Below are 57,671 nucleotides of genomic sequence, written 5' to 3'. Positions count from 1 at the left end.
AATTCGAAATCTACAAGATCATCCGCCAGCTGGCGGCCGAAGGAACGGCGATCCTGCTGATCTCCTCCGAGCTGCCGGAGGTGCTTGGAATGAGCGACCGCGTGGTCGTCATGCATGAAGGCGTGCTCGGCGCGACCCTCGCCGGCACCGACCTTACCCCCGAAACGATCATGGCGCACGCGACAGGTTTCCAATCATGACCCAGCAAACTGCAGCCCAGGCCGCCCTCGTCAGGGCATTGAAGCAATATGGCGGCATCTTCCTCTCGCTGGTGATGCTCTGCGTCATCTTCTCGTTCCTCAATCCCCGGTTCATGTCGGTCGTCAACTTCATGAACATCCTGCAGCAGGTGGCCGTGATCGCTATTGCCGCCTTCGGCATGACCTGGGTGATCCTGCTCGGTGAGATCGACCTGTCGGTCGGCTCGATCATCGCAGTCGCCGGCATGGTCGGGGCGCAATGTTTCGCCTTCGGGCTCGGCTTCGGCCCGGCACTCGCGGTAACTATCGTGGCGGGCGCGCTGATGGGGATGCTCAACGGCGTGTTGACGGCAAAACTGCTACTGCCGTCGTTCATCGTCACCGTCGCCACGATGGGCATCTATCGCGGCCTCGTCAGCCTGCCGACCAACGGCGCGCCGGCGATGATCGACAACGCGACATGGACCGCCATCGGCACCGAGAGCTTCCTCCGCCTGCCCATCATCATCTGGGTCGTTGCCGTGCTCTTCGTCATCAACCAGATCGTGCTCAGCAAGACGAGCTTCGGTCGTCGCGCCTATCTTACCGGCGGCAACCGCGAAGCGGCTGTTTATTCCGGCATCAAGGTCGATCGCCTCAAGATCATCATCTTCATGATCTCGGGCGTGATGGCGGCGATCAGCGGCGTGCTGCTCTCCTCGCGCCTCTTTTCCGCCCAGACCAATGCCGGCATGAGCTACGAGCTCGATGCCATCGCCGCGGCCGTTCTCGGCGGCACCTCGCTTGCTGGCGGTGTCGGCACCATGGTCGGCACGCTCATCGGCGCGCTCATCATCGGCGTGATGAACAACGGCATGAACATGCTTTCCATCCCCTATTTCTACCAGCTCATCGTCAAGGGCCTCGTGATCCTTGTCGCCGTTTGGCTCGACGTTCGCGCCAAACAGGCAAAGCGCTGACCCGGCACGAGTGAAACCCATGCACAAGATACTGACGATCGGCGAGATCCTCGTCGAGATCATCGCCACCGAAAAGGGCGACGGCTTCCGGCAGGCGACACCACTGGTCGGGCCTTTCCCTTCCGGCGCGCCCGCCATCTTCATCGACCAGGTCGGCAAGCTCGGCCAGGCGAGCGCGATCATTTCCCGCGTTGGCGGCGACGACTTCGGTCACGTCAACCTCGCCCGCCTTGAGGCGGACGGCGTCGATACCTCCGGCATCGCGGTCGATCCGCTCGCCACAACCGGCAGCGCCTTCGTTCGCTACCGTCATGACGGCAGCCGTGCCTTCGTCTTCAACATCCGCGACAGCGCCTGCGGCACCATTTCCCTCGATGACAACGCAATCGCGCTGGTTCAAAGCTGCAGCCACCTGCATGTGATGGGGTCGTCGCTCTACGCTCCGAGCGTGGTCGAGAGCATTCTCGCCGCAATCGACATCATCAAGGCAGCCGGTGGCACGGTCTCCTTCGATCCGAACCTTCGCGCAGAAATCCTCGAAAGCCCGGGGATGCGGGAAGCGCTGAGGACAGTCCTTGCCAAGACCGACGTGTTCCTGCCGAGCGGCGCCGAACTCTTCCTGTTCACTGAAGCGAAAACCGAGGCGGACGCCATCGCCGAACTTCTCGCCTCCGGCATCAGGGTCATCGTGGTCAAGCGCGGCGCCGAAGGCGCCAGCTACTTCGATGCGGAAACGACGCTCTCCCTGCCCGGCTTTGCCGTCGAAGAGATCGATCCGACCGGCGCGGGCGACTGCTTCGGCGCCACCTTCGTCACCTGTTGGCTGAATGACGCCAGCCCCCGCGAAGCGCTTGAACTCGCCAACGCGTCGGGCGCTCGCGCCGTGATGATCTCCGGCCCGATGGAGGGCGCATCGACGAGAGCAGAACTCGAAGCCTTCATCAGCGCGCGAAAGGATTGAAGACCATGAAACCCAATTATCTGATCGACATTGCCCAGTGGCGCGACCGTCCGGGCCTGCGCGGTATTCCTTCGATCTGCTCGGCGCATCCGCTGGTCATCGAGGCCGCAATGCTGCGTGCCCTTAGGGAAGACACCCATCTCTTGATCGAGGCGACCTGCAACCAGGTCAATCAAGACGGCGGATATACCGGCATGACGCCCGCCGATTTCACCCGTTTCGTCGGGGAGATCGCCGCAAAGACCGGCTTCCCGATCGAAAACATCATCCTCGGCGGCGACCATCTCGGCCCCAACCCGTGGAAACATCTGCCGGCCGATGAGGCGATGGACAAGGCGGAAGCGATGATCCGCGCCTATGCCGCGGCCGGCTTCACCAAGCTGCATCTCGATACCAGCATGGGCTGCGCCGGCGAACCCGTCGCCCTTCCCGATGCGACGACGGCGTTGCGTGCCGCGCGGCTTGCCGCCGCCGCCGAAGATGCCATCCGCGGACGTAACGGCATCGCCCCGGTCTACATCATCGGCACCGAGGTGCCTGTTCCCGGCGGCGCGCTCGAGGAACTGGATACGCTCGAAGTTACCGCACCCGAAGCAGCCGTCGAGACCGTCGATATTCATCGGCAGGCGTTCAGCGATGCAGGTGCCGGCGAGGCCTTCTCCCGGGTTGTCGGCGCCGTCGTCCAGCCGGGCGTCGAATTCGGCAACGAGAACGTGATCGCCTATGACCGGCCGAGGGCCGCTCAGTTGAGCGCAAGCCTGGCCGAGCTAAACGGCCTCGTCTTCGAGGCGCATTCCACCGACTACCAGACGCAAGAAGCACTTCGTGATCTGGTGACGGATGGTTTTGCCATCCTCAAGGTCGGCCCCGGCCTCACGTTTGCATTGCGTGAAGCGCTTTACGGGCTCGACCAGATCGCCGCGTTCCTGTTTCCCGATGCGCGATCCAAAACGCTGGCCGAGGTCACCGAAGAGGTCATGCGCGAGGAGCCGGGCAACTGGGGCAAGTATTATCACGGCTCGCCCGACGCGCTGCGTCTTCAGCGCCATTTCTCCTACAGCGACCGCATCCGCTATTACTGGCCGCACCCGAAGGTCGCGACTGCAGTGGAAGAGCTTCTTCGCCTGCTCGATGGCGTCACCATCCCCGAGACGCTGATCAGCCAGTATCTTTCGGGCAGTTACGAGCGCGTGCGAGACGGTCAGGTGCCGCCGCAAGCAAAGGCCCTGGCGATTGCCGCCGTCGATGCGGTTCTGGAGGATTACTTCACCGCCTGCAAAGGATAGAGCCGACCGTTCATTCCGTGAATATTTCGTAGTCGACACTGCCTATCCCTCGGAAATAAATCTATAAACGAAACCCAAAAGAAGAATGGGGGCGCTTCGACCGTGGACAGACAAATCAAGACGATGGAGGATTTTTCGGAGTTCGTCGGTTTGTCGCGCCCCACTGTCTCCAAATACTTCAACGATCCGACTTCGGTTCGCAAGAAGACCCGCGACGCCATCGAGGCCGCGATCAAGCAATCCGGCTTCCGGCCCAACATCTTCGCCGTCAATCTCAACCGGCGGCGAACCAATATTCTTGGCGTCATCGTTCCCAATTCGACCGACCCGTTCTACATGGCGCTGACGCGGCGGATCGAACATATCGCCAACCAGGCGGGCTTTCTCGCCTTCGTTCTCTCCTCCGACGGCAAGCCGGAGATGGAAGAGCGCGCCATCGAAACCTTCAAGTCGATGAATGTCGCCGGCGCGATCATCGCCCCGCTCGGCGTCCAGTCCCATCACCAAAAACTCACCTCGCTCGGCGAGAGCATCCCGCTTGTTTATGTCGACTCGCCGCTCGACGGCAGTTCCTCCTTCGTCGGCACGGACAACCGCCAGAGCTTCAAGCTGATGGTCGATTATCTCTGCCGGTCCGGCGCACCGCCCTGCTACTTCGGCATGCCGCCGGTCAACAACAACGCGCTCGCCCGCCAACACGCCTATGAGGAGGCGATGCAGCAGCTGAAGATGGATCCCGTCATCGTGCCGACGGCGCCGAACGCCTCGTGGGATTTCGAAAAGTTCGGCTACGACGAAACGCTGCGCATTCTGGGAGAAGGCGGTTTTCCGACGAAGACGGTGCTGTGCGCCAACGACCGCGTTGCCTTCGGCGTGATTGCGGCGGCCTTCCAGTCCGGCGTCAAGGTCGGCCGCGAACCGGACAGTGACCTGCGGGTGGCAGGCCACGACGACCATCCGCTGTCGCGCTACACCTGTCCACCGCTGACGACTGTGGCGCAGAACTACAACGAGATCGGCCGGCTGGCGATCGAGCTGCTACTGTTCAAGCTCGGCGAAACTGAGAACGACGACCAGGCCTTCCCCGCGGACGAGCGCATTCTGCTCAGCGCCGAGATCATGCTGCGCGGCTCGGCCTAGCGGTGCCCTTTCAATACGTGTTCGTCTGGATAGAACAACGCCGGAAGCCATCTTTGAACTCTCCGAGAACAATCGAGACAAACGTCAATACTTGACGCTCGGCTCCGGTCTAACACTCAGTCCCCATGACTAACGAAGTCGATCGCAATCGACATCGCCACGCCGGAAGGCGTCGACCTCGTGCGTCGCCTGGCGCGGATTTCCGATATCGTCGTCGAAAATTACAAGCCGGGCGATCTGGCGCGCCCCGGCCTTGCCTATGAGGATCTGGCAGCCATCAAGCCCGATCTGATCTGGTGCTCGATCTCGGGATTTGGCCAGACCGGCCCCTACAGCCACCGCACCGGGTACGATTTCCTGATCCAGGCCATGGGCGGCATCATGAGCATTACAGGCGAGCCGGACACGGCCGGTGGTTCTCCGGTCAAGACCGGCGTCGGGATAGCAGACGTGATGTGCGGCATGTACGCGACCGTAGGCATTCTGGCGGCGTTGCGCCATCGCGACCGCACAGGGCAAGGCCAGCAGATCGATCTCGCCCTCTACGACAGCCAGATCGCCTGGCTGATCAATGCGGCAACCAATCATCTGGTATCCGGGCGTGTGCCGGGCCGCATCGGCAACGCCCATTGAACGCCGAGGGTGTTCCCGCCGGTCGGGTTGCTAGTGTCGATCAGGCCCTGCGTGATCCGCATACGCTCGCGCGCGGAATGGTGGTCAGCATGGAGGACCAAGCAGGTGAGACCCCGATCCGCGTTCTGGGCAATCCGCTGAAGATGTCGGCAACACCGGTGCAGTACCGCAAGCGCCCGCCGCATCTCGATGAAGATCGCGAGGCTATCCTGCGCCTCATAGATGAGACACAGGATAGCTGAGCGTCCACCGGCTTACTGCAGTTTCACCGCCGGCCAGTTCTGATCGGCCTTGGTCACATAACCCTTGATATCCTTGCGCCAGGTTTCCAGCACCGATTGATCGTAGTTCAGGTAGAGCTTGTCATCGACGATCGTGAACGCCGCCGGATCGATCGGGGCCTTGTAGCCGCGGGACATGCCGTAGGCGCAAAAGCCGCCATACTGCGGCGCATATTTTCCCGGGTTTGCTTCGAAGGCTTTGCGGTTTTCCTCCGAGGCGAACAGGAAACGGGCATCACGGTAGGTCACGGCAAGGTCCGCTTTGCCCTCAACCGGCTTGCTCTGGACGAAATATGCGACCGGATCATAGCCCGAAATCGCCACACCGCTCTTCTCGTTGATCTCTCCGGCCACGGCGACAGTTGCCAGCTGAGCAACGATAAGGGCTCCAAGGAGGGGTCTGGGAATTGTCATGGTGCTTCTCCACGTTGACAGATTGCTGCGTCTTCCTGGTTGCAGACATACGGCGCATCCAATGAATCGGCTGCGCGAAACCGGTGTTTCTCCTGCGATCTCTATTTCTCTTGATCGTTAGACTACGATCAGGGGGAAGCGTTACAGCGTCCGACAAAATGACGGCCCGTCCCGCGCTCGGCGCGCACGATATCTCCGGTGCCGGCGCCGGTTGAATTGCCGTGCAAGCCTGCGTTTGCCGGCCGGCGGCCCACGAGCCCATCAGGAAAAGGAGACGCCGTTCATCCACAGCAGGTTCGCTCCGCACGAAGCCACGCACGCGACACGGCGGCTGCACCCGGCACCGCAGGTTTCGCCAGTGATGGGGTGGAAAACGCAGCTATTCGCCGAGACGCGGCGACGCCCTGACCGTGTCGATGATATCGCCGAGCAGCAGATGCAGCGCATCGCGGTAACCGGTGCGTGCCGACGGGCCGCTCTCCTCAGACGTCATCACCACGGTCAGATCCAACGCCGGAACGATATAGAGCATCTGGCCGCCATAGCCCCAGGCGAAATGCACGGTCTCGCCAGCGATCTGACGCTGAAACCAGCCGTAGCCGTAGATGTCGCCGGAGAACCGAGAATTGGTGCGCGGTTGCCAGGAAAGTGCGACCCATTGCGCCGGCACCACCTGTCTTCCATCTGCCGTTTTGCCGCCGTTGCGGTAAATCTCGCCGAAAGCAAGCAGAGATCGCGCACTCATGGCCATCTGGTTGCCGCCGAGATAGATGCCCTGGGGATCGCGGTCCCAGGCATCGATGCGAAAACCCTTGATCGGACCAAGCCATTCGCGGGCGAGAGCAAGCGTCGACTTGCCGCTGACCTTGGTCAGGATTGCCGAGAGCAAATGGGTGGACGCGGTCGAATAAAGCATCTGCCCGCCCGGTTCGTCGTCGAACGGCTGCGCGAGTGCGGAGCGGACCCAGTTCCGGCTGGACACCCAGCGGCCGTAATTCGGACCGGACATCCTTCCGAGACCGGCCTGCATCGAAAGCAGATTGCCGATGGTGATGTCCTCAAGCCGCGGATCGGGCGAAGCCGGCAGGTCCGGCTTGAGGATCGGAGCGATCTTCTGGTCCGGGCCCTCAAGCAAGCCCTTGTCGATCGCAATGCCGACCAGAGCCGATACGATCGATTTGGAAGCCGATTTGATGTTGTTGGTGTCCGTAGGGCGGGTGCCCCGGTAGCCGCGCTCGGCAAGGACAGAGCCGGCTTGTGAGACGATCACGGTTTTCAATGGCTTGAGGTCGTCGCGCGCCGCAAGGCCGTCCAACAGCGCCGCAAGCGGTGGCCGATCCTGTGCGACCGCCAAGGAGCACATCAGCAGTAGAGAAAAAATGCGGCAGCAAACCTGATCATGCATTCGATCTAGGATGAATGCGCGGCCGCGTCATGGGGCCGCGCGCAATGTCACGCGGATTTGAAGCCGGGTGACCGGCCGGTCCTGTCGTGACTCAGTCGCGCAGCACTTCAAGCAGCGGTGGAGCGGATGCGCCTGTGGCGAGGACCGACACGAAACGGCGCAGGCTCTGCCGGACGAAATCCGCAACCGGGATCTGCGGATCGAAACTCCACCAAAGCAGGGCCCCCTGCCAGTGGGACGCCATCAGGAGGCCAATGCCGGGTACCGGCCCCGATGGACCGGAGAGGCGTTCATCCAGCGCCTGTGAGAGCGCATCGCGCCATCGCGCGCCGCGGGCGCGAAGCGCCGGATCGCGCAAATCCTCGCGCAGGATCCGAAGCCCGTCGGCATAGGTTTCGATGCCGCCATAGTCGCCGGACAGTCCGACGAGCAGATCGACGGCGCCTTCCGGTGTCTTCGGCAAGGTCGCGGAAAGCTCTGAAGTCAATCGGTCGAGCCCGTCCCAGGCTTGCAAAAGCGTGCGCCGAACGAGGTGCTGCTTGTTCTCAAACCGCTGGACCAGGGTGGAGGCGGAGAGCCCGGTGCTCGTGGCAAGAGCGGCGAAGGTCAGGCCCTCCGGGCCGCTCGCATGCATGATCGCCAACGCGGCTGCCAACACATCTTCATCAGGCATTGTTTTGGGGCGTGGCATCTTGACTCTCATTAATAACCGAATAATCGTTTATATATCCTATTCTCATAGCCACGACCAGATGGCCTCGATCACCGATGGAGGAAAATATGACGCTCAAGGGAAAAATTGCATTGGTCGCAGGCGCCACTCGCGGCGGCGGACGCGGCATTGCCGCCGAACTCGGTGCGGCGGGCGCAACCGTCTATGTCACCGGCCGCACCACGAGAAGCCAGCAGTCGGAATACAAGCGCCCCGAAACCATCGAGGAGACGGCGGAACTCGTCAGCGAACTCGGCGGCGAAGGCGTCGCGGTGCAGGTCGACCACCTGCAATCCACGCAGGTGAAGGCTCTCATCGAACGCATCCGGCGCGAGCACGGTCGGCTCGACATTCTCGTCAACGACGTCTGGGGTGGAGAAAACCTGTTCGAATGGAACAAGGCGGTATGGGAACATGATCTCGACAACGGCTTGAAGCTGTTGCGCCTGGCGATCGACACGCATCTGATCACCGCCCACCATGCCCTGCCGCTGATGATCGAAAATCGCGGCGGGCTGCTTGTCGAGGTGACGGACGGAACGGCCGAGTACAATGCCGAGCATTATCGGCTCTCGCCCTTCTACGACCTCGCCAAGGTCGCGGCCAACCGCATGGCCTGGGCACATGCCAAGGATCTGGAACCGTACGGCGCCACGGCCATCTCGATTACCCCGGGCTGGATGCGCTCTGAAATGATGCTGGAGCATTTCCAAGTGACGGAAGAAACCTGGCGAGAGGCAACGAAGATCCAGCCGCATTTCGTCATTTCCGAAAGTCCACGCTTCGTCGGCCGCGCCATCGCGGCGCTGGCCGCGGATCCGCAGAAGGCCCGGTGGAACGGGCAATCGCTGTCGAGCGGCAGCCTTGCCCAGGAATACGGCTTCACCGACCTCGACGGCTCGCGCCCCGATTGCTGGCGTTACATGCGCGAGGTGATGGAGCAGAACAAGCCCGCCGACGCGACGGGCTATCGCTGAAACATCTCACGCGAAGGCGTCCAGCGATCAGATCGTCAGTGTCTGGATCGCACCGTCACCGAACTCGCAATCGAGTTCCCAACCGGCGGCAGCGGCACGCACACGCAGAAATGTCGCCCCGTCTCCAGCCGCCGGGCGCGTTGCATTGACGACGCAGCGGTAGGTCTTCGCACCATTTCGGATCTCGATCGCCTCGCTGTCGACGATCTCCTCGTCGATGCCGTTGGCGAAGGGATAGGGCGCAAACATCGCCGCCGTGTGGATCGAGTGTAGACGAGTGATGAGAGAGCCATCCTCATCGCATAGATCGACGGTGGCGATGCAGCCTCGATGTTCATCGCCCGAGAGAAACACCACATGCTCGACCCGGTTCTCGGCGATATAGGCAAGCACCTCGCGAAGCGTGTTGGGATAACCGTCCCAGCCGTCGGAATGCAGCGCACTCAGGTTCGTCCACGACAGGCTGCGGTCGCGTTGGATGGCGCGCCGATGCCGCGGCAGGAACATCACCGGCGACACCACGAACTTCGGTGCGGGCGCCAGCAACAGCCATTGCTTCAAACTGTCCATCGTCGCCGGCACAATCATCGCCGCCGTCCTAAGACCGTCGCCGACCTTGCGGTGTGTGCGCTGCGTCCGTGTGTCGAGCATGAAGAAATGAAAGCCGTCGAAATCGAACATCTCGAGCTTGGCATGCATGCCGCGCTGATACTTCCTGTAGGCTTCGATGCCCCGCGTCACCTTTTCGGCGTTGTCATCGTCGTCGGGATCGGAAATCGGCTCCCAATTGTCGTCGATCTCATGATCATCAAGTAGCATGAAGGACGGGATCTTCCGCAGCACGTTGCGCACGCTTTGCTGGTTGAGCCAGGCTTCATAGGGCAGACGATATCGATCGTCCCGCCGGGTCGGGTCATAAAGGCCCGCTGTCGGGTCGACATAGACCTGGTCGCCGACGAAAAGCGCGAAGCGCGGCTTGATGCCGACATTGGCCTCGAGCCGCTCGCCGATGCGGCGATAGGAATGGTAGGCGACGGCCTCGTCGAGAAATCCGGCCGGATACTGGCACGACGACAGCGTAAAACTGGTGCCGTTCGGCGTCGGTTCCAGGGGCGGCTGCACCGGCGGATCGTAGGGAATGACGCCGTCCCTCAAGTCGAAATCCTGTTCGACAACGGGAAGAGGCGCTGCCTGCATGAAACCCTGCCGCTTTGTATTCGGAGTGGGAAAGGCGAGCGCACGCTCCACAGCGACGGCCATTTCTTCAAATCGACTGAAGGCAAAGGCGATCGCCTGCTTGCTCGCGGCATTGCCCGCACCTGTCGGATCCAGCCGGCGCATCTGCTTCTTCGCGATATCGGCAACGAAATAGCCGTAGGCTGGCCCCTGCCCGGCACGGCCGGGCTGTGCCAGATGCCTGTCGAAATCGAAGGTCGACAACGACAGCCCGCCGCCAGGACCAGCAATCGGATCACGCGGAGCGGCGGTCTCGCGCAGCACGATCACCGGCGGTGGTGCCGCAATGGGTTCAAGCGGCGGCGGTGGCTCCTCATGATCGAGGTCCGGTGCCGCCAACGCCGCATCCTCGTCGTAGACCAACAGGACCAGAAGCGCATTGCCGCGACCCGCACCAGCGTTGCCCGGCATGCGGGCCGGCAGCGGGGCTTCGAATGCGTCCCAGCCATCGTCTTCAAGCGCCTTGGAGGTATAGGCCACAAGGTGTTCGATGAGATATTGGATATCCCAGGGCTTCGCCGCATCATCCGGTCGACAGATACGTTCGTTGACCAGCCGGATGCGCAGCAACAATGCGGCTTCCGTCGCCCGGTGCGAGGGCGCCGAACCAAGGCGGATCACCAGCGCCGGCGTCTTCGGGCGCTCTTCAGTGAGGATCGGACCGATCCAGGGCGGATAGACCACTTTTTCGCTGTCGGCCTTGATTACACCCGTCGGTATGTCGGCGTCGAGAAACTGCTGGATCTGCTGCAAGGTCGCATGACGCGTCGTTCCCACCAGAGCATCCTGATGGCCCGCACCCGGGTTGACGAAGGGAGGCCTATAGACCCGACCAGCATCGCCAAAAATCTGGCGCATGCGATCAACGGTCGAGACGTGCGACAGGCCGTTTTCCGCCCCATGCACGCTGAAGGTCGGGAACGACCAGTGCTTTTCCAGATTCTGGCGCGAGACCAGGCGATTGCGCCCATGAAAGTCCGTCATCGTCGAATAGCGCACGAAATGCAGTGTCGACGACACCGTCGACAGGCTCAGCGGACCGAAATGCTCGTCGATATAGCGCAGCATCTCGGGCTCCATGTTGCGCACGTTGAAATCGCGACCGTAAAGCGCGTCCATGCGGTGCCGCGTCCGCGTCCAGGGCGTTCGTTTCGTCGGCCATAGCGGATTTTCGACGTCGAATTCCTCGACGGGATAGGGCAGTGTCGACAGCAGCCGATCGAGAAGATCGTCGGCCAGTGTCGGCTCCTTCGGGTTGAAGCTGTAGCAGTCCGGCAGGAAATCGATGAGATAGCGCACGACATAGGCGCGAAAGATGTTGGCCGGTGCGAAGACCACGAGCGGGCCGACCTGCGTGAACGCCGCGCGATTGACGAGCCCGGTCGCATGGCCGTTCAAAACCGCAATGCTGAAAACGACGGTTCCCATGCAATGGGCGATCACGTCGACCGTTCCGTCCGGCGACGTCGCCGCCACCGTCTTCAGGGCTGCCGGCACGTCGACATTGCCGATCTGGTCAAAACTCCAGGCCTGCGCCGCGGTCGGCTGACCAGCGCTGGTTCTCAGATCGGCGATCCAGATGTCACGGCCGGTGCACCAGAAATGGCTGGCGAAGTTGGGGTTGACCGCATGATGCGCAAACGTCGTGCCGCTGGCGCTATAGCCGTGGAACATCACCAGCGGCCGCTTCTTGGTGTTGGGATGACGATAGCGCGTCAGCCGCACTTCGCCGGGGATGTCGTTGCCTCCGCCATCCGGCCGTTCGGGCGCAAGCGCGATGCGGTGCAGTTCGGCGGTGATCGATGCGCCGCCAGGCAGCTTCAGGGTGGTCGGCGGCAGGCGGTTGACGATCGCCTCGCTTGACCGCTTGTCCTGGTCGGGAGAACGAAAGCTCCAGATGTGCAGACCAAGCAGAAGCCGCGTGACGAAGCCGAAGAATGTCAGCAATTCGCCGATGGTGTTGGCGCCATCGCGTTGATTGACGATCCGGAATAACGGCAGGCCGATCCGCGCGAGATAGCCGACATCGAGTTTCAGCACGCGCTCGCCGCTGTCAGCGCTGAGGCCTGGAAACCTGTCGAGCCTCACCTCCATGAGTTGGCGCCAGGGGTTGCAGCGCCTCTCATAGGTGAAGGTCTTGGTGCCGACGATACGGTTGTCAGCAAGCGTGATCTTGCCGCCGACGTCCCGTGGCCCAATGGTCAGATCATAGCTGAGCGCCCTGATCTCGCCGGAGCGGCTGGCGATCGCAAAAGCCGATTTAAGCCGCGACCAGATACCGGGGCCGTCATCCCCATCGACAAGAGCCTGGTAGCCGTCGCGAAGGCCCCGGTTCAGCGTCCACGCCTTGCCGGCACGCCACACCCGCCCAAGCAACGTGCTTTCCTGCCGCTCGAATATCCTGAGGCTGCCGGAAATCGGCGCGCTGAACTCGACGGCGGCGTCGAGTCGCTGCTCCTTCACATGCAAAGGCAACCAGGTTGTCTCGAGCGTTTCCCAGACCTCCCGAGGGAAGATCCGGATCTGGCTTCTGATGGCGCGATCCGGCACTTCGGTCGCGACACGAAGGATCGGATGTCCGCCATTGTTCGGCGTCAATTGTCCAAGGCTCGTCGGTGTAAACCGCATGGTCAGCTCGACGATCCGGGTTTCCTCGACCCCATCCGTGGGCTTCAGGCGAATGGGGCCGACAAGCCGTTCGGTGATTTCCACTTCGCTCGACTGCGCCCGTGCGGCGACGTCGGTGCTGCGAAAGACCGGACGAACCAGTGGTGGACCCATGGGCCGGGCTTCGGCCGCCGCATAGCCCCACTCGTCCGCCAACGTTTCGGCCGCGCGTAGCGCGATCGCGGTAATCGTCAAGGCAGGGTTCGTTGCAAGGGCCGTTGGAATGATCGATCCGTCGAGCACGACGAGATCGTCATACACAGCATCGGAATCCGCCGATGTGAAGACGCGCCCCAGATGGTCGACCACACCGTCCGCGCCGGTATCGGCCATCACGCATCCGCCAAGCGGTTGGACGGTTGCCAACGGTCCGCGCTGGTCTTTGAGCAGCCAGGTCAGATCGGCCGGCAACAGTTTCCAGACCGGATTGGGGATGAGGCGGCCACCTGAGTTCTTGGTCAGCGCCGCGAGCGCCTCGATCTCCTTGTCGAAGATCGGCAGGCCTTGCAGCTTGTCCCAGCGGATCCGCGCGATGCCGTCGCGATCGGTCGCGATGAGATCGCCGTCGAGCTCGATCCGGCCCGCCGCGCCATCATCGGCCATGACGGCGTAGAGGGCCGAGTGGCCGATGCGTGCCGGCGGCACTGCGTAGATATCGTCATCCGGAAACCCCGGCCGGTGACGGCTGCCGTCATGCCTGGCGAGGCCGTGCAGCGTATTGAGCGTGGCAAAAACCTCGGCAAAGGCGATGCGCAGGGCGGCCGGCACCGACATTTCCTCGATCATGACACCGGCGGAGGCACGCAGGTCGATCACGCCGGTAATCATCGGCCCGATCGCCCGGGCCGAGGGTTTGACCGTTTCATCCGCGACAGTGTTGACAGTGGCTGTAGTGGCATAGTCGGCAACCAGCATGTCACCATTGGTCGAGCACCGTGTTCCGAGGTTCTTGTCGGGCAGTTGCAGGCCCAATCCGCGTGACCGCATCAGGATTTCGCTGGAGCCGAGAGTACCGGCGGCAAGCACGACCTTGCGCGCCCTGATCGGCACCGTCCCGCCATCGCGCTTTCGCAATTTTGCGTCGGTGTAGACGCTGTTGACGATCCAGCCCGCCTCGCCATCCCTGGCGATGGTCAGCACGGTCGCACCGCTGAAAATTTCCGCACCGTACTCGTGTGCCCGCGCCAGCAAATTGACGTCGAGCGAGTTCTTCGCACCCCCATTGCAGCCGGTGGCGCAATCGCCGCAGCGCACGCATTTGTTAAGGCGTACATTGCCCGAACTGACGGTGTCGCTCATCGCGACCGTGATCGAGGCGGGGCGGAAATTGCCGTCCGGGGCGATGGAGCGAACGGAGCGAAACTTTTGCGGCACGCCATCAACATGGTTTGCAATGGTGTTTGGGGTGCCCATGATGGTGCTGCCGAGCAGATCACGGGCGCGATCGAAATAGGATTTCCAGACCGAGAGGTCCTTGAGGGCCGCTGGCCATCCCCTATGGAATATGCTTGGCAGCGGCGTTTCCATGACCCCGGCATTGATCAGCGAGCCGCCGCCCACGCCATTGGCGACGACGGTAACGACCTCCGCACCGATCCTTATGTCGATCAGGCCCTCCTTGTTGTTGTCGCTGCGAATATGGCGCGGCAATTCACCAAGCCCTGTCGGAAACGAGCCTGGCAGATATTCACGCCCGCGCTCGAGCACGCCAACGGAGATCGGCCTGCCCTCATGCATGCGACCGGCGAAGCTCGATGCGGCAACGGCACCGCCATACCCGCTGCCGATGATCAGGACATCGAAGTGCACATTGGCGGGCGCCTTGCGAACACGATCGACCAACCGTTCGAATCCCTGCGATATCCAGGCCGTTTTCGATTCCGTGTCGAGGTCGCTCATGCCGACCTCTCCGGCAAGCTGCCGCAACGCCTCGTCGATGACGGCCTCCGATCCTTTGTCGGTCTGCGATCTGCCTTTGCCAATGTCGCTTCTCTGCACAGAGTTCTCCACCAGATGTGCCGCCACCCTCGGTCGCAGCCGCCTTTCTTCCGGTCTTTCCACGCCCGCAAAATATGCTCGCATCCATTTCATGCGTCGAAGCCAGAAGATATCGACTTAACCTTGGGTTGTACATGAGCACAAAGCGCCGCATTGGCCCTTCCGACCCATGTCCTGATTTCGACTGAGGTTGACGCCCCCCTCTTAGCGCCGGGTGAATTATATGCGAAAGTCTGCAGATACGTGAGAGGGGAACCACTAATCCAGAAGTAGTAGGCTCCTCACCCCATCGTGTGAGCGAATTGGGCGCCCCGGCGCTTCCTCCGTCTTTCTGCAGCCGTGAGAAAGAAGTCATGGGAAAAAACGATCCGCTCCTGGAGGGCTTCCTGCCGCTGGAACTGCTCGGCAGGATCCACGGCGCCAATGGCGACCGCCCGGCAGCCGTCGCATTTCCGGCCGCGGTGCTGTTCGTGGATGTGTCGCGCTACACGGCCCTCGTCGAACAATTGGCCCGGCGCGGACAGGACGGCCTGGACCAGATCCCGAAACTGCTCACGCTCTCCTACGCCCGCTGCGCCGAACAGATCTGCAGCCGGGGCGGCGAGGTTCTCGGACGCTCGTTCTCAGCGCCGGAGACCAGCTGCGCTGGTGCAATGCGCAGGGCATCCGTTTCTGGTCGCTCTATTATCGCGGAGATTGGAGCGCGTTAGAGCCTGCGGCGCTGACGCTTTTATCGCGGGCCCAGAACGCCGGAACATCCAGCAGGAAATATGGGCCCTGCGCTGCAAGGCGCTCTGCGTGCTGCACATGGATCGACCGCGCGAGGCGGTGGAGGTGCTCAGGCTGATCACCTCGGCCATGCTCGGCTCCGTCGATCTTGCCGCACAGATATCGGCGCGCGGTGCGCTGGCGCTGGCGCTCGCCCGCATCGGCAGGCACGCAGAAAGCGTCGAGGCCGCCGTCGACACGCTTCGTCTGCTGCGCGCCATGCGCCGGCCCTCCTCCCACAGCGCGCTGATCGGCATCTCCGGCGTCGAAGTGCTGTTTCGCGGCCGGGAGGAGGGGCTATCGCGCGAGTACGAGCAATGGGGTCATTGGGAGCGCCAGGTTCTGCATGAGCTTTCGCGCTATTGCCGGGTCTTCCCGGTGGGTACGGCGCAATACGGGCTGTGGTGCGGGTTGGCGCATTGGCTGGACGACAGCAAGGAGCGCGCGCTGTCGACCTGGACTCAGGGTCTTGCCGCAGCCAGGCGCCTGTCGCTCCGGCAGGACGAGGCGACCATCGCAGCCGAGATACGGCGCCGACAGGATACTGTCTGATCGGCAACAGGCCGCCGTCAACCCGGCCTCAGCCTAGCGCGGTTTTCCGTCGACGGCCTTGAACGCGCCTCTCGCCTCCTATAGTCCGGGTGCCGAGTTGATTTTGGATTGGGACAATCGTGTCGAGAGATCGTTATTCGAGAAAACTGGAATGCTCGAAATGTGGGGCGTCCGGCTTTGCAGAAGCCTCGGAGAACGACGATCCGAAAAGCAGGACCCGTGGTTTTCTCATCGACCAGATGCCAACGGGCTTTTCGACGGAGCGCCCGTCGAGCGATCCTGCCAAACACATGATGCGGTGCCGCTGCGGCCATATCTTCGCCTTCAAGCAGAAGACGGTCTATGCGCCGAGTGGCGAACCGCGAAACTAAACGAGGTTCCGCCTGCCTGCCGATCGACACACAAATCGTTGGAAGGCGATTTAGAGCGCTTCCGGTTTAGGCGGAATTCTGGAAACGCTCTATCCCTTTGTTCTTGCACGTTTCCTGACGGAAAACCGCTTCGCCCTTTTCCTGGAAATGCTCTCTAAGACGCCCGGACCACCAGGCCCAAAGCCTCACAGATCATCACCGACTGCTCGATCGTGATGACGGCGCGCTTCAGCGTCACCGTTTCAGGCTCGATTGAACTTATATCGCTACCGCGCAGATCACATCCGCTGAAATTGACGCTGTGAAGCCAGGCACCCGACAAGTCGAGCCCATTCATCGTTCCGCCGTCGCAACGCGCGCCAGTGAGGTCGGCCTCGCGCATGACCGTGTCGGCGAAAACGGCACTGCGAAGGTCCGCGCCCGGCAATCCGACGAAGGACCAGTTCCCACCCTTGACCCTCATCGCGTCGAACTTGCAGCCGTCAAACATGCTGCCGACGAATTTGCAGTCGTTGAAGATGACGTCGTAGAAATTGCAGCCGACAAAGGTACAGTTGATGAAGGCGCTGCCCTCATGGCGCGAGCAATTGAACTTGGCGCGACGGAAGGTGCATTCCTTGAAGACGGCACCGGCGCTCGTTGCCTCGGTCATATCAAGATCCGAGAAAAGCGTTCGGCTATGGTTACGGTCGGAGATATCCAGACCGTACCAGTCTACGCCCGCAAGGGTGGTTTCCGTTGCGGGGACTGCTTCTCCGTGTTTGCGTTCGGCCATTTTCCCCCGCCCTTCCCCAATTCAAGCATCGTCTGGCGCACGATGGCGGCCCTTGCATCGGCCTTGACTGCCGTTGCCGGTCTATTGCTGTAGAGCACTCCGTCAGCGCCTTCAACGGGCTGCACAAACCGCACCGGAGAAGATTAGCCCGGCCAGCGCCAGCCCTCGCCAGCCCTGGATCTCCGGCATGTCCTCGCCATGTTCGCGGACATAGCGATGGTGCTCGTCGAGTTTGCCGTGAAGTTCGACGACGACACCCGCTACCTTTTCCGCCAGCCCCGAAACCCGGGCGATCGCCTCCAGCGCCAGATGAAAACGGTCGAGCTCGTTGAGCACCGTCATGTCAAAGGGCATCGTGGTCGTGCCTTCCTCGATGAAGCCGCGTACGTGGAAATTCTCGTGATTGGTGCGCCTATAGGTCAGCCTTGCGGCTGATGCAGCGGCGCGAGATCGGTGAGTTTTTCGATCGCCGCGATGTTTGCATCGTCGAGCCGGACCGCCCCTTGGAAGCGATCGCCGCCATGAACGACACCATGGCCGGCAGTTTTCCACCCGATGCATGTCGAAATGAGCTGGAATCTCGTCGATGAGATCGCGCATATCCTCCGTCGCTTGGCTGGAGGCTTGTGGCGCATGAGCTATTTCAGGAATGCCCGGAAGCGTCGCATGGCGAAGGCAAAGAGAATGGCGCCGATCACCAGCAAAGCAAGGAGCTGCGGCCAGACCACGTCCAGCCCTGCATCGCGGAAAAGAACTGCCTGGGCCAGAATGACGAAATGGGTGTTCGGCGCCGCAAGCATGATGGTCTGGATGATTTCAGGCATGCTCTCGCGCGGCGTCATGCCGCCGGAGAGAGCCTGCAGCGGCAGAAGCACCAGCATCAGCAGCAGACCGAACTGCGGCATGGAGCCGGCGATGGTCGCAAGCAGGATGCCCATCGACGTGGTGGCGAAGAGTTGCAGGGCCGTTGCCAGCAGGAACAGGATGAATGAGCCCTGCACAGGAACGGCGAGCACCCCTTTGACGATGAAGACCAGCGAAACCGCCGAGGCCAACAGCACCACAAGTCCCATCGACCACACCTTGCTGACCATGATTTCGAACGGGGTCACGGGCATGACCAGCAGGTGCTCCACCGTCCCATGCTCGCGCTCGCGGATGAGGGCAGCACCTGTCAGCACGATCGACAGGATGGTGATGTTGGTGATGACGTTCATCACGGCGCCGAACCAGCCCTTGTTCAGCTCGGCATTGAACCTCGCACGAAGAACAAGATCGACCGGTAGTGACTGTTCGCTGCGATGGCGATCGAGGAAGCCTGAGACCTCCCCGGTGACGATCTGCTGGATGTAACCATTGCCGGAAAAGGCCTGACTCATGCGCGTCGCATCAACATTGAGCTGGATCGTCGGCGAACGCCCGGCCAAGAGATCCGTCTGGAAATTCGGTGGAATGTCGAGGGCGAAGGTGTCGAGGCCCTGGTCCATACGCCGGTCCATTTCCGCCGGCGTGATCATCTGTGGGGGCACGAAATAGGGCGGATAGAAAGCTGTGGCGATCCGCGTCGAAACCGGCGAGCGATCTTCGTCGACGATGGCGACGGCCGCCCGATTGAGCGTTTCCGGCATCGCTGTCGAGCCGGTATAGACCGACAGCGTGAAGGAATAGACGATCAGGATCAACAGGATCGGATCGCGCCAGAGGCCCCAGAGTTCCTTGATGCCGAGTTGATAGATGTGGGACAGGCGCATCGTCACCTCGCCTGCTTCTTGAGGGACAGGGTGCCGATGGCGAGCAGCACCGGCACCGCGATCAGCATCGGCACGAAGGCGCCGGCAAGATCGCTGAAGCCGAGCGCCTTGGAGAAGGTGCCGCGGGCGATCGTCATGAAATGCGTGGTCGGGTAGATCTGGCCGATGAATGCGCCTGCCCCTTCAAGCGACGAGACCGGATCGATCATGCCGGAATACTGGATCGCCGGAATGAGCGTCAGGATCGCCGTGCCGAAGATCGCCGCGATCTGGCTCGACATGAAGGTGGAGATGACAAGCCCCATCGCCGTCGCCGCCGAGACATAGATCAGTCCCGCGACCGTCCAGGTCAGGAGGCTGCCGGTAAACGGCACCCGGAAGACGAAGATCGCGAACGCCGTCAACAGAACAAAGTTGAGCATTGCGAGCGCGATATAGGGGATCTGTTTGCCGACCAGGAATTCCAGCCGCGTCACCGGCGAGACATAGAGATTGACGATCGACCCCAGTTCCTTCTCGCGCACGACACTGAGCGCCGACAGCATGGCCGGTATCAACATCAGCAAAAGCGGAATGACTACGGGAACCATGGCGACGATGCTCTTGACGTCAGGATTGTAGCGGAAGCGCGTCTCGATCTTGAAGGTGCCGGTGGTTGCCGCATTGCCGTAGCGTTCGCGGATCTTGCCGGTCAGCCAATGGGCATGCAGCCCCTGGACATAGCCCTTGACCGTTTCGGCCCGGCTGGCCATGGCGCCATCGATCCAGGCGGCGATTTCGACCTTATCGCCACGGGCCGCATCGCGGGCAAAACCCGACGGGATCTCGATCGCCAGGCTGAGTTCGCCGTTGCGCATGCGCCGGTCGAGGTCGGCGTAGTCGGTGATCGGGTCCTTCTCGATGAAGTAACGCGAACCGGCGATCTCGAGAATGTATTCGCGGCTGGTGGTCGTCTGGTCATGATCAAGCACCGCGAAGGTCAGGTCCTCGACATCCATGTTGATGCCGTAGCCGATGACGAACATCAGGATTACGGTGCCGATGGTGGCAAGCGTCGCCCGGATCGGATCGCGAACCAGCTCCAGCGCCTCACGGCGGGTATAGCTGAACATGCGCCCGACATCGAAAAACCCCGATTTCGAGGCGGGCCGCTTTGGGGCCTCAGGCTTGACGACCGGCTCCGAGGGGGCCTTTGCCCGAACTACCGCGGGAGCCGCCTGCTTCGCCCCGGCGATCGCCTCTTCCAGATAGGTGATGAAGGCCTCCTCCAATGTCGCTGCCAAGCGGCTCTTCATGATGTCGGCGGGCGTATCGCTCACCAGCACTTTGCCCGCATGCATCAGCGACATGCGATCGCAGCGCATCGCCTCGTTCATGAAATGGGTGGAGATAAAGATCGTCACCTGCTCGTTGCGGGAGAGGTCGACGAGGATCTGCCAGAAACTGTCACGCGCCACGGGATCGACGCCCGATGTCGGTTCATCGAGGATGAGGATGTCGGGCGAATGGATCAGGGCGACCGCGAGCGAGAGCCGCTGGCGCACGCCGAGCGGCAACGCGTCCGGCAAAGCCTCCATCACGCCTGAGAGGTCGAAGCGTGCCGCAAGTTCCTCGATTCGGTCAGGAATGGTATCGGCCGCCATGCCGAAAAGCTTGGCGTGCAGTTCGAGGTTCTGCAGAACCGTAAGCTCGGTATAGAGCGAGAAGGCCTGCGACATGTAGCCGACACGGTGGCGGACCTCCATGTCGCGCGGGTCAACCTCGCGGCCGAACAGCTTTGCCGTGCCTTCGCTGGCGGCAAGCAAGCCCGTCAGCATCTTCATCGTCGTCGTCTTGCCGCAGCCGTTGGAGCCGAGAAAGCCGAAGATCTCACCGCGGCCGATGCGGAAGCTGACATTGTCGACCGCGACGAAATCGCCAAAGCGCATGGTGAGGTTGTTCGCCTCGATGGCGATATCCTCGCCAACACCTTCCGGGCGCGGCGGAATGACGACGTCATGATGCTCGCGCCGCAACTCCTCGGGAAGCAGGGCGATGAAGGCGGCGTCGAGCGTGTCGACGCCAGTCTTTTCAAGCAGTTCACCGGGCGTGCCCGTTGCCAGCACCCGGCCGGCATCCATTGCCACCAGCCAGTCGAAGCGCGCCGCCTCTTCCATATAGGCGGTTGCGACGATGACGCTCATACCCGGCCGCTCAGTGCGGATGTCGTCGATCAGTTCCCAGAACTGGCGGCGCGATAAGGGGTCGACGCCGGTGGTCGGCTCGTCGAGGATCAGGAGATCGGGATCGTGGATCAGCGCGCAGCAGAGCCCAAGCTTCTGCTTCATGCCGCCGGAAAGCTTGCCCGCAGGACGCTCCGCAAAGGGAGCCAGACCCGTGCTTTCGAGCAGGCTTGCGATCCGCTTTTTACGCTCCTCGCGATCGTGGCCGAACAGACGGCCGAAGAAATCGACGTTCTCGAAAACAGAAAGCGTCGGATAAAGGTTTTTTCCGAGGCCCTGCGGCATATAGGCGATGCGCGGGCAGGTGCGGCGCCGGTGGCCGGCATCGGCGATGTCGCCGCCGAGCACGTCGACGCGTTCGCCCTGCACGGCGCGTGCACCGGCGACGAGAGAGAGCAGGCTCGATTTTCCCACCCCGTCCGGCCCGATCAGGCCGGCCATGCAGCCCGAGGGTATATCGAGCGTCACGTCGTCCAGCGCCTTCGTCTTCCCATAGGAAAGCGTGACGGCGCTCAGGCGAACCACGGGCTCCGCCGGCGGCAGGCCGGCCCGGTCGGGATCCGCCATCACTGCACCAGCGTGCCGGTCTGGCTCGCCGGCCACTCAGCATTGGGGTCGACCTTCACATAGGCAACGCCCGGAAGACCGGTTTTCACCATGCGGATATACTTCTTCAGGAGTTCCTTGGGGATCTGCGCCTTGATGCGGAACGTCAGCTTCTGCCGCTCCTCGGCCGTCTCGACCGTCTTCGGCGTGAACTGCGCGACATCGGCGACATAGGAAACCTTGGCGGGAATGATGTACTGCGGCGCTGCATCCAGCACGAGACGGACCTCGCTGCCGATCGATAGACGCCCCGCCTGATCCGTCGGCAGGAAGAATGTCATGTAGACATCGCCGAGATCGACGAGATTGAGCACACGGCCGCCCGCCGCCAACACTTCGCCGGGCTGGACGACACGATATTGGATGCGGCCATCACGCGGCGAGACCAGAGTGCTGTCGTTGATGTCTGCGACGATGCTTTCGACCGATGCCTTGGCTGCCTCGACCGAGGCTTCGGCATCGACGACCTGGGATTTCGCCGAATTGATCGCCGCATTCGACGCGGCGAGCGAGGCTTCCGCGGCACTGGCGGCAGCTCTTGCCCCCTCTGCCGTCGCCCGGTCGTCGTCGAGCACCTGCTGTGAAACCGTGCTCGTCTTGACGAGCTGCTCGGAACGGGCGAGCCGCCGCTCGGCAGCGTCCAGTTGTGCCCGGCGTTGTGCCAGAACGGCGTCGGCTGCCGCCTTTTCCGCCTCGCGCTGGGTCACAAGGTTCTTTGCCGCTTCGACGCCGATGACGGCGCGCCTCTCCTGTGCTTCCGCCTGCCGTTTATGGGCCTCCAGTTGGACCGTATCCATCTGGGCAAGCACCTGACCGGCAGTGACGAAGTCCCCCTCGTCCACCATGATCTCTTTGATTCTGCCCGGCGTTTTCGTCGAGATATCGATCTCGACCGCCTCGATGCGTCCGTTGCCGCTGGCGATCCCGGCGGGTAGCGCATTGCGATCCAGATTCTGCCAGGCGTAGTAGCCGCCCGCCAGCGCAAGAACGACCAGACCGATCACGAGCCAATTCTTCCGGGCTTTTTCCATATCAGCGTCCCACCTTCAAATGCATCCCACGACAATAGACCGCGGTCACCCAAACACAACCGGGAATAGGCCTGGCGCGGGGAACCGTCACCGCGGCGTAAACGGATCGCTAAAGCAGACGCGAAGGAGCAGGTCATCGCATTGACTCATGTCAATTGGGCTCAAGACAGGCACTGCCATTTGACAAAAGACGATTGAAAAAATCAAAAGTAAAAAGCTGATATTGACAGATGTCGATCATCGTGTGATTTTTGTCGAACTCGATGGTGGCAAAATCGCCATCGCAGCGTGGGAGGACACCATGCAACCGCTTTTGAAGGTTGAAGGGCTGAAGAAATCATTCGGGGGCGTTGCTGCATTGCGCGACGGCCGCCTGGAGCTTCAAGCCGGCTCCGTTCATGCGCTTTGCGGCGGCAATGGCGCCGGAAAGTCGACGTTTCTGTCGATCCTGATGGGCATCCAGCAGCGCGACGGTGGCACAATCTGGCGCCGCGGCAAGGAAGTGCACTACGGCAACCCCGCCGAAGCGCTCGCCTCCGGCATCGCCATCATCGAGCAGGAACTGAGCCCCGTCCCGCATATGACGGTCGCCGAAAACATCTATCTCGGCCGCGAGCCCTCGGGGCGCTTCGGCGGCATCGACTTCAAGAAGATGAACCGGGATGCCCAGCAACTGCTGGATCGGCTCGAATTCGGCATCCGTGCAACCCAGACGATGATGACCCTTTCGGTTGCGCAGATGCAGCTGGTCGAGATCGCCAAGGCTTTCAGCCATGAAGCCGAAGTCATCTTCATGGACGAGCCGACATCGGCGATCGGCGAGAAGGAAGCTCAGCACCTCTTCGCTGCGGTTGCCCGCCTCAAGGCCGAAGGCAAGGGCGTCGTCTACGTCTCGCACCGGCTGTCGGAGATCTTCCAGATTGCCGACAGCTACACTGTCTTTCGCGATGGCGGCTATGTCGGCAGCGGCCTGCTCGCCGATATCGACCGCCCGGGCCTGATCAAGATGATTGTCGGGCGCGAACTTGGCGAAGAATATATCAAGACCAACGACCCGACCGACGAGATCGGCCTGGAGGTTTCGGGCCTGACGCTGCCGGGCAAAATCGAGGACATCTCGTTTTCGGTGCGCAGGGGCGAAATCTTCGGCATCTACGGGCTGATGGGCTCCGGCCGCACGGAAATCTTCAACTGCCTGTTCGGCCTCGATCGCCCGTCGCAAGGCGACGTCAGGCTCGAAGGTGAACCGGTCAACGTCACCAAGCCAGCCGACGCGATGGCCAGCGGCATCGCCTTCGTCACCGAAGACAGGAAAGTGAGCGGCCTCAACCTTGCAGACAGCGTTCGCGGCAACATCTGCCTTGCAAGCCTCCCGGAGATGAGCCCGAGCTTCGTCATGAAGCGCCGGGACGAGGCCGCGGCAAGCGCCCAGATGATCGCCCGGTTCGGCATCAAGGCCGCCCGCGACACGATGCCGGTCTCGGGCCTTTCGGGCGGAAACCAGCAGAAGGTGGTGCTCGGCAAATGGTTCCTGCGCCAGCCGAGATTGCTCTTGCTCGATGAGCCGACCCGCGGCGTCGACGTCGGTGCCAAGCGCGAAATCTACCGCATCATCTGCGACTTCACCGCGGCCGGTGGCACCGTTGTCATGATTTCCTCGGAGATCGACGAGGTGCTCGGCATGTCCGATCGCATCCTGGTCATGCGCCAGGGAAAATCCGCCGGCATCTATGACCGCCGGGCGACCGACGCCCGTTCGCTCGTCCACCTGTCGACCTGAACCACCCGCGAGATCGACGCCAGAAGCGCTTGTCCGACATCAAAGGGGCCTGAGAACCGTGTCCAATATCGAAAACAAATCGTCCAGCAGCTGGTTCAATGCCGAAAACCGCGGCACGATGATCCAGGAATACGGCATCTTTCTCGCCTTCCTGCTGTTGGCGTTCATCCTTTCGCTCTCCAACGAATATTTCCTGACGCCGGGCAACATTTCGAACGTGCTGCTGCAGACGTCGATCAACGGCGTGCTCGCCATCGGCATGACCTTCGTCATCCTGACGCGCGGCATCGATCTTTCCGTCGGCTCGGTCGTGGCCCTTGCCGGCATGGTGAGCGCCAGCTTCGCGACGACCTCGGCGACGGCAGGCATCGCCGGCGCGCCCTACCCTTTCTTCATCGCATTGGCGATCGGCATTCTCGTCGGCGTCGCCTGCGGTATCATCGTCGGCTTCATCGTCTCGCGCTTCTCTGTTCCGGCCTTCGTCGCCACGCTCGGCATGCTGTCTGCGGCGCGCGGCACGACGCTGATCTATGGCGGCGGCAAGCCGGTGCCGGCGCTGACGCCGGAATTCCGTTGGATCGGAACGGGCAACATCCTCGGCATCCCGATGCCGGTCATCCTGCTGGCGATCGTCTTCCTGGCCTCCTGGTGGATCCTGACCCGCACGCGCTTCGGCCGCTACATCTACGCCGTCGGCGGCAACCCGCATGCGGCCAAAACCTCGGGCATCAATGTCACTCGCATTCGCTTCCTCGTCTACGTCATTTCCGGCGGTCTTTCGGGCCTTGCAGGCATGATGCTCTCTGCCAGGACGGGCTCGGCCCTGCCGCAGGCCGGCATCGCCTATGAACTCGACGCAATCGCCGCGGTCGTGATCGGCGGCACCAGCCTTTCGGGCGGCGTCGGCCGGGTGACGGGAACGCTGATCGGCGCGCTGATCATCGGCGTAATGAACAACGGCCTCGATCTGATGGGCATCCAATCCTACTACCAGCAGGTCCTCAAGGGCGCGCTGATCGTCGGCGCCGTGATGCTCGACCAGAAACGCAATCAGGGTCTTTGACCCCTAAGAGATTGGCCGCCGAGCGGCTGCCATGAACCAATCCGTGCGCCATGAAGGTCGCGGAAACCACAATATGGAGGAGTAGCATGAAGAAACTCGTGATCGCCCTGGCTTCCGCCACGGCCCTCTTCGCGTCATCAGCCGTCGCGCAGGAAAAGCTCAAGATCGGTGCAGCGCCCTACGGACTCAATGCCGAATTCATGCAGATCTGGTCGGCGGCGCTTGAAGAGCACCCCGCCGTCAAGAGTGGCGAAGTCGAACTGACCGTGTTTGACGGTCGCTACGACGCGCTGGTCCAGCAGGAACAGTTCAACACGATGATCACGCAGAAGTTCAACGCGATCATCTTCGTGCCGATCGACATCGAGGCCGGCGCAACCGCCGTTCAGGCGGCGCGTGATGCCGGGATCCCGGTCGTCGGATCCAACACCCGCGTCAACTCCGACCTCTTGACCGCCTATGTCGGCTCCGACGACACCGTCTCCGGCTACATGGAAGCCAAGACCGTGCTCGACAAGATCGGCTGCAAGGGCAACGTCGTCATTATCGAAGGCCCGATCGGCCAGTCGGCGCAGATCTCCCGCCTCGAGGGCAACAAGAAGGCGCTTGCCGAGTGCCCTGACGTCAAAGTTCTCGAGCAGCAGACGGCCAACTGGTCGCGCGCCGAAGCCCAGACCCTGATGGAAAACTGGCTGACGGCCCATTCAGGCCAGATCAACGGCGTCATCGGCCAGAACGACGAGATGGCGCTCGGCGCGATCGAAGCGATCAAGTCGGCCGGCCTCAAGGTCGACGACTTCGCCATTGCCGGCATCGACGGCGTGACCGATGCCCTGACGGCCGTCAAGGAAGGCACGATGACCTCGATCCTGCAGGATGCCCGCGCGCAGGCACAGGGCGCGCTCGACCTCGCGATCTTCCAGGCGAAAAAGGGTGACTACAAGCCACAGTCGGACATCTGGGCGCAGTATCCGGACATGCCGTTCAACGACGGCAAGGACAAGGAATACAACGTTCCGTGGACGCCGGTCACGACCGAAAACGTCGACAAGCTGCTCGAAGCCCGCAAGTAATCGCCAACTCAAGCGGGGCGGCCTGCCCGCCCCGCTTTCCAACCGCCGAGGGAAAACGACATGACCGAGACCACACCGCAGATCGACCTCAATTTCCCGCTGACGGGCAAGGTTGCCCTCGTCACCGGCGGTGCCTCCGGCATCGGCGCGGCGATTGCCAGCGCCTTTGCCGCCAAGGGCGCGAAAGTGGCGGTGCTCGACATCAACGAGGATGCCGCGCGCACAAAAGCCGAGGCTCTCGGGGCTGATGCAAGACCCTTCGTCTGCGACGTCTCGGACCCAGCCTCGGTCAATGCGGCCGTGTCGGGCGTGGTCGCCGCTTTCGGCGGCATCGACATCGCCGTCAACAGCGCCGGCGTAGCGCTTCTGGCGCCTGCCGAAGAGCTGTCGCTCGACTACTGGGACAAGACCATCGCCATCAACCTCAAGGGCAGCTTCCTCGTCACCCAGGCCGTCGGCCGGGCGATGATCGCCGCCGGCAAGGGCGGCAAGATCATCAACCTCGCCTCGCAGGCCGGTACCGTCGCGATCGAAGACCATGTCGCCTATTGCGCCTCGAAGTTCGGCGTCATCGGCATGTCGAAGACCTTTGCGGCCGAATGGGGCAAACACGGCATCTCCGTCAACACCATCTCGCCGACCATCGTCCTGACCGAACTCGGCAAGAAGGCCTGGAGCGGCGAAAAGGGCGAAGCCGCCAAGAAGCGCATTCCGGCCGGCCGTTTCGCCTATCCCGAGGAAATCGCGGCCGCTGCCGTGTTCCTGTCGTCGGCGGGAGCCGACATGATCAACGGCGCCGATCTCTTGATCGACGGCGGCTACACCATTCTCTGACGACGCACGACCCCATCTACAGGAGACACCATGCAAAGGTTCATCAACAATCCCGACGAGGTGGTCGAGGACACCGTCAAGGGCTTCGTCAAGGCGCACTCCGACATCGTGCGCCTGGCTGACAACCCGCGCGTGGTCGTCGCCAAGGGCGCACCGGTTGCCGGCAAGGTCGGCGTCGTCACCGGCGGCGGTTCCGGCCACGAACCTGCCTTCATCGGCTACACCGGCCGCAACATGCTGGACGCGGTCGCCGTCGGCGAACTCTTTTCGTCGCCGACCGCCAAGAGCTTCCATGATGCCATCCGTGAAGCGAATGGCGGCAAGGGCGTCGTCTGCCTCTATGGCAACTACGCCGGCGACAACATGAACGTGAAGATGGCGATGAAGCTCGCCGCCAAGGACGGCATCGACGTCCTGACCGTCGTTGCCAATGACGACGTCTGCTCGGCACCGCCGGAGGAGCGCGAGAAGCGCCGCGGCGTGGCCGGCGAAATCTTCATGTGGAAGATCGGCGGTGCCAAGGCGGCTGAAGGCGCAAGCCTCGAGGAGGTGCGTGTAACCGCGCAGAAGGCCATCGACAATTGCCGTTCGATCGGCGTCGGTCTCGGGCCATGCACGCTTCCGGCGGTCGGCCATCCGAACTTTCAGATCGAGCCCGGCACGATGGAAGTCGGTATCGGTCATCACGGCGAACCGGGCGTACGCGTCGAAGCGCTGAAGACCGCCGACGACGTCGCCAAGGACATGTGCCAGATCGTGCTCGACGATCACAACCTGGCGTCAGGTACCGAGGTCGCGGTGCTGGTCTCTGGTCTCGGCGCAACGCCGCTCAACGAACTCTATATCCTGAATGACACGATCGAGAAGGAAATCACCGGTCGCGGTCTTCGCATCTACCGGACCTATATCGGCAACTACTTCACCTCGCTGGAAATGGTCGGCGCCACGCTGACCGTGCTGGCGCTCGACGACGAACTCAAGGCGCTCCTCGACGTCGAGGTTCGCTGCACCACCATCCTGTGACGAAAGAGGCGCATCATGCAGACGTTTAGCAACGCCAACTCAGGCGCGATCGTGCTGTCGCTCGCAGAGCGCATCATCGAGAACCGCGCCTATCTGAGCGAGATCGACGGCAAGATTGGCGACGGCGACCACGGCGTCAACATGGCCAAGGGCTTCGGCATGGCCGCCGATCGGCTGAAGGGCAAGGAGGCAACCTTGTCCGAGGCGCTGGATACGCTCGGAACCGTGCTGATGACCGAGATCGGCGGATCCATGGGCCCGCTCTACGGGGTGATGTTCACCGAGTTCGCCGAAAAGCTCGACGGTGTGCCTGCCATCGATGCGGCAACCTATAGCCTCATGCTGCATGCCGGCCTCGAGGGCATCCAGTCGATCGGCTCGGCCAAGGTCGGAGACAAGACGCTGATCGACACGCTCGTTCCGGCCGTGGAAGCCTTTGACGGTGCGACCGCGAGCGGCAAACCGTTCGACGAGGCGCTCAATGCGCTTGTTTCCGCAGCCGAAGCTGGCCGCGAATCGACCCGCGACCTCGTCGCCAAGATCGGCCGCGCCAGCCGGCTCGGCGAGCGCTCGCTCGGCGTGCTCGACGCCGGTGCGACCTCCTGCGCGATCATCCTGAAGGAACTTTCGCTGGGCGCACGCGCACGCCTGACGTAACCCCTGCCGAAGGCGACGGCACGGTTCCGTGCCTTCGCCAGACACCTTCGCCTCCCAAGGCCGGTGCGATCCCGCTCAAAAACAGCGGGATCGCACACCGCGACGACAGTCATACCAGCTGCTGGTGCCGGCCGGCACAGATGGCTGAATGCGCGACATTCCAAATCTACTGTATAAACCTGCACTTCGATCAGACCCGACCTAAGGAACGGTGCAGTAAGGTTGCAAAAGCACGACGTTGCTTCCATGTTCACCAACCAAAACAGGGAACGAACGCAACCAGATGACATCGAAGACATCCTCACCACGCAAGGGCGGTGCGAGCAGGAGCGGCGCGACCGATACGTCGGACGCCATCCCCCTGCGCTATGGTGACGATCCCTATGTCTGGGCCTGCTGGCTCTACTACGAAGACGGAATGACCCAGGGCGAGATCGCCGATGCGATGGGCGTCTCGCGTGCGACCGTCAACAGCTACCTCGCCGAAGCCCGGGAAAAGGGCATCGTCAACATCTCGCTCGAGCCGGCGCGTCTTGCGTCGCTCACGATCGCCCAGGAACTCAAGCGCCATTTCGGCCTCGCCGACTGTCTCGTCGTTCCAAGCGACGACAACGCCCGGCCGCTGATCGACCGGCTCGGCGTGGCCGGCGCAATGGCGTTGCAGAAGCTGGTGAAATCCGGCGACACGCTGGCGGTCTCCTGGGGACGCACGGTGATGTCGGTGGGCGAGCATGCCGATGTGCATGCGCTCCAGGACGCGACCGTGGTGCAGGCGACCGGCGGCACGACGGCGGCGTTCTCCTATACGCCGGAGCTCTGCGCCGCTTCGATCGCCCGTGCAATCTCTGCGCGCTGCGTCGGCATAACCGCGCCGGCGATCGTCAAGTCGCCGGAATTGCGGCAGATGCTGCTCGACGAGCCGCTGCTGCAGGAACAATTCGCCACGCTGGCACAGGCGAACCGCATCCTCTTCGGCATCTCGTCGCTGCGCCCTAACTCGACCATCCATACCAGCGGTTTCTTCGAATCGGTCTCGCTGCAACACTATCTCGCAGCCGGCGCCGTCGGCGTCGTCGCCGGACGGTTCATCGACGAGCGCGGACGGCCCGTCGCGGGACCACTCGACGACAGGACAGTTGGGATTTCGCTCGACATGCTACGCCGGATCGGCACGCGCATTGCCGTTGCCGGCGGCTTCGACAAGGTTCCGGCGCTGCTTGCGGCGCTGCGCGGTGGTTACGCCAACGTGCTGATTACCGACGCGGCGACCGGTCACGGCATCCTCAGGGCAGACGGCGTCACCGGCCTCGACACGAGGATCTCGCAGCGGCCGAAGCTTGCCCAGACGCCCAGCTCCTACCGCACCCACGTCAAGAAGTTCCTCAACAACCCCAATGAGGTTGTCGAGGAGATGCTCGACGGCGTCGTCAGGGCACACCGGGACTATATCGAGCCGATCAACGGTTCGCATCGCGCGCTCGTTGCCAAGACCGGACCGCGGCCGGGCAAGGTCGGCCTCGTCATCGGCGGCGGCACCGGCCATGAACCCTGTTTCCTCGGTTATGTCGGCAAGGGCCTCGCCGACGCCGTGGCGGTCGGCAACATCTTCTCCTCGCCGCCGCCTGATCCGATCGTCCAATGTGCGGTTGCCGCATCGGGCGGCGAGGGCGTGCTTTTCGTCTATGGCAACTACGCCGGTGACGTGATGAACTTCGAGATGGCAGCCGAGATCGCCGAGGAAAAGGGCATCAAGGTCCGTACCGTCCTGACCACGGACGATATCGCCTCCTCGCCGATCGAGGATCGCGAGGGTCGGCGCGGCGTTGCCGGCAATTTCTTCATCTTCAAGATCGCCGGTGCGGCCTGCGATCGGGGACTTTCTCTCGACGCCTGCGAGGCCGTGACCAGGAAGGCCAACCTTCGCACCTATACGGTCGGCGTTGCGCTCGAGCCCTGCTCGATGCCGCAGACCCGACGCCACAATTTCGAGATCGGCCCCGACGACATGGAAATCGGCATGGGCATCCACGGCGAGCCCGGCGTGACCCGCGAGCACATCAAGCCGGCCGACGACATCACCGATGCGATCATGGACAACATCTTCAAGGAGATGAAAGCTTCGGCCGGAGATCGTGTCGCCGTGCTCATCAATTCGTTCGGCGCGACGCCGCTGATGGAACTCTACATCCTTTACCGGCGGGTTGCGCAGCGCCTTGCCGCCAAGAACATAGAGATTGAAGCCAACTGGATCGGCCATTATTGCACGTCTCTCGATATGGTCGGTGCATCGATCTCGATCCTCCATCTCGACCAGGAACTGACCGATCTGCTGCATCACCCTTGCGAAACGGCTTTCCTGCGTATCAATTAGCATTCCGTCAGGGACCCATGGTCAAGCATGGGTACCGGGCGTTCTGGGAGGACAGTGATGTCGGAAAATGCGGCGCGCCGCTTGGTCAGCATGTTTCAGGCGATCTCCGAGGCCGTGGAAGCCGAAAAGGATCATCTGTCGGAGCTTGACGGCGCCATTGGCGATGCCGATCACGGCACGACGATGTCGCTCGGCTTCCTGGCGGTGAAGGCCGGACTGGCCAAGCTCGACCTCGACCATGCCCAGATCTCCGACGTCATGGCGACGGCGGCGGGCGCTTTCCTCAATGCCGTCGGCGCCTCGACCGGACCGCTCTATGCCACGGCCTTTCGCCGCGCCGCACAAGCCGTCGCCGGCAAGACGGAGCTCGATCTCGCCACCTGCGCCGCCATCATCGATGCCATGGGTTCGGGGATGCGCGAGCGCGGCAAGGGACAACGCGGCGACAAGACGATGCTCGACGCCTGGCTGCCGGCAGCCGATGCCGCCGCAGCAGCCCTTGCAGACAACAAGGGAGCTGACGGTTTCTGGCGCGACGTTGTCGCTTCGGCCGAGGCCGGCGCCAACGCGACGCGCTCGATGATCGCTACAAAGGGACGCGCCGCAAGGGTGCGCGAGCGCTCGCTTGGTCATGTCGATCCCGGAGCCGCCTCGTCCGTCATGATCCTGCGCGCCATGGCATCTTCGCTCAACAGGGCGGCCTAGCGCGCGGCGCCGACCAACAGCCGCAACCGAGGTTCGGGAGTAACGCGAACCTGTGTTCGCGAGTAACGCGCACGTGATGCCGCTGTTTGGACAAAATTTACCATCACATGCCAAGGCTGGTGAGCAGTGGGGATGTCCGGCGTTCAAGTTTTATTGAACTGCCGACAGACGAAAGCCAGCGGCAAGCGCTTGCAGCTAAAGCCGCTAGAGGTTTTATGGTCCGGTCGCCATTTCAAGGAGCCCGCATGCGGCGCATAACGAGACACCTTCTTTCCCTTTCGCCCGCAAACGCCGGCGAATTCCTGGGCAAGACGAAGCCCGCCCGGCGCGCCGCGATGGCCGCGACGATCGCCATCGCCCTTTCCGGCTGCATGTCAGCCTTTGACGAAGTTCGTGCACCGCCGCCGATCCCGGCGAAACTGATCGGCGCCATGGCCAAGAACGGCTCCAAGCCGGAAAGCCCGGTGCTCGTTCGCATCTTCAAGCAGGAAAGCGAACTCGAGATCTGGAAACAGAACAAATCCGGGCAGTATGCGCTCCTCAAAACCTATCCGATGTGCCGTTGGTCTGGAAAGCTTGGGCCGAAGACCAAGGCGGGCGACCGCCAGGCGCCGGAAGGGTTTTACCACGTGTCCGCCCGCATGCTGAATCCGAAGTCGCAATTCTATCTGTCGTTCAATCTCGGCTACCCCAACCGGCTCGAGCAGGCTCTCGGCTACACCGGTGAGGCGCTGATGGTGCATGGTGCCTGTTCGTCATCCGGTTGCTACGCGCTGACGGACCAGGGGGTCGGAGAAATCTATCCCGTCGTCCAGCGCGCGCTCGCGGGCGGTCAGGGGCAATTCCAGGTGCAGGCCTATCCGTTCCGCATGACGGCAACGAATATGGCGCGGAACAGCGGTGACCCGAACTTCAATTTCTGGAAGAACATCAAACAAGGCTACGACATCTTTGAAGCGACGAAGCGCCAGCCGAAGGTTTCGGTCTGTGGCGGTCGTTACGTCTTCAACACCGACTTTGCCAACGGCGAGCCGACCGACCCGCTTGGCGCCTGCCCTGCGACCACGGCAACATCGGACGCCGGGCTGATGGCAAGGCTGCAAACGGAAGACGCCAAGGTCGCGGGCATAGTCGCCAATCAGACGCCCGCTCCGGTGAATTCCTATGTCGATGGCGGCATGCATCCAAGCTTCCGGACGCTGCTTGAGAAAAACGGCGCTGAAAAGCTGGCCGCCAAGATCTCGGGAACTAAATACCCCATTAGCCGACCGGACGCGGCGCTGGCAGATCCCTATGCCGGCCTGTGATCGGTGGCGGCGGGAGATGAGCAGCGCTAGATGCGCCATTCCCCCGGTAGTCACCGAACACAGGTAATTGAGGTTCCCCATGCCGCAACGTGACGTCTGCCGCCGATCCTTCCTCACGCTTTCCGCCGGCATGGCGGTGCTCGGTTTGGCGGGGTGCGGCTCGACGCGCGAGCGGGTTGCACAGCAATACGCCCCGGCGCCGGAACCGGTGCCCGCCGCCAACACCGTGCTCTCCGAGATGTATGGCGAACGGCCGGGAGAAACTTATCCTCTGCCGGCGATCCCTTACGAAAAGATCGACCCGCGATATTACAGGCAGATGGTGCCCGATCCGACGGGCGAGCGGCCCGGCACTTTGGTTGTCGATGTCGGCAACCATTTCCTCTATCGCGTCTATGAGAACGGCCAGGCGATGCGCTACGGCGTCGGCCTCGGCCGGGCCGGCTTCGCCTGGGCCGGTCGCGGCGTCATCCAGTACAAGCGGCCTTGGCCGCGCTGGAAACCGCCGAACGAAATGGTCGCACGCCAGCCGGAACTGCAGCAGTACAGCATCGAGGCCGGCGGCATGGAGCCGGGGTTGAAGAACCCGCTTGGCGCCCGCGCGATGTATATCTTCCAGAACGGGGAAGATACGCTTTACCGCATCCATGGCTCCCCGGAATGGTGGACCATCGGCCAGTCGGTGTCGTCGGGGTGCGTGCGCATGATCAACCAGGACGTCGTCGATCTCTATGACCGCGTGCCGAACGGCACGCCGGTCGTGGTGACGGACCTTTCGGGCGGCGGAATGGCGGCGCAAACACCGGCCCAGCCGCAGGACAATCTCCTGCCTGGCGAAGGCGGCATCCCCGGCGCACCCCCGCCGATTTATTAGGACCGGCGCTGTCGACCGTGGGAGCATTCAACGCTCCCACGGTCGACAGCTGGCCTCAGATGACGAGCAGCGGCGTCTTTCCCCGGACGCGATTATAGAGGTCGATTGCGTCCTGCTGCAGCATCCGCACGCAACCGGCCGAAGCGTTCTTGCCGATCGAGCGCCACTGCGGCGACCCATGGATGCGGTAGAGCGTATCCTGGCCATCCTGGAAGATATACATCGCCCGCGCGCCGAGCGGATTGCTGAGGCCCGGATCCATGCCGCCCGCCTCGATGCCATATTTCTTCAGGTGCGGCTGGCGCGCGACCATGTCGTCCGGCACCGTCCAACGCGGCCACTTGCGCTTCCAGTGCACGACCGCCCTGCCCTTCCAGGCGCGTCCCTGTGCGCCAAGACCGACGCCATAGCGGATCGCCTTGCCGCCGGGCAGCACCCAGTAGAGGAACATCTTCTGCGTATCGACGACGATCGAATAGGCCGGCTCGTTGGTCGCATAGGCGACCTCCTGCCGCAGGAATTCCGGCTTTATCGCATCGAACTGCACCCCCGGAACATCATAGCCCTCGTCCTTGACCGGACCGTAGATCTGGGCGTAATCGAGCTTTGGCGCCGGCTCATCCTTGCGCTCAAGCTCGATCGGGGCCTTCTCTGGCGGGGTGATGACGTGCTTGCTGGTCTTGTCGGCGGCATTTGGCTCGAGACCGGGCTTGGGGACCTGTGTGCAGGCGCTCAAAATAGAGCTTGCGACCACTGCAAGCAGTGATCGGCGGGACAATTGAAAAGACACTTTTTTATTCCGGGTTGGATGTATGCGAGGAGAGAGTTGTGGCTGTTGGTCCCATTCGTGACCGAAATGTGGTCAAAGCCGATCTCTTTGGTGGATGATCCTCGCCAGTCGCTCGCCGCCAACTGAGTGTTGCAAAATTCACCCGGTCGGGCGCGAGCGGGGAGTCATCCTGACGGCAGACGGAAGCGGCATGTCGCGTTCAGCCCAGCAGTTGGTCTAAAGCATATCGCGCAAAAGTGCGCAGCGGTTTTGCGATAACGACATGCACAAAAACAAGAGCTTAAAGCGCGCAAGCGAATCCTGGAAATCGCGACGCGCTTTAGGTGAAAGCGTCCTTCCGCAGCACACTCTCGGCCTGCTCCGAGCTCATCTCGAACACTTTTCTGCCTATCTCGAACCCGAAACCGTTGCGAGCGAATGCGGACAGCTCCTTGGCCTTGCGCTTGTCGTCGAGCTCGCCGCGGCGGAAGGGGCCGAAAGCGCGCTTGCGAGCAAAGACCACGGCAGCAAACAGATCGTCGGTCTCCTCCAGCGCCACGGCGGCGGTTTCCCTGTCGATGCCCTTCGCCGAAAGCTTCTGCGCAATCGCCCGTTTCGACTTCCCGCTGCGCACCGCCGACTGCGTGCTGAGCTGCGCATAATCCGCGTCGTTCAGGGCATTCAGATCATAGGCGAACTTGACCGCGAACTCGGCAACGGCCTTGAGCTGCTGCTGGCTGATATCCTCGAACTTCTGTCGCGCCTTCCGGGTGATGGCGTCGAACAACTGTTTCTCCGTCATCATCTGTCGTTCGAGGCGATAGACCGCCGAATTGCGCGCCCAGGACAGCATGCGCGCGGTCGGCGCGTCGGAGGGCGGCGTGTCAGAAGGCGGATCGTCGGCTTGTAGATCGTTTGATGTCACGGGGTGGGCGGGCTCTTTTGGGATGCGCTTGATGGGCGATATTTCGCCCACAGAGATAGCCGCAAACGTGGCGCTTCGGTAGTCGCCACGGGCGGGATTGATTGCGGTAACGCTAGCCCGGCATTTTGCGACCGGAAACCGATGGGCATTTCAGCCATTGCCAACCGGGCCTTTGCAATGTGATCTGCGGCTGATATGTTCCTAATTCGTTCCCCGTCGTGAATCTCTCATATCGAGCGCGGGGATGCCTCGGCGTCGCCCGCAGGGCCGAGCAATCGGTGCCAGCGTTCAGCGCGAGAGGTAGAATCGGCAGAGACTTACCGGGGACTTCGGCGTGGCGGCGGCCTATCTGGAAAAATTGAATGATCGACAGCGCGATGCCGTCGAATTTGGCGTAACCGCACCCGGCGAAACGATTGCAGGGCCACTCCTGATCATCGCCGGCGCCGGGTCGGGCAAAACGAATACGCTCGCCCATCGTGTTGCCCACCTCATCGTCAATGGCGCCGACCCCCGCCGCATCCTGCTGATGACGTTTTCGCGCCGTGCGGCCTCCGAAATGGCGCGACGGGTCGAGCGCATCTGCGCCCAGGTGCTTGGGGCAAACGCCACTGTTGCCACCGATGCGCTCACCTGGGCCGGAACATTCCACGGCATCGGCGCGCGCCTGCTGCGCATCTATGCCGAGCAAATCGGCTTGAATGTCGATTTCACGATCCATGACCGGGAAGACAGTGCCGACCTGATGAACCTTGTCCGGCATGAGCTCGGCCTCTCGAAGACCGAGAGCCGCTTCCCGACCAAGGGCACCTGCCTGTCGATCTACTCGCGGGCGGTCAACTCCGAGACGCCGCTGAGCGAGGTCTTGCGCGCGCACTATCCCTGGGTTTCCGGTTGGGAGGAGCAGTTGAAGCAGCTGTTTTCCTGTTATGTCGAGGCAAAGCAGACGCAGAACGTGCTCGATTACGACGACCTGCTGCTCTACTGGGCGCAGACCGTCAGCGTGCCGGAACTGGCCGAGGACATCGGCAACCGTTTCGACCATGTGCTGGTCGACGAATATCAGGATACCAACCGGCTTCAATCATCCGTGCTGATGGCGTTGAAGCCAGGCGGCAGGGGCCTGACGGTCGTGGGCGACGATGCCCAGTCGATCTATTCGTTCCGGGCAGCGACAGTGCGCAACATCCTGGATTTTCCGGGCGAGTTCACCCCTCCGGCCGACGTCATCACGCTTGATCGAAACTATCGTTCCACCCAGACGATCCTTGCCGCTGCCAACGGCGTCATCGATCTCGCCCGGGAACGCTTCACCAAGAACCTCTGGACCGAGCGGCAGTCGGCGGAAAGGCCCAAGCTGCTGGCGGTCGCGGATGAAGCCGACCAGGCGCGCTATATCGTCGAGAAGGTTCTGGAGAACCGAGAGATCGGCATGACGCTGAAGCAGCAGGCGGTGCTGTTTCGCTCGTCGAACCACAGCGGGCCGCTCGAGGTGGAGCTGACCCGGCGCAATATCCCCTTCGTGAAATTTGGCGGGCTGAAGTTTCTCGACAGCGCCCATGTCAAGGACATGCTGGCGGTGCTCAGGTTTGCGCAGAACCCGAGGGATCGGGTCGCCGGCTTTCGCCTGCTGCACATGATCCCCGGTGTCGGCCCGCAGACTGCCGGCAAGATCCTTGACGCGATCGCCGCAGATCCGGAACCGCTGGCAGCCCTCGGGGAGATCCCCGCCCCGCCGCGTTCCGGCGACAACTGGCGGGATTTCGTCACCCTGATCGAAGGGCTGCGCAAACAGGCAGGCGGCTGGCCGGGTGAAATTGCCCAGGCACGCGAATGGTACGAGCCGCATCTCGACCGCATCCACGAGGATGCCGACACCAGAAAGGCCGACCTCCTGCAACTGGAGCAGATCGCCGGCGGCTATCCGAGCCGGGAACGCTTCCTGACCGAACTGACGCTCGATCCGCCTGATGCGACCAGCGACCAGGCCGGCGTGCCGCTGCTTGACGAGGACTATCTGATCCTTTCGACGATCCATTCGGCCAAGGGGCAGGAATGGCGCTCGGTCTTCATGCTCAATGTCGTCGACGGCTGCATCCCCTCCGATCTTGGCGTCGGCACCACGCATGAGATCGAAGAGGAGCGCCGGCTGCTCTACGTCGGCATGACACGGGCAAAGGACAGCCTCACACTGATCACCCCGCAACGGTTCTTCACGAGCGGCCAGCATGCGCAGGGCGATCGCCACGTCTACGCCTCGCGCACGCGGTTCATTCCGGCAACGCTCCTGCAGTTCTTCGAGACGGCATCCTGGCCGGTGGTCAGCGCCTCAGCGTCCGAGCGCAGCGCCAGGCAGATCCGCATCGATGTCGGCGCGCGCATGCGGACCATGTGGAAGTAAGGAGCGGCACGTGGCCGAGCCTAGCGACACCGTGATCGGAAGACAGACTACAGCCGATGCGACGGGAACGGAGCGGCAGCGCAAGATCATCCATATCGATATGGACGCCTTCTATGCTTCGGTCGAACAGCGCGACAATCCGGAGCTGCGCGGCAAGCCGGTTGCTGTCGGCGGCGCGGCTGCGCGCGGCGTTGTCGCCGCGGCAAGTTACGAGGCACGCAAGTTCGGCGTCCATTCCGCCATGCCATCCGTCACGGCGAAGCGAAAATGCCCCGATCTCATCTTCGTCAAGCCGCGCTTCGACGTCTATCGGAGCGTGTCGCAGCAGATCCGCGAGATTTTTGCCGAATATACGCCTGTCATCGAACCCCTGTCGCTCGATGAGGCCTATCTCGACGTGACCGACAATCTGAAGGGCATGGAGATCGCGACCGAGATCGCCGAGGAGATCCGCGCGAAGATCAAGGCAACGACGAACCTGACGGCCTCGGCCGGCGTCAGCTACAACAAGTTCCTCGCCAAGATGGCGAGCGACCAGCGAAAGCCGGACGGGCTGTTCGTCATCACGCCCAAGAACGGACCGGCTTTCGTCGAGGCGCTTCCGGTGAAAAAGTTCCATGGCGTCGGGCCGGCAACGGCCGAGCGGATGAAGCGCCTGGGTATCGAAACCGGCTTCGACCTGCGGCAGCAGACCCTGGCGTTCCTGCAGGAGCATTTCGGCAAGTCCGGGCCGTATTTCTACGGCATCGCCCGCGGCATCGACGAACGGCGGGTGCAGCCGGACCGGGTGCGCAAATCGGTTGGTGCGGAAGACACATTCGTCGAGGATATTTTCGAGTTCGAACCGGCATGTGCCGAGTTGCTGCCATTGGCCGACAAGGTCTGGCGCTACTGCGAGGCGCAGGGCATGAGCGGCAAGACGGTAACCGTCAAGGTGAAGTACTCGGACTTTACCCAGGCGACACGCAGCAGGACGCTCGGCACACCGGTCGCAGGAGCGTCCGAGATCCTTGAGGTTGCAGTTTCGCTGCTGGCATCGGTCCATCCGTTCAAGCGCGGCGTGCGCCTGCTGGGGGTCACGCTATCGTCGCTCAATGGCAACGAAGAAGAAGCCCGCTCGCAGCTGGAACTTTCTTTCTGACGATCAGGCCATGCCAAAAGAAAAAGCCTGCCGCGGGAGGAGGTGCGGCAGGCTTTCAAAAGGATTGAATGGCAACCGGGAGGAGGAGTGTCGCCATTCCGGCAAGCGCTCGTTAGGAGGAGGAGAAAGCACTTGCACACTCGAAGTCCTGCGGGAGGAGATGCATCGCTTCGATGAGTTGACTATACAAGAAACCTACCGATTTCGTAGATCTGACTTCGCAGACCAGCCATGCGTGGAGCGCCGGTCAGGCGGCTCAGCGCACCTTGAAGCGGTCGAAGGCTGTCAGCCGCACCATCGGCGGATCGGCCTCGTTCCAGCGATAGATTTCGGTTCTGAGGTAGCGCAGCTCCTCGTCCAGCCCCTCTTCGCCGATCTCGATCCACCAGGATTTTGGGCGCCCATCGCTGCCGTCGGACCAGCGGTAGCCGCGGCCCTTTAGGTGGTCCTTCATCTCGAAGGGGCTGTTTTCCGCATAGAGGCGAACGCGCGATCGCTGGCTTGCCGCGTAGAGTTCGGCAAAAGGTGTCTCTTGCGGATCAGCGGCTGAGCCCGCAATCACCTCAAGCAGCGCAAAGCAGTCATCGACGGCGCGATGGCCGTCGTGGAAATGTCCCGCCTGGCCGATGAGGTAGCCGAGCTTCGTGCCCTCGAAGCCGCGGTCGCTCCAGCCGATCTCGGAGACCGAGCAGGCCCAGGCCTTTTTCTCGAAGATCGGCGAAAAAGCTTCGCAAAACGGCCGGTCGAACCCGGCATTGTGGGCGATAATCAGATCGGCGCGCTCAATGATCGCCTGAAGCCGGGCAACATCGATGGTTTCGCCGGCGACCATTTCGTCGGTAATGCCGGTGATGCGCGTGATCTCGGCTGGAATGGAGCCGCTCGGCTGCCGCAGACCGCCATAGACGTCGATCACGTCGCCGATGGCCCCGTGAGCGTCAAAGGTGAACGCAATGACGCCGATCTCGATGATCTCGTCCTTGCGATGGTTGAGGCCGGTGGTCTCGGTGTCGAGGATGACGCCGACGAGCGGAAACTCGGCGCGCGGCGCGGCCACGACGGGGCGCGGCTCCAGCTTTTGCAGAACGCGGTAGCGACCCGTCGCCTCCAGATGATCGACCATGGCGCCGGCGCTCATGCCGGCAGCCGCGCGTGAGGACGCGCGCTTGGAGCGTGCGCCCTTCTCGTCCGGATCGGACGAAACAAACATGTCGTATTGCAATGCCATCAGCCCTTCTCCCGGAACTTTTGGCGAAAGGGAAGACCGAGCGCCTATCGCGCCATCACTTTCCCCCACTGTCAACAACCTGTGGCGAGCGGGCCGGATTTAACCCGGGAAAACCTGTGAGCGGACCGCCAAGCGGCAAGATCTCGGCCCGGAAGGGTCGAACGGGCGCCACTCACGGCGCCCGCGATGGTTCCGGTTAGCCGAGCGCGGCAACAGCCTCGATCTCGAACAGCATCCCGTCAAGCGCCAACCGCGGCACCGGGATCAGTGTGCATGTGGGTTTTGCGCCCTCACCCAGCGCCGCTTCCATTTCAGCGCCGAAGATATGCAACCGTTCTTCGGAGTGGTCGACGATCAGCACCGTCAGCTTGACGATGTCGCTTGTATCAGCGCCCGCGGCACCAAGCGCGGTGCGCAGATTGGCGAGCGCCTGGCGGACCTGCAGTCGGAAATCCGGATCGAGAGCCCCTTGCACGTCCTCGCCTCCCTGGCCGGCGACAAAGACCAGCCGCACGCCCGCCGGGACCAGGCCGACATGGGAGTAACCATTGACCGATGCATCATAAAGCCCAGGAGGATTGAAAAGGCGAATAGGCGATTTTGTAGTTGTAGACGACATTTTTTGCTTTCCGTTGTTGCACGACGAAGCCGTGGAAACGCCGTATGGAGGATCGCCGACGTTGTGGGTCGGCGTGCCGGACAGCGCGTTCAGGCTCCATATCGTTTTGACGATCCAGCAATGCTTCCCGTGACGCGGGCGAGTGGATTTCTTTTTAGGCTGCGAGCGTTCGCATTTAGACACAGGCGGTCACGGGTGCCGGATCCCGCGCGACGCGATGATTGAACTGCTTGCGTTCGAACAGGGCAGATCGGGTAGCTTCTTGCCCAACCCGACGACGGCCTTGATTGCTTTAACAGCAATGGCGTAGCTAGAGGCAGTCGGTTCGACAAATCGGTCTAACCGTCTCCGCATCACAGCGAAAGGTGCCCCATGAACGAAGAACCGAAAATCGTCCTGTCCCCGCTCTCGCAGGAGTTCTCCCGCGACGGCATCACTGTGACCGTCGAAATCTCCCGGATCGAGGACGGCAACGAGTGGGCGCTGGAAGTCATCGATACCCAGGGCATGTCGACACGCTGGGAGGATCTCTTCGCAACGGATGCCGCAGCGCTCGCCGAATTTCTCAGCGCCGTCGAGCAGGATGGCATGTCCGTGTTCGTGATGCCTTCGGCGCTGCACTGACGAGCTACCATATTTTCCGGCTCCGGGCCGAACGGCGCCACGACCGATAAAGTGACCGGCGCCGCTCCCGGGTCGAACCTCCCGCCATTGAAAGCGCCCGGGGCGACTTTCACGCCAGCCGCTCGCTGAGGGCAGACGTGCGAAGACGGGTGGTGTTCAACAGGCCGGCCGCCTGGATCAGCGGGTAAGCCGCGGCCGCTATGTGCGAATTGATCCGGTGCAGGTCACCAATAAGATCGATGAACAGAGCATTGCTTCTAAGACTGACGCCCTTTTCCATGCCTTCCCGGCCGAGATGCTCATTGATCGCGCGCTCCTCGAGCGCGCGGAAGCGATCTTTCTGGGATGCCAGACGGGCGGCAGCGCCGACGTCGCGCGACGAAAGAGCCACCGGCACAAGGCGTAATGACACCGCGACCTCGTCGCAGAGCATATCGAGGGCCTCGCGCTGGCTCGGCGCCAACTGGATGTCCTGCTTGATCTTTGCCCGGATGCGGTCGGCGAGGTTGAGCTTGATCACATCACCCGCGTGTTCGAGATTGCTGGCAAAAAGCATGATCTCAAAAGCGCGGCGCGTATCGCCACCCGACAGTTCGCCCTGGGCCAGCCGGCCGAGATAGGCATGGACCGACCCCATGTAGGTGCCGAGCTTGAAATCGATGGCGTTGACCTCCTTCAATGTCTCCAACCGACTGGACGACAACGCCGTGAGCGACATCTTGAACATGCGCTCCAGCAGTTCGCTCATCCGGATCGTCTCGATCGTGGCATTGGAAAGCGCGACGGCCGGCGTCGTCAACGAAGCGCTGTCGAGATAGCGCGGTGTGGCCAAGGGATCATCGGCGGCCGAAGCATTGGGGATCAACCGGTCGACGAAGCGCACGACGACAGGGGAGATCGGCAGGAACACGGCGGCGACCGTCAAGTTGAACGCCGCATGGAGTCCGACCGCGACATGCAAGGGGTCCAGCGGCACACCGGTGGCAGCATCGACGATCTGTCGCGCCAACGGCAGCAGCGCGATTGCCAGAAGGCCGCGGCAAAGCAGATTGGCGACTGGGAGCCTTCGGGCGACAGATGGCTGGTCGAGGGTCGCGCTGACGGCCGGCAGGCCGCCGCCGAAATTGACGCCGAGGATCAGGGGCACGGCGCCGGCCACTTCCAGACTGCCATTGGTCAGCAGCGAAGCGATTAACAAGATGACCGCGAGCGTCGAATGGCAGAACCAGGCGAGACCGGCGCCGACGAGGAAACCGAGCACCGGCTCGTTGGCGATCGCGGCGAGAACGTCGTGAAACAGCGTCGCCTCGCGCAGCGGAGCGGTCGCCGAAACGATGACCTTCAGTGCCAGCAACATGAGGCCGAGCCCCATCATGATGCGGCCGGCGTTTCGCGGGCGAAACTCGTTCGACGCTCCGAAGGTGAGATAGCCGGCAAACAGGAAAAGCGGCGCCAGCGTCGTTGCCAGCGATGAGCCCGATGCGAAAAGGCCGGATACGAGCGCCGAGCCGATATCGGCACCGAGGAGAACCGCAAGGCCCGTCGTCGCCCCGATCGCACCGGCACCAGCCAGGCCAGCGATAATGAGGGCCATGGCCGTGGCGCTGCCGAGAACAGCGGTGGCGGCGATGCCGCCACCGAATGCTGTCAGCCGGTTGGACAGGCGCTGTTCGACGAACAGCTGCAGCCGATCGCCCCATCCCCGCATGACGCCGGTTCTAACCATCCGCACACCCCAGAGCAGGAGCGCGACGCCGCCGAGCAGCTCCACAATGACAAACGTTCCGGAATTCATGTCCAGCAAGGTCCTTCCGCTCGAAGCGATCAATCGGCGACGGAAATGTCGGGAGCGACAGATCCGATGTTGTAGCCTTCGAGCTGGGCTGCAGATCGGTCCGGCACGGGAAAATTCAGGATGGTTGCCGTGCCCGGCGTCACGGGAACGACGCGCGAGGGCGGCAGGTCCAGAAACTCGTGGCAGGCTGCGCGAATGACCCCGCCATGGGCGACCACCAGCAGGTCGCCATCCGTGCGCGACATCCAGTCACGAACCCCGTCGGCGACGCGGTTGCGAAAGGCGATCCAGGTTTCGGCGTTGGCCGGCGTAAAGGTGCCGGCGCGCCAGGCGGTGTAGTCCTCCGGACGTTCGGCGATCAGCTCCGGCTTGCGACGCCCCGTCCATTCGCCCATGTCGAGCTCGCGAAACCGCTCGTCGGACGGCGCGTCCGGATGTCCGATCAGCGCAACGGTCTGCCGCGTCCGGCCGAGATCCGATGCGATGATACGGGCGGGCTGCAGCGCCTTGGCATAGGGGCGGAAACGCCGGACCTGGGCAACGCCGCGTTCAGACAGCAGCGAGTTGTCCTGGCCCTGCAGTCGTTGTTCGGCGTTCCACTCGGTTTCGCCATGGCGCATGAGGATCAGCCTCATTGATTTATCCTTTCTCCGCTGACGGCAAAGACAGCGTCAGGGGTCCTGATGAATGACAGTGTGACGGCGTCCCCGGGCATTGCGCTGAAGTAACCCTCCGCCATGCCGGTGATGCGCAGATCGCCGAGCATGGCGGTGACCATCGTGCGTCCGGCGATCGGTGCTGCCTCGGCAAACCGCGCGGTGACCGACGGTTTGTCCGGCACCGCGCCGACGCAGACGTCCTCGGCCCGATAGAGAAGCTGCACCTCTGGATGGCCAGCGGCGATCGAGCCCGACACCAATGGCGTATCATTGAACACGAAAGTCTCTCCAACCCGGCGCGCCGGTAGGAGGTTGGCCGGCGGCGTGCCAAGAAAGGTGGCGACGAAGGTCGTTGCCGGGTTGCGCAGCAGCTCGATCGGCTTGCCGAACTGCTCGACACGACCATTGTTGAGCACTGCGACGTGCGTCGCCATGGTCATCGCCTCCACCTGGTCGTGGGTGACATAAACCGACGTGGCGCCCGTTGCCCGGTGTATCCGCATCAATTCGCTGCGCATCTCGATGCGCAGCTTGGCATCGAGGTTCGACAGCGGTTCGTCGAACAGCAGGATGCTGGGTTCGGGCGCGATCGTGCGGGCAATGGCGACGCGCTGCTGCTGGCCGCCGGAGATTTCCGCTGGATAACGTTCGGCAAGGGCACCAATGCCAAGTAGGGCAAGCACCTCCTTGACGCGGCGGTCGCGTCTTTCGCGCGGCCATCGCGCGACCTTCAACGGCCAGGCAATGTTGCCGGCGACGGTCATATGCGGCCAAAGGGCGTAGCTCTGGAAGACGAGGCCGGCGTTGCGGCGGCCGGCGTCGGCGATGACGCCTCCCGCACCACTGGAGACCGTCTGGCCGACAAAGGCGATCTCGCCTTCGCTCGGGCCTTCCAGGCCCGCCAGCATGCGCAGCAATGTCGACTTGCCGCAGCCGGACGGGCCGACGAGTACCAGGAACGAGCCGGCCGGGACCGAAATGTTGACATCCTTGACCGCCGTGAAGGCGCCAAATCGTTTGACGAGGTTGCGGATCTCTATGGCGTCCGCAGCGCCGGTTGCTAGGGCGTTCATGACTCTTTCCATTTCTGGACGCGGTTCTGGAGGCCGTGGGCCAGAAACGAGGCCGCAAGGCAGACGATAAGGATGACGAGGGTTATGGCGTTGGCAAACTGCATGAAGCCCTCGGCGGCATAACGATAGGCGACCATGCTGAGTACGGGCGACGTCGCGGTGAACAGCAGCACGACCAGCGAGAGATCGCGCACCATCTTGACGAAGACGAGGATCGCACCGGCAAAAAGGCCGCGGATCGCCAGCGGGAAGATGATCGCAAACAGCCGCCGGAGCAGGCCGGCCCCGGTCAGCCGCGCGCTTTCCTCGATGTCGGCGGAGATCTGACCGAGAACCGAGCGGCCGGACTGCACGGCAAAGGGGAGATTGTGGGCAGAGGCTGCAATCACCAGCAACGCGAAGGTGCCGTAAAGCGAAGGCAGCGGACCAATCGGCGCACCGAAGAGGGCGATATAGGCGGCCGCAAAGGCAATGCTCGGCACCAGAAGCGGAATGAAGGCAAGCTGGCTGAGGATCGTGGCGAGCAGACTGCCGCGGCGCTGGACGATGGTATAGGCGAGCGCGAGGCCAAGCAGCATCGTCGTCAGCGCGACGACAAGGCCGAGGCGGATGGTATTCCAGATCGCGTCGATCAGCACGGGATTGCGGAAGATGCCCGCCTGCCCCTGGGCAATTTCGCCGCCACCTTCGCCGATCCAGAAATGCAGCGTCCAGTTCGAAAACAGGGCCCCGCTTTGAGGCGCAAGGCTTGAGGCCGCAAGCACCAGGACCGGCGTCACCGTGGTCAGAAGACCGACGAGCACGGCGACGGCAAAGAGCGGCCAGCGCCAGGCGCCAAGGGGAAACCGTTTCGTGCGTCCGCCCTTGCCGGTGACCGTGATGAAGGCCTTGCGGCCGGAGACGATGCGGTCCGATATCCACAGGAACAGTGCGGAAACGGCGATCAGCAACAGCGCAAGCACGAAGCCGCGCTCGTTCTGGCCGGTTTCGATCATGCCGAAGAGGCGGGTCGAAAGCGTCTGCATGCGCACCGGCAATCCCAGGAGCGCAGGTGCGGCGAAATTGGCAACGGCGCCGGCGAAGGTAAGCGAAGCGGCAGCGATCAGCGCCGGCGTGACGACGGGCAGGATGATGCCGAAGAAGATACGCGGACGCTTCGCACCAGCCATCTGACCGGCTTCAACGAGATCGGCGCCGACCGAACTCAGGGCCGCTGCGATAATCGTATAGGCCAGCGAATAATAGTGGGCGATCAGCACGATCGCGGTCGGCACCAGCCCCCAGGCGAGCCAGTCGGGAATGGCAAGGCCATTGGTTTCGAAGAAGCCGGCGGAGCCGCCGAGCCGTGAGTTTCGAAACAGCGTCCCCCAGGCAAGCGCCGCGGCGAAGCTCGGGATCATGTAGGGCAAGGTCCCCATCAGTCCGAGCAGGCGACGTCCCGGCACGTCGGTCAGGACCACCAGCCAGGCCAGAAACCCGCCGAGGATAAGACAGCCGCTGGCGACCCCGAAGCCGAGGACCATGGTGTTGAACAGGGGGCGCCACCAAAGATTGAAGGACAGCGGGCTGAAGAGCACCGCCTGCCAGGCCCCGATGCCTGCAGGGGTGAGCGTCGACAGAAGGATGCGCACAAGCGGCGCCACCACCAGGATGGCGACGATGGCAACGAGGATTGCCGGCATGACGAAGCCTGATCGGAGCAGCCGGCGACCGCCCGATGGCGCGAAGGTCGATATGAATGTCATTTGCGAACCTCGGCATTTGCCGGCGCAGCCTAAGTTGCGCCGGCAATAAGCCCGTTACTGAAGCGTGATGATGAGATCGGAGACGCGCCCACGGGCAGCGGCGGTCTTTGCCGGGTCGATGGTCCAGGCCTTCAGCTCGCCGAGTTTGACGGAGTCCGGATGGTGGGCGATGGTCGTGCGCGTGGCATAGTCGCCGGGAACGTTGAACGGCTCGAAGCCGGCACCTCCCGTCGGCGTGTCGTCGCCGAACATGAAGTCGATCAGCAACCGGGCGGCGGCCGGATGCGGCGCCTTTTCGGCAATCGTCAGAACGGCCGGAAACAGGATGCCGTTGGCGGGCTCGACATTGTTGGCGACTTGCAGTGCCCAGCCTTCCTTCTCATTGTCACGCCGGTCCGAATAGGTGCCGAAGCCGACGGGAGGGTTCTTGGCAGTGGCATCGCCGACGGACTTGTTGAGCACGTCGCTATTGGGGACGAGGATCAGGTCGTTGGCAAAGAGGTCCTTGATGAACTGCTCGCCGGCGCCCTGAAGATCGGCATCAACGGCAATGTCCTTGCCGAACTGCGCCTTGTAGGCCGCGGCCATCTCATCCGGATGGAGCGCAATCTCCGTCAGGAGGTCGAGCAGTTCGCCGCGCTGGCTCGGATCGACCATCAGCACCTTGCCCTGCCACTCCGGCTGGGTCAGCTGCCACAGGTTGGTAACCGGTGAACCCCCGGGAAAGGCTTTCTCGTTGTACATCAGCACCTTGGTCGAAAGACGCTGGGTGAGCAGCGGCCCCTTGTAGCGATCGTCGATCTGGGCGGCGACGCGCGGCGGCACATAGTTGACGATGCGCTTGGCTTCGAGAAGCTTGCTGAAGACGACGGGCGTGTCGGCGATATAGAGCACGTCGACCGCATGAACGCCTGCCTGCTGCTCTGCCTCCAGACGCGCGATCTGCTTTGTCGAGCTCATGTCGAGGCCGATCAGGTCGACGCCCGGATAGGCCTCCTCGAAGGCTTTCTCGATCTTGGCGATCCGGCTCGACAACGAAAAGACGGTGACGCTGCCTTCCTTCTGCGCAAGCGGCAGCAGTTGTTCGGGCGTCATGCTATCCAGATCTGTCGCCATTGCTGCCGTGGGCAGCACGACACAGGCCGCAAGTGCGGACTTCATCAGTCGCTTCAACATGGTTTCCTCCTCCATTTTCCCCAGTCAATCGAAGTCGTTGAACAGCTCCGACAGTTTCTCCAGCCTGCCGATCACCTCACGCTCATGCCTGCCGGCGATCGTCAGGACGATGCCGTTGACGATGGCAAACGGGATGGTCGGAGTCTGAAACTCGCTTCCCGAACGCCCCCGCGGCGCCGCCAGCATCAGATCCGCAACCGGCTCCATCAGCGGGCCGGCAAGGTCCGAAATCAAAATCGTTCGCGCGCCGACGCGCCGGGCATGCTGCACCAGCGGCGCATAGCTTTGCGGCTGCTTGCGAAAGGCGAGCGCAATGACGACGTCGCTCTTGTCCATGCTGACCATGCGCTCGGCGATGTCCCGGCCGCGGCCGGTGAGCGCGATCGTCGTCATGCCGAACCGGTCGAGGCGGCGCTGCAGGAAGCCGGCGACGGACTGCGCATGCCCCTGGCCGAATACGAACACCCGGCGCCCTTCGAAGATCATGTCGGCAGCCAGGTCCACATCACTTTGCGGCACCGAGCGCGCGAGCGTTTCCAGGGCTGAAATCTCTGCGGCAATCAGATCGGTCAGATAATCGCCGTGCTCGACCTTGGCGACCGAGCGGCGCATGCGGGTCGCGGCATCCTGATCATCAAGCACCTCGCGCTGCAGCTGTGCGCGCAGATCCGGAAAGCCGCGGTAACCCAATTTCTGCGCCAGACGGGTGACCGTCGCCTCATGAACACTGGCCCGCTGCGACAGCTGCGGGCCGGACAGAAAGGCAGCCTCCGCCCGGTTGTCGAGCATCGTGGCGATCAGCTTTTGATCGGCCTCGGTCAGCCTTTTCGATTGTGCCTTTATGCGATCAATGAGTGTCATGGCGCTCTACAAGTTTCTTTGCATGACGCATCGTTCAAGCAAATCAACTTGCAGTCAAGGCAACGCCCGCAAGAATCTTTGCAAGAGCCTGCAAAGCAAGGAGCGGCACTTGAGAAACAGTCGATTTTCGGGGGTTTCCCGACAATATAAGGCGAATTTCGGACCAAAAATGACACCGGACTGCCGCTTCCGACAGGGCCGGACGCAATCCCGAAAAATCTTTGCAAAGGTCCGCAAAGGCATTGGCACCGTCATGCCTTCAGTGAAAATGCTCCGGGCGCCGTTCTTGGTAGGTAGGTCATGGAAGTGAACCTGCGCAATGCGCTTGCCATTTCAGCGGCGGCGATATCGCCATCCTGTTCCAGAGCAAGATCTCGCTCATCCTCTGGGTTCTCGCGATCGCGATGGCCGTGCTGCCGCTTGTCGCGGGAAGGCGTTCAAGGTCTCGGGCGCTGGCACATGCCGCCAGCGCCCGAGATGCCTAAAAACGGTCACCTGCTGGTCGCTTCAACACGCGATGGCGGCCAGCACTGAAAACCTCGCGGGAAGCAGGAACATCACTGACGACGGCGTCAACAAGCCACCCCTTCGCACCGTTCAGGCCTCGAAATCGCCGAACACATCCTGCAGCCGCGTCAGCATGCCGACCCGTTCGCTGACCTCGTCACCCAGGACGACGATGATGTTGCTGAGCATCAGGTCCATGACGGCAATAGTCGTGGCAGCACCATCCCACAGGGGGCCATGCGAGCCCGGGACCACAAGGCAGATATCCGACACCTCTGCTGCCCAGGGGCAATATTCGTCGGTATAGAGGATGACCTTGACGCCGGCCCGGCGCGCTTCGATTGCGAGCGGCTTCGCCTTGGCCGCAAAGCGGCGCACATCGTGCAGGAAAAGCACGCGGCCTTCCACCGAACCGTCGAGCAGTTCCGAATAGGTGCCGTTCAGACCGTCGACGAACTGCACCCGCGGGCGGGTATAGGAGAGCTGGCTGGCAAAATACTGGGCGATGCCGCGCACGTTCTGATAGGCGGCGACATAGACTTCGCTGGCGCCAATCAGCGCATCGATCGCCTGCTGCCATTCCGGCGAGGTGGTCAGCTCGTAGACCATTCCGAGATTGTTGATCTGCTCCTGGATCAAGCCTGCAAGCAGCTTGCCCTCGCGAATGTCTTCGCGCAGCCGGTCGACCGGTCCTTTCACCTGCCAGGCCGGATTGGAGCTGCCGCGCCGCAGTTCGTGCTTCAACTGGTCGAGGCCGTCGAAGCCCATGCGCCGGAGGTAGCGCCCGACGGTCATCGGCGACAGTTCGAGACGACTGGCGATCGACTTTGCCGTTTCGAACGGGATTTCCGCCAGATTGCGCTCGATGTAATGGGCAATCAGCTTGTCGGATTTCGACCGCCTGAGTTCCTCGCTCTGCACGAGCTTCAGGATTCGTTGTGCCACGTCCCCTCCCCGGAGATACTTCCGCCCGCTGACAGCGCCGCGCGCGCTGTAACGCTTTCAACTTGCTGCAGGCGGGCGGAATTGCCGATCTTTGCCGCCTTTACTGCGCCGTCTTCACCTTGGTCCAGACACGATCGAGCTGGCGCACGCCGGAGCCCAGGTCCTCGAAGATCTGGAGCCTTTGCATCGTTTCGGGCGTCGGATTGATCTCCTTGCTATTCTTGATCTGGTCGGGGGTCAATTGCCGCGCCGGCACGTTGGCGGTGCCGTTGGTCTGCTGGGAGACGTTGAGTGCTGCCACTTCCGGACGGGTGTAGAACTGCAGGAACTTAATGGCGTTATCCTTGTTCGGCGCGGTCTTCAGGACGCAGATATCCTCCTGGTACATGGTCGCGCCTTCCTCGGGGATCACGTAGCCAAGGTCCTTCTGGTTGGCAAAGACGTCGACCATCGCGCCGACGAAGAAATGACCGGCGGCGACGTCGCCGGACTGCACCATCGGCCGGGTATCGTAGGTGAAGGCAGCGACGTCAGGTTTCATCGCGATGATCGTATCGGCCGCCTGCTGCAGCTCGGCGGGGTCGGTCGAGTTGACCTTGTGGCCGTTGAGGATCAAGCCCACGGCCAGAACCTCGCGCATGTCGTCGAGCAGGGTGAACTTCAGCCCCTTTTCCTTGACGGTCGCAATCAGGTCCTTCCAGCCGACGACGTCCTTGCCCAGGACCTTGCGGTTGTAGACGATGCCGACGGTTCCGAAGGCGTAGGGCAGGCAAAACTCGCCCTTGGGGTCGCTCTTTGCCCTCAGGAACGCCGGGTCGATGTTCTTGAAACCTTCATAGGCATTGATGTCGGTCTTCTCCAGAAGGTCGAGCTTGGACATGATGTCCTGCATGTGCACCGACGGAAAGACGACGTCATAGCCGGTCGCGCCGCCCTGGATCTTCGCCAGCATCTCCTCGTTGGAGGAATAGGTGGAGAGGTTGACCTTGATCTGGGTCTCCTCCTCGAACTTCTTCAGGACCGCCGGATTGATGTATTCGCCCCAGTTGTAGATGTTGAGCTCGGCGGCATGGCCGAGGCCGGTCATGGCGATCAAGGCGGACAGCGAGAATGCGGCGGCCCGTGCGGGGCCGAAGAGTTTGGCCCTGGTCGCCCGGACGACGCGGCTTGCTTTCGTCATAGATAGTCTCCTCTGATGGTTCGTGGGGACTTGCGCCCCCAGGATCGGACCGTTCCCTGGTCCTTGCCGGCTCCGGCTTCTGCGGCCGTTGACACCGATGAGTAAATGGTATCCATATATCCAAAACGCACAAGCGTTATTTAAATAACATTTTGGGGAATGACAGATGCAGGATTCCATTGTCCGGCTGGAGGGGGCGAGTAAAGCCTTCGCCACTCCGGAAGGCGGGAGCGTGACAGCGCTTGATGCCATCGATCTTCAGGTGCGGCGCAACGAGTTCCTCACGCTTCTCGGACCATCCGGATGCGGCAAGACCACGTTGCTGCAGGCGATCAGCGGCTTCGTCGAGCTCGACGGCGGACGCATCCTGATCGACGCGGAGGACATGACCGACAGGCCACCCTATCGCCGCCCCGTCAACACCGTCTTCCAGAACTACGCGCTCTTCCCGCATATGACCGTCGGCGAAAACACAGCCTATGCGCTGGAGGTCGCCGGCGTCGCAAGGGCCAAGCGCCGCGACCAGGTGGCAGCCGCGCTGAAGATGGTGGGCCTTGAGGGCATGGAGGGCCGGCGCCCGCGCCAGCTTTCCGGCGGCCAGCAGCAACGCGTGGCTCTTGCCCGCGCCATCATCGCGCGTCCGAAGTTGCTTTTGCTCGACGAGCCGCTGTCGGCCCTCGACAAGAACCTGCGCCAGGCCATGCAGATCGAGCTGAAGACACTGCAGCACGAGCTCGGCATCTCCTTCATCTTCGTAACGCACGATCAGCAGGAGGCTCTCACCATGTCGGACCGCGTTGCGGTTCTTTCCGGTGGGCGCATCCAGCAACTCGATACGCCACGCGCGATCTACGACCATCCGGTCAACAGTTTCGTCGCCACCTTCATCGGTGCAAGCAATCTCTTCGACGGCCGGATCGATGGCGATCGGTTGATGACCAGCGACGGCACGGAAATCCGCCATCGGCGAACGCCGTCAGCGGCATCGGGTGCAGCGACGGCGCTGATCCGGCCCGAGCAGTTCTTCCTCGCCGATGAAGCCGAGCCCTTTCCCTGTCTCGACATCGACCTGGAAGCCATCGTCTTCGTCGGCTCGACGTTCGAGCTGTTCGGCCGCACACAGGCGGGCAGAAAGATCGTCGCCGAGATCCCCGCCGGCCGTCGCAGCCTGATCGGCGACATCGAGCGGACGCGCCGCGCCCGGCTCGCCTATGACCCGGCAGCCGTACACCTCATTCACCCTTGCGCGGAGGCGTGACATGTCGATCGCCATTCGCCGCCGCGTCCAGCTCGCCGTCCTGCTCGGTCCCGTTTCCCTGTTCCTCGCCGTCTTCTTTCTCGGTCCGCTCGCCATCATGATGGTCACGAGCTTTCTGGCGCCAGGCCTCTACGGTGGCGTGGAATGGACCTTCTACCCGCACAATTTCGGCCGCATCCTCGGCTTTGCAGATCCGATGTTCGAGGATTTCGATCCTGTTTATATCGCCATCTTCATCCGCTCGGTGAAGATCGCCGCACTCACCGTCATTGCCGCTTTGCTGGTCTGCTATCCCGCAGCCTTCTGCATCGCCCGCCTGTCAGAGCGATGGAAGAACTTCTGCCTGTTCCTCATCACCTTGCCCTTCTTCACCAGCCTGATCGTGCGGCTGTTTGTCTGGGTGCTGATCCTGCGCCAGACCGGCCTCGTCAACGAGATGCTGCTGTCGACGGGACTGATCGCCCGGCCGCTGGACCTGATCTATACGGACGGCGCGATCATCCTCGGCATGGTCTATGTCTTCATCCCGTTCATGTTCATGCCTGTTTATGCCAGCGTCGAGAAGCTGGACTGGACGCTGGTGCGTGCCTCGCTCGATCTCGGCGCCGGGCCTATCCGCACATTCTGGCGCATTATCCTACCGCTGACGGCTCCCGGCATTGCCGGCGGCGCGATCATCGTCTTCATTCCGGCGCTCGGCAATTTCGTCGTCCCGGCCATTCTCGGCGGCGCCAAGGTGATGATGCTCGGCAATCTCATCGAGCAGCAGTTCCTGGCCGCCCGCAACTGGCCGTTCGGCTCGGCGCTGGCGATGATGGTCATGAGCGTGATGCTGGTGCTGCTGCTCGTCTATGTGCTCGCGTCTAGCCGCCGCGGCACCGACGCAGCACTTGCTCGCTGAGGTCCCCCATGAAGATCGCTCAATCCCTCTTCCGCGGAAGCCTGCTCGCCTACACCGCCCTCTTCTTCGCCTTCATCTACATCCCGCTGGTGGTGATCGCCGTCTATTCGTTCAACGCCAACCCGGTCAACATGATGACCTGGACCGGCTTCACCACCGAATGGTACGCCCAGGTGCTCGGCTTCAAGACGACGATCTCCGAGAACGCGCTCTATATCGAATCGACCGGCCAGCTTATTCAGGCGGTGTGGAACAGCCTCGTCATCGCCACCTCCACGACACTGATCGCCACCGTCTTCGGCACGGCAATCGCAATCGGCCTCTACCGTTTCGACTTTCTCGGCCAGCGCTTCTACCGGGTGATCATGTTCATGCCGATGCTGATGCCCGACATCGTGCTCGGCATCGCGCTTTTGATCTTCTTCGTCAATTCGGGGATCAGCCTCGGCCTGACGACGATCGTCATCGGCCAGTGCACTTTCCTGATTTCCTATGTCTTCATCGTTGTCTCAGCGCGGCTGGCCGGCATGGACAGAACACTCGAAAACGCCTCGGCCGACCTCGGCGCCGACGAATGGACGACCTTTCGACGGGTGGTGCTGCCACAGCTCCTGCCCGGCATCGTCGGCGGCGCGCTGCTCGCCTTCATCATCTCGATGGACGATCTGGTGATCACCTATTTCATCGCCGGCGTCGATGTGACCACGCTGCCGATGTTCATCTTCGCCATGCTTCGACGCGGCATCAAACCGGAGATCAATGCGATCGCGGTGATGATGCTGACCTTCTCCTTCGTCGTCGCCTCTCTCGGCCTCTACCTCCGCTCCCGGCAGAAATGATCATGGACAACAAACGCAAAACCGTCTCTCAAACGCGCGCCCGGGACCTCGGCTTGCCATTCACGGGCCGGACCGGCCCCTTCAACGCCATCACTGACGTCGCGGGGATTGCCGTCGGCTTCCACACTATCTCAGAAGACGTGCCGCGACCGGGCCGCAAGCGCCCGGTCAGAACCGGGGTCACCGCCATCCTGCCGCATGCGGGCTCGGCCGTGCCCGTCCCGGTTTATGCGGGCGTGCATCGCTTCAACGGCAACGGCGAAATGACCGGCACTCATTGGATCGAGGATGGCGGCTTTTTCCTCGGCCCGGTGATGATCACCAACACCCATGCGGTCGGCATGACCCATCACGCCACGATCAAGTGGATGCTGGAGCGCTATGCCTCCACCTATGACAGCGACGATTTTCTCTGGATCATGCCGGTGGTCGCAGAGACCTATGACGGTGTGTTGAACGACATCAACGGCCAGCCCATCGGCGAAGCCGAGGTCCGGGCAGCGCTCGACGCCGCCGGCGGCGGACCTGTTGAGGAGGGGAATTGCGGCGGCGGAACCGGCATGATCGCCTATGGGTTCAAGGGCGGCACCGGCACCGCATCGCGGATCGTCGAGTTTGGCGGGTGTGATTACACGATCGGCACGCTGGTGCAGGCAAACCATGGCCAGCGGGACTGGCTGACAATCTGCGGCGTACCGGTCGGCGAACACATGCGCGACTGCACGCCGCAGAGCCAGATGCAGGAGCGCGGGTCGATCATCGTCGTGATCGCCACCGATCTGCCGATGGCCCCGCATCAGTTGCAACGCCTCGCCCGTCGCGCCTCGATCGGCATCGGCCGCAACGGCACGCCCGGCGGCAACAATTCCGGCGACATCTTCCTGGCGTTTTCGACCGCCAACCCGCAGCCGATGGCGCACCGCGCTCCGCCGCGCCTCGCGCTTGAGATCGTCAATGACGAAATGCTCGATCCGGTCTATCTGGCAACGGTCGACACCGTCGAAGAGGCGGTGGTCAACGCCATGATCGCAGCGGAAGATTCAGGCGGCACCGTCCATGACCGGTTCAAGATCGAAGCCATCAGACATGAACCGCTTCTCGAGGTCATGCGGAAGTACGGGCGCTGATGCGGTTCCCCTGTGTTTCCCCGCCCAGATTGCCGACCAAGGCAGCTTCGATGCCGTGGCTTTTTCGGCGCGCTTCTACCGGCTTAGGTTTTGTCGGCGACGCCGCACTGGCAGACGAGGGTAACGGCTGGCTCTTGGTTCCGTTACAATCCCTGAACGAACCGTATGATGGCAGTGCTGACATCATCGGGCCGCTCCTGCGGCACCCAGTGCCCACAGTCGGGTAGGAAGATGGTATCCACCAGCTTTGGCACCAGTCGCGGCATCTCGGCGATGATCGCGCGCATGCCGGGAATGGCCAATCCGGTATCGCGTTCCCCCATCAGATATACTGCCGGAACGTCGACGAGCTTTCCCTTCAGGCAGGATTGCAGTGCCCAATTCCGATCAAGATTGCGGTAGTAGTTCAGCCCTCCGGAAAAGCCGCTTTGCCGGAAAGCGTGCACGAAATTCTCGAACTCTGAATCGCCGATCCAGTCCGGAAGCTTTGCGGGGACAGGAAGGCTGGCCAGCAAACCGTCGCGTTTCGACACCATGCCGAAGGGATTTGGCGTCTTCTCGTCGTCGCGCGGTCCGGCCTCGCCGGACGCGGCAAACATCAGTTTGCGCAGCGTCAACGCCACATCCCGTTCGAACTCGGCTTCGGCGACACCTGGCTCTTGAAAATAGAGCGCATAGAGCAGTGCATCCGCGGTTTTCGGGAAAATCTGCGTCGGTGGGACCGGCGGTTGCGACATCATCGGCACGCCGATGGCCACGACGCCAGTGAAGCGGTCAGGTCGCAGCAGCGCCGCCTGCCATGCGACGCTCGCGCCCCAGTCATTGCCGACAATGATCGCGTTCTCGACGCCGAGCGTATCGAGCAGCCCGACCATGTCGCCGACGAGATGGAAGAGCGTGTATTGATCGACCTCGTCAGGGCGGCTGCTCTTGCCATAGCCGCGCATATCCGGCGCGATGGCATGAAATCCGGCGGCGGCGAGGGCGGCAACCTGCTGTCGCCACGCATAAGCGGTTTCCGGAAAGCCATGGCACAACAAGACCGTCGGCCCTTCGCCCGCCTCCAGGAAGTTCAAACGAATTCCATTCGCGTCTACGAGGCGCTCCTGCATCTCTTCTCCAAACAGTTCCGCGATCGGGCTTCGAACGAAACGATATCGCTACAGAAATCACAACCCGTGCCCTTGTCCGCTTCATTCCTATGCGCAACACAATATGTTACGAACATCGACAGGTCAATAATTCATAACAAATTAAGTTACACAT

General features: G+C 62.4%; 50 protein-coding genes and 1 pseudogene (1 of these 51 only partly in view). 28 read left to right on the top strand and 23 right to left on the bottom strand.

The genetic code is table 11. The features are described from left to right. The 7 genes from ASD52_RS03050 to ASD52_RS39690 all read left to right on the top strand — a co-directional run. A protein-coding gene (locus ASD52_RS03050) for a sugar ABC transporter ATP-binding protein (protein WP_057222825.1) crosses the window boundary here: on the top strand, positions 1 to 200 show its final stretch. The gene continues 1,324 nt to the left of window position 1, outside the view; only the last 200 of its 1,524 coding nucleotides appear in the window; the start codon falls outside the window, past its left edge; its stop codon occupies positions 198 to 200. After that, complete coding sequence (locus tag ASD52_RS03045; protein WP_057219226.1) at positions 197 to 1,159, top strand: ABC transporter permease; 963 nt, start codon at positions 197 to 199, stop codon at positions 1,157 to 1,159. The genes ASD52_RS03050 and ASD52_RS03045 overlap by 4 nt, the downstream gene beginning before the upstream one ends. Before the next feature lie 19 nt (positions 1,160 to 1,178). After that, positions 1,179 to 2,120: a sugar kinase gene (locus tag ASD52_RS03040; protein ID WP_057209899.1), complete on the top strand. Its 942-nt coding sequence runs from the start codon at positions 1,179 to 1,181 to the stop codon at positions 2,118 to 2,120. A gap of 5 nt (positions 2,121 to 2,125) precedes the next feature. Continuing rightward, a complete protein-coding gene (locus ASD52_RS03035; RefSeq protein WP_057209901.1) occupies positions 2,126 to 3,406 on the top strand; it encodes a D-tagatose-bisphosphate aldolase, class II, non-catalytic subunit in 1,281 nt (426 codons plus the stop codon). A 123-nt stretch (positions 3,407 to 3,529) separates the two neighbouring features. Then, complete coding sequence (locus tag ASD52_RS03030) at positions 3,530 to 4,546, top strand: LacI family DNA-binding transcriptional regulator (protein ID WP_057221912.1); 1,017 nt, start codon at positions 3,530 to 3,532, stop codon at positions 4,544 to 4,546. A gap of 180 nt (positions 4,547 to 4,726) precedes the next feature. Then, positions 4,727 to 5,179, top strand: coding sequence for a CoA transferase (locus ASD52_RS39695; protein WP_057222824.1), 453 nt, complete (start codon positions 4,727 to 4,729; stop codon positions 5,177 to 5,179). Continuing rightward, positions 5,176 to 5,421: a CoA transferase gene (locus ASD52_RS39690; protein WP_057222823.1), complete on the top strand. Its 246-nt coding sequence runs from the start codon at positions 5,176 to 5,178 to the stop codon at positions 5,419 to 5,421. The genes ASD52_RS39695 and ASD52_RS39690 overlap by 4 nt, the downstream gene beginning before the upstream one ends. Positions 5,422 to 5,433: 12 nt before the next feature. Here the strand turns inward: ASD52_RS39690 and ASD52_RS03015 are convergent, their stop codons facing one another. From ASD52_RS03015 to ASD52_RS03005, 3 genes are all read right to left on the bottom strand, one after another. After that, positions 5,434 to 5,874: a YHS domain-containing (seleno)protein gene (locus ASD52_RS03015; protein WP_057222822.1), complete on the bottom strand. Its 441-nt coding sequence runs from the start codon at positions 5,872 to 5,874 to the stop codon at positions 5,434 to 5,436. 379 nt (positions 5,875 to 6,253) lie between these two features. Next, the gene (locus ASD52_RS03010; RefSeq protein ID WP_057222821.1) at positions 6,254 to 7,237 is read right to left on the bottom strand and encodes a serine hydrolase; all 984 of its coding nucleotides are present in this window, start codon (positions 7,235 to 7,237) and stop codon (positions 6,254 to 6,256) included. Positions 7,238 to 7,370: 133 nt separating this feature from the next. Beyond that, positions 7,371 to 7,970 carry a TetR family transcriptional regulator gene (locus ASD52_RS03005; RefSeq protein WP_057223376.1) on the bottom strand — a complete coding sequence of 200 codons (600 nt, stop codon included), beginning with the start codon at positions 7,968 to 7,970 and terminating at the stop codon, positions 7,371 to 7,373. A gap of 89 nt (positions 7,971 to 8,059) precedes the next feature. Here ASD52_RS03005 and ASD52_RS03000 point away from each other — a divergent pair, with 89 nt between their 5' ends. Continuing rightward, positions 8,060 to 8,968 carry an SDR family oxidoreductase gene (locus ASD52_RS03000; protein ID WP_057209914.1) on the top strand — a complete coding sequence of 303 codons (909 nt, stop codon included), beginning with the start codon at positions 8,060 to 8,062 and terminating at the stop codon, positions 8,966 to 8,968. 27 nt (positions 8,969 to 8,995) lie between these two features. Here ASD52_RS03000 and ASD52_RS02995 read toward each other — a convergent pair whose 3' ends face one another. Then, on the bottom strand, positions 8,996 to 14,869 hold the full coding sequence (locus tag ASD52_RS02995; protein WP_057222820.1) for an alkaline phosphatase D family protein: 5,874 nt from the start codon (positions 14,867 to 14,869) through the stop codon (positions 8,996 to 8,998). Between the two features lie 353 nt (positions 14,870 to 15,222). On the opposite strand from ASD52_RS02995, the gene ASD52_RS02990 reads away from it, so the two are divergent. The 3 genes from ASD52_RS02990 to ASD52_RS39685 all read left to right on the top strand — a co-directional run bounded on the left by ASD52_RS02990 (position 15,223) and on the right by ASD52_RS39685 (position 16,560). Further along, positions 15,223 to 15,579: a hypothetical protein gene (locus tag ASD52_RS02990; RefSeq protein WP_057222819.1), complete on the top strand. Its 357-nt coding sequence runs from the start codon at positions 15,223 to 15,225 to the stop codon at positions 15,577 to 15,579. A gap of 88 nt (positions 15,580 to 15,667) precedes the next feature. After that, positions 15,668 to 16,189 (top strand): hypothetical protein, encoded by a 522-nt coding sequence (locus tag ASD52_RS02985; protein ID WP_057212808.1) that lies wholly within the window; start codon positions 15,668 to 15,670, stop codon positions 16,187 to 16,189. A gap of 116 nt (positions 16,190 to 16,305) precedes the next feature. Beyond that, positions 16,306 to 16,560: a hypothetical protein gene (locus tag ASD52_RS39685; protein ID WP_057222818.1), complete on the top strand. Its 255-nt coding sequence runs from the start codon at positions 16,306 to 16,308 to the stop codon at positions 16,558 to 16,560. 154 nt (positions 16,561 to 16,714) lie between these two features. On the opposite strand, the gene ASD52_RS02975 is transcribed toward ASD52_RS39685, so the two are convergent. The 6 genes and pseudogenes from ASD52_RS02975 to ASD52_RS02950 form a co-directional block, all read right to left on the bottom strand. After that, positions 16,715 to 17,335, bottom strand: a complete 621-nt coding sequence (locus tag ASD52_RS02975; protein ID WP_057222817.1) for a pentapeptide repeat-containing protein — start codon at positions 17,333 to 17,335, stop codon at positions 16,715 to 16,717. 111 nt (positions 17,336 to 17,446) lie between these two features. Then, positions 17,447 to 17,761, bottom strand: a pseudogene (locus ASD52_RS39680) (hypothetical protein); the annotation flags it as partial. Next, entirely contained in the window at positions 17,755 to 17,970 is a 216-nt protein-coding gene (locus ASD52_RS39675; protein ID WP_057222815.1) for a hypothetical protein, read from the bottom strand. The pseudogene ASD52_RS39680 and the gene ASD52_RS39675, both read right to left, overlap by 7 nt. Before the next feature lie 3 nt (positions 17,971 to 17,973). After that, positions 17,974 to 19,086 carry an ABC transporter permease gene (locus ASD52_RS02960; RefSeq protein WP_057209922.1) on the bottom strand — a complete coding sequence of 371 codons (1,113 nt, stop codon included), beginning with the start codon at positions 19,084 to 19,086 and terminating at the stop codon, positions 17,974 to 17,976. Positions 19,087 to 19,088: 2 nt separating this feature from the next. Continuing rightward, the gene (gene rbbA / locus ASD52_RS02955; RefSeq protein WP_057222814.1) at positions 19,089 to 21,875 is read right to left on the bottom strand and encodes a ribosome-associated ATPase/putative transporter RbbA; all 2,787 of its coding nucleotides are present in this window, start codon (positions 21,873 to 21,875) and stop codon (positions 19,089 to 19,091) included. Beyond that, on the bottom strand, positions 21,875 to 22,945 hold the full coding sequence (locus tag ASD52_RS02950) for an HlyD family efflux transporter periplasmic adaptor subunit (protein WP_057222813.1): 1,071 nt from the start codon (positions 22,943 to 22,945) through the stop codon (positions 21,875 to 21,877). Before ASD52_RS02950 ends, rbbA begins: the two co-directional genes overlap by 1 nt. A 301-nt stretch (positions 22,946 to 23,246) precedes the next feature. Between ASD52_RS02950 and ASD52_RS02945 the strand changes: the two genes are divergently transcribed. From ASD52_RS02945 to ASD52_RS02895, 10 genes are all read left to right on the top strand, one after another. Beyond that, complete coding sequence (locus ASD52_RS02945) at positions 23,247 to 24,725, top strand: sugar ABC transporter ATP-binding protein (RefSeq protein WP_057210108.1); 1,479 nt, start codon at positions 23,247 to 23,249, stop codon at positions 24,723 to 24,725. A gap of 58 nt (positions 24,726 to 24,783) precedes the next feature. Continuing rightward, entirely contained in the window at positions 24,784 to 25,788 is a 1,005-nt protein-coding gene (locus tag ASD52_RS02940; RefSeq protein ID WP_057222812.1) for a sugar ABC transporter permease, read from the top strand. 86 nt (positions 25,789 to 25,874) lie between these two features. After that, positions 25,875 to 26,861, top strand: coding sequence for a substrate-binding domain-containing protein (locus ASD52_RS02935; protein ID WP_057222811.1), 987 nt, complete (start codon positions 25,875 to 25,877; stop codon positions 26,859 to 26,861). A 60-nt stretch (positions 26,862 to 26,921) separates the two neighbouring features. Next, the gene (locus ASD52_RS02930) at positions 26,922 to 27,695 is read left to right on the top strand and encodes an SDR family oxidoreductase (RefSeq protein WP_057222810.1); all 774 of its coding nucleotides are present in this window, start codon (positions 26,922 to 26,924) and stop codon (positions 27,693 to 27,695) included. Positions 27,696 to 27,725: 30 nt separating this feature from the next. Beyond that, a complete protein-coding gene (locus tag ASD52_RS02925; protein WP_057222809.1) occupies positions 27,726 to 28,718 on the top strand; it encodes a dihydroxyacetone kinase subunit DhaK in 993 nt (330 codons plus the stop codon). A gap of 15 nt (positions 28,719 to 28,733) precedes the next feature. Beyond that, positions 28,734 to 29,375, top strand: a complete 642-nt coding sequence (gene dhaL, locus ASD52_RS02920; RefSeq protein WP_057222808.1) for a dihydroxyacetone kinase subunit DhaL — start codon at positions 28,734 to 28,736, stop codon at positions 29,373 to 29,375. A 283-nt stretch (positions 29,376 to 29,658) separates the two neighbouring features. Next, a complete protein-coding gene (locus tag ASD52_RS36775; RefSeq protein ID WP_081788964.1) occupies positions 29,659 to 31,746 on the top strand; it encodes a bifunctional sugar-binding transcriptional regulator/dihydroxyacetone kinase subunit DhaK in 2,088 nt (695 codons plus the stop codon). 57 nt (positions 31,747 to 31,803) lie between these two features. Beyond that, entirely contained in the window at positions 31,804 to 32,451 is a 648-nt protein-coding gene (gene dhaL / locus ASD52_RS02905) for a dihydroxyacetone kinase subunit DhaL (protein WP_057222807.1), read from the top strand. Positions 32,452 to 32,786: 335 nt separating this feature from the next. After that, positions 32,787 to 33,758, top strand: coding sequence for a murein L,D-transpeptidase family protein (locus tag ASD52_RS02900; protein WP_057210110.1), 972 nt, complete (start codon positions 32,787 to 32,789; stop codon positions 33,756 to 33,758). Between the two features lie 79 nt (positions 33,759 to 33,837). After that, the gene (locus ASD52_RS02895; RefSeq protein ID WP_156612861.1) at positions 33,838 to 34,632 is read left to right on the top strand and encodes a L,D-transpeptidase; all 795 of its coding nucleotides are present in this window, start codon (positions 33,838 to 33,840) and stop codon (positions 34,630 to 34,632) included. 55 nt (positions 34,633 to 34,687) lie between these two features. Here the strand turns inward: ASD52_RS02895 and ASD52_RS02890 are convergent, their stop codons facing one another. Next, complete coding sequence (locus tag ASD52_RS02890) at positions 34,688 to 35,422, bottom strand: L,D-transpeptidase (protein ID WP_057221919.1); 735 nt, start codon at positions 35,420 to 35,422, stop codon at positions 34,688 to 34,690. A 319-nt stretch (positions 35,423 to 35,741) separates the two neighbouring features. After that, on the bottom strand, positions 35,742 to 36,254 hold the full coding sequence (recX, locus tag ASD52_RS02885; RefSeq protein ID WP_057212962.1) for a recombination regulator RecX: 513 nt from the start codon (positions 36,252 to 36,254) through the stop codon (positions 35,742 to 35,744). A gap of 406 nt (positions 36,255 to 36,660) precedes the next feature. Here recX and ASD52_RS02880 point away from each other — a divergent pair, with 406 nt between their 5' ends. Then, positions 36,661 to 38,727 (top strand): ATP-dependent helicase, encoded by a 2,067-nt coding sequence (locus ASD52_RS02880; RefSeq protein WP_025429361.1) that lies wholly within the window; start codon positions 36,661 to 36,663, stop codon positions 38,725 to 38,727. Between the two features lie 100 nt (positions 38,728 to 38,827). Next, positions 38,828 to 39,868 (top strand): DNA polymerase IV, encoded by a 1,041-nt coding sequence (gene dinB, locus ASD52_RS02875; protein WP_244497418.1) that lies wholly within the window; start codon positions 38,828 to 38,830, stop codon positions 39,866 to 39,868. A 256-nt stretch (positions 39,869 to 40,124) separates the two neighbouring features. On the opposite strand, the gene ASD52_RS02870 is transcribed toward dinB, so the two are convergent. After that, positions 40,125 to 41,096 (bottom strand): 3'-5' exonuclease, encoded by a 972-nt coding sequence (locus ASD52_RS02870; protein WP_057222806.1) that lies wholly within the window; start codon positions 41,094 to 41,096, stop codon positions 40,125 to 40,127. A 196-nt stretch (positions 41,097 to 41,292) separates the two neighbouring features. Beyond that, positions 41,293 to 41,715 carry a RidA family protein gene (locus tag ASD52_RS02865; RefSeq protein ID WP_025429364.1) on the bottom strand — a complete coding sequence of 141 codons (423 nt, stop codon included), beginning with the start codon at positions 41,713 to 41,715 and terminating at the stop codon, positions 41,293 to 41,295. A 372-nt stretch (positions 41,716 to 42,087) separates the two neighbouring features. Here ASD52_RS02865 and ASD52_RS02860 point away from each other — a divergent pair, with 372 nt between their 5' ends. Then, positions 42,088 to 42,339: a hypothetical protein gene (locus ASD52_RS02860; protein ID WP_025429365.1), complete on the top strand. Its 252-nt coding sequence runs from the start codon at positions 42,088 to 42,090 to the stop codon at positions 42,337 to 42,339. Positions 42,340 to 42,448: 109 nt separating this feature from the next. On the opposite strand, the gene ASD52_RS02855 is transcribed toward ASD52_RS02860, so the two are convergent. From ASD52_RS02855 to ASD52_RS02820, 8 genes are all read right to left on the bottom strand, one after another. Further along, positions 42,449 to 44,134 (bottom strand): Na/Pi cotransporter family protein, encoded by a 1,686-nt coding sequence (locus ASD52_RS02855; RefSeq protein WP_025429366.1) that lies wholly within the window; start codon positions 44,132 to 44,134, stop codon positions 42,449 to 42,451. A 29-nt stretch (positions 44,135 to 44,163) separates the two neighbouring features. Next, positions 44,164 to 44,769 (bottom strand): histidine phosphatase family protein, encoded by a 606-nt coding sequence (locus tag ASD52_RS02850; RefSeq protein WP_025429367.1) that lies wholly within the window; start codon positions 44,767 to 44,769, stop codon positions 44,164 to 44,166. After that, positions 44,766 to 45,866 carry an ABC transporter ATP-binding protein gene (locus ASD52_RS02845; protein ID WP_057221924.1) on the bottom strand — a complete coding sequence of 367 codons (1,101 nt, stop codon included), beginning with the start codon at positions 45,864 to 45,866 and terminating at the stop codon, positions 44,766 to 44,768. Before ASD52_RS02845 ends, ASD52_RS02850 begins: the two co-directional genes overlap by 4 nt. Continuing rightward, entirely contained in the window at positions 45,863 to 47,548 is a 1,686-nt protein-coding gene (locus ASD52_RS02840) for an iron ABC transporter permease (RefSeq protein ID WP_156612904.1), read from the bottom strand. The genes ASD52_RS02845 and ASD52_RS02840 overlap by 4 nt, the downstream gene beginning before the upstream one ends. Positions 47,549 to 47,665: 117 nt before the next feature. Further along, positions 47,666 to 48,787 carry an ABC transporter substrate-binding protein gene (locus ASD52_RS02835; protein ID WP_192433261.1) on the bottom strand — a complete coding sequence of 374 codons (1,122 nt, stop codon included), beginning with the start codon at positions 48,785 to 48,787 and terminating at the stop codon, positions 47,666 to 47,668. 24 nt (positions 48,788 to 48,811) lie between these two features. Beyond that, positions 48,812 to 49,648: a MurR/RpiR family transcriptional regulator gene (locus ASD52_RS02830; RefSeq protein WP_082571696.1), complete on the bottom strand. Its 837-nt coding sequence runs from the start codon at positions 49,646 to 49,648 to the stop codon at positions 48,812 to 48,814. A gap of 597 nt (positions 49,649 to 50,245) precedes the next feature. Continuing rightward, on the bottom strand, positions 50,246 to 51,100 hold the full coding sequence (locus tag ASD52_RS02825) for a MurR/RpiR family transcriptional regulator (RefSeq protein ID WP_057222804.1): 855 nt from the start codon (positions 51,098 to 51,100) through the stop codon (positions 50,246 to 50,248). Between the two features lie 100 nt (positions 51,101 to 51,200). After that, positions 51,201 to 52,280 carry a spermidine/putrescine ABC transporter substrate-binding protein gene (locus ASD52_RS02820; protein ID WP_025429373.1) on the bottom strand — a complete coding sequence of 360 codons (1,080 nt, stop codon included), beginning with the start codon at positions 52,278 to 52,280 and terminating at the stop codon, positions 51,201 to 51,203. A gap of 166 nt (positions 52,281 to 52,446) precedes the next feature. Between ASD52_RS02820 and ASD52_RS02815 the strand changes: the two genes are divergently transcribed. From ASD52_RS02815 to ASD52_RS02800, 4 genes are read left to right on the top strand one after another with little or no spacing between them, the layout of a single operon-like run. Continuing rightward, positions 52,447 to 53,538, top strand: coding sequence for an ABC transporter ATP-binding protein (locus tag ASD52_RS02815; RefSeq protein ID WP_057222803.1), 1,092 nt, complete (start codon positions 52,447 to 52,449; stop codon positions 53,536 to 53,538). A 1-nt stretch (position 53,539) separates the two neighbouring features. Beyond that, a complete protein-coding gene (locus ASD52_RS02810) occupies positions 53,540 to 54,439 on the top strand; it encodes an ABC transporter permease (protein WP_057209942.1) in 900 nt (299 codons plus the stop codon). Positions 54,440 to 54,447: 8 nt separating this feature from the next. Continuing rightward, on the top strand, positions 54,448 to 55,278 hold the full coding sequence (locus ASD52_RS02805; RefSeq protein WP_057209943.1) for an ABC transporter permease: 831 nt from the start codon (positions 54,448 to 54,450) through the stop codon (positions 55,276 to 55,278). A 2-nt stretch (positions 55,279 to 55,280) separates the two neighbouring features. After that, the gene (locus tag ASD52_RS02800) at positions 55,281 to 56,405 is read left to right on the top strand and encodes a P1 family peptidase (RefSeq protein WP_057222802.1); all 1,125 of its coding nucleotides are present in this window, start codon (positions 55,281 to 55,283) and stop codon (positions 56,403 to 56,405) included. Between the two features lie 143 nt (positions 56,406 to 56,548). On the opposite strand, the gene ASD52_RS02795 is transcribed toward ASD52_RS02800, so the two are convergent. Continuing rightward, complete coding sequence (locus ASD52_RS02795; protein ID WP_057222801.1) at positions 56,549 to 57,517, bottom strand: alpha/beta hydrolase; 969 nt, start codon at positions 57,515 to 57,517, stop codon at positions 56,549 to 56,551. Positions 57,518 to 57,671: the final 154 nt, after the last annotated feature.

The organism is Ensifer sp. Root142 (assembly GCF_001426785.1).
Lineage (GTDB): Bacteria > Pseudomonadota > Alphaproteobacteria > Rhizobiales > Rhizobiaceae > Ensifer > Ensifer canadensis.
This window is presented reverse-complemented; position numbering and strand designations above follow the sequence as displayed.

Excerpts from the sequence above, each read along its gene's own strand:
- ASD52_RS03045 (WP_057219226.1), top strand. The coding sequence starts at position 197 with ATGACCCAGCAAACTGCAGCCCAGGCCGCCCTCGTCAGGGCATTGAAG.
- ASD52_RS03040 (WP_057209899.1), top strand. The coding sequence starts at position 1,179 with ATGCACAAGATACTGACGATCGGCGAGATCCTCGTCGAGATCATCGCC.
- ASD52_RS03035 (WP_057209901.1), top strand. The coding sequence starts at position 2,126 with ATGAAACCCAATTATCTGATCGACATTGCCCAGTGGCGCGACCGTCCG.
- ASD52_RS03030 (WP_057221912.1), top strand. The coding sequence starts at position 3,530 with ATGGAGGATTTTTCGGAGTTCGTCGGTTTGTCGCGCCCCACTGTCTCC.
- ASD52_RS03015 (WP_057222822.1), bottom strand. The coding sequence starts at position 5,874 with ATGACAATTCCCAGACCCCTCCTTGGAGCCCTTATCGTTGCTCAGCTG.
- ASD52_RS03010 (WP_057222821.1), bottom strand. The coding sequence starts at position 7,237 with ATGTGCTCCTTGGCGGTCGCACAGGATCGGCCACCGCTTGCGGCGCTG.
- ASD52_RS03005 (WP_057223376.1), bottom strand. The coding sequence starts at position 7,970 with ATGCCACGCCCCAAAACAATGCCTGATGAAGATGTGTTGGCAGCCGCG.
- ASD52_RS03000 (WP_057209914.1), top strand. The coding sequence starts at position 8,060 with ATGACGCTCAAGGGAAAAATTGCATTGGTCGCAGGCGCCACTCGCGGC.
- ASD52_RS02990 (WP_057222819.1), top strand. The coding sequence starts at position 15,223 with ATGGGAAAAAACGATCCGCTCCTGGAGGGCTTCCTGCCGCTGGAACTG.
- ASD52_RS02975 (WP_057222817.1), bottom strand. The coding sequence starts at position 17,335 with ATGGCCGAACGCAAACACGGAGAAGCAGTCCCCGCAACGGAAACCACC.
- ASD52_RS39675 (WP_057222815.1), bottom strand. The coding sequence starts at position 17,970 with ATGCGCCACAAGCCTCCAGCCAAGCGACGGAGGATATGCGCGATCTCA.
- ASD52_RS02960 (WP_057209922.1), bottom strand. The coding sequence starts at position 19,086 with ATGCGCCTGTCCCACATCTATCAACTCGGCATCAAGGAACTCTGGGGC.
- rbbA (WP_057222814.1), bottom strand. The coding sequence starts at position 21,875 with ATGGCGGATCCCGACCGGGCCGGCCTGCCGCCGGCGGAGCCCGTGGTT.
- ASD52_RS02950 (WP_057222813.1), bottom strand. The coding sequence starts at position 22,945 with ATGGAAAAAGCCCGGAAGAATTGGCTCGTGATCGGTCTGGTCGTTCTT.
- ASD52_RS02945 (WP_057210108.1), top strand. The coding sequence starts at position 23,247 with ATGCAACCGCTTTTGAAGGTTGAAGGGCTGAAGAAATCATTCGGGGGC.
- ASD52_RS02935 (WP_057222811.1), top strand. The coding sequence starts at position 25,875 with ATGAAGAAACTCGTGATCGCCCTGGCTTCCGCCACGGCCCTCTTCGCG.
- ASD52_RS02930 (WP_057222810.1), top strand. The coding sequence starts at position 26,922 with ATGACCGAGACCACACCGCAGATCGACCTCAATTTCCCGCTGACGGGC.
- ASD52_RS02925 (WP_057222809.1), top strand. The coding sequence starts at position 27,726 with ATGCAAAGGTTCATCAACAATCCCGACGAGGTGGTCGAGGACACCGTC.
- dhaL (WP_057222808.1), top strand. The coding sequence starts at position 28,734 with ATGCAGACGTTTAGCAACGCCAACTCAGGCGCGATCGTGCTGTCGCTC.
- ASD52_RS36775 (WP_081788964.1), top strand. The coding sequence starts at position 29,659 with ATGACATCGAAGACATCCTCACCACGCAAGGGCGGTGCGAGCAGGAGC.
- dhaL (WP_057222807.1), top strand. The coding sequence starts at position 31,804 with ATGTCGGAAAATGCGGCGCGCCGCTTGGTCAGCATGTTTCAGGCGATC.
- ASD52_RS02900 (WP_057210110.1), top strand. The coding sequence starts at position 32,787 with ATGGCCGCGACGATCGCCATCGCCCTTTCCGGCTGCATGTCAGCCTTT.
- ASD52_RS02895 (WP_156612861.1), top strand. The coding sequence starts at position 33,838 with ATGCCGCAACGTGACGTCTGCCGCCGATCCTTCCTCACGCTTTCCGCC.
- recX (WP_057212962.1), bottom strand. The coding sequence starts at position 36,254 with ATGCTGTCCTGGGCGCGCAATTCGGCGGTCTATCGCCTCGAACGACAG.
- dinB (WP_244497418.1), top strand. The coding sequence starts at position 38,828 with ATGGACGCCTTCTATGCTTCGGTCGAACAGCGCGACAATCCGGAGCTG.
- ASD52_RS02870 (WP_057222806.1), bottom strand. The coding sequence starts at position 41,096 with ATGGCATTGCAATACGACATGTTTGTTTCGTCCGATCCGGACGAGAAG.
- ASD52_RS02865 (WP_025429364.1), bottom strand. The coding sequence starts at position 41,715 with ATGTCGTCTACAACTACAAAATCGCCTATTCGCCTTTTCAATCCTCCT.
- ASD52_RS02860 (WP_025429365.1), top strand. The coding sequence starts at position 42,088 with ATGAACGAAGAACCGAAAATCGTCCTGTCCCCGCTCTCGCAGGAGTTC.
- ASD52_RS02855 (WP_025429366.1), bottom strand. The coding sequence starts at position 44,134 with ATGAATTCCGGAACGTTTGTCATTGTGGAGCTGCTCGGCGGCGTCGCG.
- ASD52_RS02850 (WP_025429367.1), bottom strand. The coding sequence starts at position 44,769 with ATGAGGCTGATCCTCATGCGCCATGGCGAAACCGAGTGGAACGCCGAA.
- ASD52_RS02845 (WP_057221924.1), bottom strand. The coding sequence starts at position 45,866 with ATGAACGCCCTAGCAACCGGCGCTGCGGACGCCATAGAGATCCGCAAC.
- ASD52_RS02840 (WP_156612904.1), bottom strand. The coding sequence starts at position 47,548 with ATGCCGGCAATCCTCGTTGCCATCGTCGCCATCCTGGTGGTGGCGCCG.
- ASD52_RS02835 (WP_192433261.1), bottom strand. The coding sequence starts at position 48,787 with ATGTTGAAGCGACTGATGAAGTCCGCACTTGCGGCCTGTGTCGTGCTG.
- ASD52_RS02830 (WP_082571696.1), bottom strand. The coding sequence starts at position 49,648 with ATGACACTCATTGATCGCATAAAGGCACAATCGAAAAGGCTGACCGAG.
- ASD52_RS02820 (WP_025429373.1), bottom strand. The coding sequence starts at position 52,280 with ATGACGAAAGCAAGCCGCGTCGTCCGGGCGACCAGGGCCAAACTCTTC.
- ASD52_RS02815 (WP_057222803.1), top strand. The coding sequence starts at position 52,447 with ATGCAGGATTCCATTGTCCGGCTGGAGGGGGCGAGTAAAGCCTTCGCC.
- ASD52_RS02810 (WP_057209942.1), top strand. The coding sequence starts at position 53,540 with ATGTCGATCGCCATTCGCCGCCGCGTCCAGCTCGCCGTCCTGCTCGGT.
- ASD52_RS02805 (WP_057209943.1), top strand. The coding sequence starts at position 54,448 with ATGAAGATCGCTCAATCCCTCTTCCGCGGAAGCCTGCTCGCCTACACC.
- ASD52_RS02800 (WP_057222802.1), top strand. The coding sequence starts at position 55,281 with ATGGACAACAAACGCAAAACCGTCTCTCAAACGCGCGCCCGGGACCTC.
- ASD52_RS02795 (WP_057222801.1), bottom strand. The coding sequence starts at position 57,517 with ATGCAGGAGCGCCTCGTAGACGCGAATGGAATTCGTTTGAACTTCCTG.